Annotated in this window: 55 protein-coding genes, 1 riboswitch and 2 other annotated features (2 of these 58 cut by a window edge); of the genes, 39 read left to right on the top strand and 16 right to left on the bottom strand. The window is 61.8% G+C overall.

What is annotated here, in order from left to right:
- The 5 genes from RIN56_08840 to RIN56_08820 form a co-directional block, all read left to right on the top strand.
- A protein-coding gene (locus RIN56_08840) for a sigma 54-interacting transcriptional regulator (GenBank protein MDR7866916.1) crosses the window boundary here: on the top strand, window positions 1–1,286 show its 3' portion. The gene continues 103 nt to the left of window position 1, outside the view; the window shows 1,286 of its 1,389 coding nt (coding positions 104–1,389); the start codon falls outside the window, past its left edge; it ends in the stop codon at window positions 1,284–1,286.
- Between the two features lie 184 nt (window positions 1,287–1,470).
- On the top strand, window positions 1,471–2,139 hold the full coding sequence (gene atoD, locus RIN56_08835; GenBank protein MDR7866915.1) for an acetate CoA-transferase subunit alpha: 669 nt from the start codon (window positions 1,471–1,473) through the stop codon (window positions 2,137–2,139).
- Window positions 2,132–2,773: a 3-oxoacid CoA-transferase subunit B gene (locus tag RIN56_08830; GenBank protein MDR7866914.1), complete on the top strand. Its 642-nt coding sequence runs from the start codon at window positions 2,132–2,134 to the stop codon at window positions 2,771–2,773. The genes atoD and RIN56_08830 overlap by 8 nt, the downstream gene beginning before the upstream one ends.
- Before the next feature lie 144 nt (window positions 2,774–2,917).
- A complete protein-coding gene (locus tag RIN56_08825; protein MDR7866913.1) occupies window positions 2,918–4,234 on the top strand; it encodes a TIGR00366 family protein in 1,317 nt (438 codons plus the stop codon).
- 28 nt (window positions 4,235–4,262) lie between these two features.
- Entirely contained in the window at window positions 4,263–5,444 is a 1,182-nt protein-coding gene (locus RIN56_08820; protein MDR7866912.1) for an acetyl-CoA C-acetyltransferase, read from the top strand.
- An 87-nt stretch (window positions 5,445–5,531) separates the two neighbouring features.
- Here the strand turns inward: RIN56_08820 and RIN56_08815 are convergent, their stop codons facing one another.
- On the bottom strand, window positions 5,532–6,515 hold the full coding sequence (locus RIN56_08815) for a Gfo/Idh/MocA family oxidoreductase (protein MDR7866911.1): 984 nt from the start codon (window positions 6,513–6,515) through the stop codon (window positions 5,532–5,534).
- Between the two features lie 245 nt (window positions 6,516–6,760).
- Here RIN56_08815 and RIN56_08810 point away from each other — a divergent pair, with 245 nt between their 5' ends.
- Together RIN56_08810 and RIN56_08805 are read left to right on the top strand one after the other, a co-directional pair.
- A complete protein-coding gene (locus RIN56_08810) occupies window positions 6,761–9,202 on the top strand; it encodes a molybdopterin-dependent oxidoreductase (GenBank protein ID MDR7866910.1) in 2,442 nt (813 codons plus the stop codon).
- Window positions 9,202–9,543, top strand: coding sequence for a hypothetical protein (locus tag RIN56_08805; GenBank protein ID MDR7866909.1), 342 nt, complete (start codon window positions 9,202–9,204; stop codon window positions 9,541–9,543). Before RIN56_08810 ends, RIN56_08805 begins: the two co-directional genes overlap by 1 nt.
- A gap of 328 nt (window positions 9,544–9,871) precedes the next feature.
- Here the strand turns inward: RIN56_08805 and RIN56_08800 are convergent, their stop codons facing one another.
- The 5 genes from RIN56_08800 to RIN56_08780 all read right to left on the bottom strand — a co-directional run bounded on the left by RIN56_08800 (window position 9,872) and on the right by RIN56_08780 (window position 14,052).
- The gene (locus tag RIN56_08800; GenBank protein MDR7866908.1) at window positions 9,872–10,243 is read right to left on the bottom strand and encodes a GIY-YIG nuclease family protein; all 372 of its coding nucleotides are present in this window, start codon (window positions 10,241–10,243) and stop codon (window positions 9,872–9,874) included.
- An 18-nt stretch (window positions 10,244–10,261) separates the two neighbouring features.
- Window positions 10,262–11,026, bottom strand: a complete 765-nt coding sequence (locus RIN56_08795; protein ID MDR7866907.1) for a DUF2087 domain-containing protein — start codon at window positions 11,024–11,026, stop codon at window positions 10,262–10,264.
- 162 nt (window positions 11,027–11,188) lie between these two features.
- Complete coding sequence (locus RIN56_08790) at window positions 11,189–12,202, bottom strand: TRAP transporter substrate-binding protein (GenBank protein ID MDR7866906.1); 1,014 nt, start codon at window positions 12,200–12,202, stop codon at window positions 11,189–11,191.
- 94 nt (window positions 12,203–12,296) lie between these two features.
- The gene (locus RIN56_08785; GenBank protein ID MDR7866905.1) at window positions 12,297–13,583 is read right to left on the bottom strand and encodes a TRAP transporter large permease; all 1,287 of its coding nucleotides are present in this window, start codon (window positions 13,581–13,583) and stop codon (window positions 12,297–12,299) included.
- Between the two features lies 1 nt (window position 13,584).
- Window positions 13,585–14,052: a TRAP transporter small permease gene (locus RIN56_08780; GenBank protein ID MDR7866904.1), complete on the bottom strand. Its 468-nt coding sequence runs from the start codon at window positions 14,050–14,052 to the stop codon at window positions 13,585–13,587.
- Window positions 14,053–14,447: 395 nt separating this feature from the next.
- On the opposite strand from RIN56_08780, the gene RIN56_08775 reads away from it, so the two are divergent.
- The 16 genes from RIN56_08775 to RIN56_08700 all read left to right on the top strand — a co-directional run bounded on the left by RIN56_08775 (window position 14,448) and on the right by RIN56_08700 (window position 30,846).
- Window positions 14,448–15,113, top strand: a complete 666-nt coding sequence (locus RIN56_08775; GenBank protein ID MDR7866903.1) for a GntR family transcriptional regulator — start codon at window positions 14,448–14,450, stop codon at window positions 15,111–15,113.
- Between the two features lie 70 nt (window positions 15,114–15,183).
- Entirely contained in the window at window positions 15,184–16,233 is a 1,050-nt protein-coding gene (locus RIN56_08770) for a zinc-binding dehydrogenase (GenBank protein ID MDR7866902.1), read from the top strand.
- 25 nt (window positions 16,234–16,258) lie between these two features.
- Window positions 16,259–17,095 carry a transketolase gene (locus RIN56_08765; GenBank protein MDR7866901.1) on the top strand — a complete coding sequence of 279 codons (837 nt, stop codon included), beginning with the start codon at window positions 16,259–16,261 and terminating at the stop codon, window positions 17,093–17,095.
- Between the two features lie 6 nt (window positions 17,096–17,101).
- Window positions 17,102–18,040 (top strand): transketolase C-terminal domain-containing protein, encoded by a 939-nt coding sequence (locus RIN56_08760; protein MDR7866900.1) that lies wholly within the window; start codon window positions 17,102–17,104, stop codon window positions 18,038–18,040.
- 7 nt (window positions 18,041–18,047) lie between these two features.
- A complete protein-coding gene (garR, locus tag RIN56_08755; GenBank protein ID MDR7866899.1) occupies window positions 18,048–18,935 on the top strand; it encodes a 2-hydroxy-3-oxopropionate reductase in 888 nt (295 codons plus the stop codon).
- Window positions 18,936–19,158: 223 nt separating this feature from the next.
- The gene (gene larA, locus RIN56_08750; protein ID MDR7866898.1) at window positions 19,159–20,454 is read left to right on the top strand and encodes a nickel-dependent lactate racemase; all 1,296 of its coding nucleotides are present in this window, start codon (window positions 19,159–19,161) and stop codon (window positions 20,452–20,454) included.
- A gap of 85 nt (window positions 20,455–20,539) precedes the next feature.
- Window positions 20,540–21,577: a TRAP transporter substrate-binding protein gene (locus RIN56_08745; GenBank protein ID MDR7866897.1), complete on the top strand. Its 1,038-nt coding sequence runs from the start codon at window positions 20,540–20,542 to the stop codon at window positions 21,575–21,577.
- Between the two features lie 153 nt (window positions 21,578–21,730).
- Entirely contained in the window at window positions 21,731–22,279 is a 549-nt protein-coding gene (locus tag RIN56_08740; protein ID MDR7866896.1) for a TRAP transporter small permease, read from the top strand.
- Entirely contained in the window at window positions 22,279–23,568 is a 1,290-nt protein-coding gene (locus RIN56_08735; protein MDR7866895.1) for a TRAP transporter large permease subunit, read from the top strand. Before RIN56_08740 ends, RIN56_08735 begins: the two co-directional genes overlap by 1 nt.
- Before the next feature lie 204 nt (window positions 23,569–23,772).
- Window positions 23,773–24,477, top strand: coding sequence for a GntR family transcriptional regulator (locus tag RIN56_08730; protein ID MDR7866894.1), 705 nt, complete (start codon window positions 23,773–23,775; stop codon window positions 24,475–24,477).
- A 34-nt stretch (window positions 24,478–24,511) separates the two neighbouring features.
- Window positions 24,512–25,597, top strand: a complete 1,086-nt coding sequence (gene uxuA, locus RIN56_08725; protein ID MDR7866893.1) for a mannonate dehydratase — start codon at window positions 24,512–24,514, stop codon at window positions 25,595–25,597.
- Window positions 25,594–26,439 (top strand): SDR family oxidoreductase, encoded by an 846-nt coding sequence (locus tag RIN56_08720; GenBank protein ID MDR7866892.1) that lies wholly within the window; start codon window positions 25,594–25,596, stop codon window positions 26,437–26,439. The genes uxuA and RIN56_08720 overlap by 4 nt, the downstream gene beginning before the upstream one ends.
- A gap of 46 nt (window positions 26,440–26,485) precedes the next feature.
- Complete coding sequence (locus tag RIN56_08715; GenBank protein ID MDR7866891.1) at window positions 26,486–27,010, top strand: TRAP transporter small permease; 525 nt, start codon at window positions 26,486–26,488, stop codon at window positions 27,008–27,010.
- Window positions 27,010–28,302, top strand: a complete 1,293-nt coding sequence (locus RIN56_08710) for a TRAP transporter large permease (protein ID MDR7866890.1) — start codon at window positions 27,010–27,012, stop codon at window positions 28,300–28,302. Before RIN56_08715 ends, RIN56_08710 begins: the two co-directional genes overlap by 1 nt.
- A gap of 95 nt (window positions 28,303–28,397) precedes the next feature.
- A complete protein-coding gene (locus RIN56_08705; GenBank protein ID MDR7866889.1) occupies window positions 28,398–29,417 on the top strand; it encodes a TRAP transporter substrate-binding protein in 1,020 nt (339 codons plus the stop codon).
- 370 nt (window positions 29,418–29,787) lie between these two features.
- The gene (locus RIN56_08700) at window positions 29,788–30,846 is read left to right on the top strand and encodes an HD-GYP domain-containing protein (GenBank protein ID MDR7866888.1); all 1,059 of its coding nucleotides are present in this window, start codon (window positions 29,788–29,790) and stop codon (window positions 30,844–30,846) included.
- Between the two features lie 51 nt (window positions 30,847–30,897).
- Here RIN56_08700 and RIN56_08695 read toward each other — a convergent pair whose 3' ends face one another.
- Window positions 30,898–32,100, bottom strand: a complete 1,203-nt coding sequence (locus RIN56_08695; GenBank protein MDR7866887.1) for a DUF401 family protein — start codon at window positions 32,098–32,100, stop codon at window positions 30,898–30,900.
- A 143-nt stretch (window positions 32,101–32,243) separates the two neighbouring features.
- Window positions 32,244–32,729 (bottom strand): hypothetical protein, encoded by a 486-nt coding sequence (locus RIN56_08690; GenBank protein ID MDR7866886.1) that lies wholly within the window; start codon window positions 32,727–32,729, stop codon window positions 32,244–32,246.
- A gap of 399 nt (window positions 32,730–33,128) precedes the next feature.
- Between RIN56_08690 and RIN56_08685 the strand changes: the two genes are divergently transcribed.
- Together RIN56_08685 and RIN56_08680 are read left to right on the top strand one after the other, a co-directional pair.
- On the top strand, window positions 33,129–33,866 hold the full coding sequence (locus tag RIN56_08685; GenBank protein MDR7866885.1) for an SDR family oxidoreductase: 738 nt from the start codon (window positions 33,129–33,131) through the stop codon (window positions 33,864–33,866).
- Window positions 33,867–33,906: 40 nt separating this feature from the next.
- Window positions 33,907–34,581 carry a hypothetical protein gene (locus tag RIN56_08680; GenBank protein ID MDR7866884.1) on the top strand — a complete coding sequence of 225 codons (675 nt, stop codon included), beginning with the start codon at window positions 33,907–33,909 and terminating at the stop codon, window positions 34,579–34,581.
- Between the two features lie 320 nt (window positions 34,582–34,901).
- Here the strand turns inward: RIN56_08680 and gap are convergent, their stop codons facing one another.
- Window positions 34,902–35,945: a type I glyceraldehyde-3-phosphate dehydrogenase gene (gene gap, locus RIN56_08675; protein ID MDR7866883.1), complete on the bottom strand. Its 1,044-nt coding sequence runs from the start codon at window positions 35,943–35,945 to the stop codon at window positions 34,902–34,904.
- A gap of 453 nt (window positions 35,946–36,398) precedes the next feature.
- Between gap and RIN56_08670 the strand changes: the two genes are divergently transcribed.
- Window positions 36,399–37,412, top strand: a complete 1,014-nt coding sequence (locus RIN56_08670; protein MDR7866882.1) for an HD-GYP domain-containing protein — start codon at window positions 36,399–36,401, stop codon at window positions 37,410–37,412.
- Between the two features lie 64 nt (window positions 37,413–37,476).
- Here the strand turns inward: RIN56_08670 and RIN56_08665 are convergent, their stop codons facing one another.
- Entirely contained in the window at window positions 37,477–38,235 is a 759-nt protein-coding gene (locus RIN56_08665; GenBank protein MDR7866881.1) for a hypothetical protein, read from the bottom strand.
- A gap of 182 nt (window positions 38,236–38,417) precedes the next feature.
- On the opposite strand from RIN56_08665, the gene RIN56_08660 reads away from it, so the two are divergent.
- Both RIN56_08660 and RIN56_08655 read left to right on the top strand, forming a co-directional pair.
- The gene (locus RIN56_08660; GenBank protein ID MDR7866880.1) at window positions 38,418–39,446 is read left to right on the top strand and encodes an aldo/keto reductase; all 1,029 of its coding nucleotides are present in this window, start codon (window positions 38,418–38,420) and stop codon (window positions 39,444–39,446) included.
- Window positions 39,447–39,503: 57 nt separating this feature from the next.
- Window positions 39,504–39,762 (top strand) — a binding site (T-box leader).
- Window positions 39,763–39,810: 48 nt separating this feature from the next.
- Window positions 39,811–41,166 carry a TrpB-like pyridoxal phosphate-dependent enzyme gene (locus RIN56_08655; GenBank protein MDR7866879.1) on the top strand — a complete coding sequence of 452 codons (1,356 nt, stop codon included), beginning with the start codon at window positions 39,811–39,813 and terminating at the stop codon, window positions 41,164–41,166.
- 1 nt (window position 41,167) lies between these two features.
- Here the strand turns inward: RIN56_08655 and RIN56_08650 are convergent, their stop codons facing one another.
- The gene (locus RIN56_08650; GenBank protein ID MDR7866878.1) at window positions 41,168–41,635 is read right to left on the bottom strand and encodes a hypothetical protein; all 468 of its coding nucleotides are present in this window, start codon (window positions 41,633–41,635) and stop codon (window positions 41,168–41,170) included.
- Between the two features lie 251 nt (window positions 41,636–41,886).
- On the opposite strand from RIN56_08650, the gene RIN56_08645 reads away from it, so the two are divergent.
- Window positions 41,887–42,363, top strand: a complete 477-nt coding sequence (locus tag RIN56_08645) for a lysozyme inhibitor LprI family protein (protein ID MDR7866877.1) — start codon at window positions 41,887–41,889, stop codon at window positions 42,361–42,363.
- Between the two features lie 820 nt (window positions 42,364–43,183).
- On the opposite strand, the gene RIN56_08640 is transcribed toward RIN56_08645, so the two are convergent.
- From RIN56_08640 to RIN56_08620, 5 genes are all read right to left on the bottom strand, one after another.
- Complete coding sequence (locus RIN56_08640; protein MDR7866876.1) at window positions 43,184–43,639, bottom strand: CBO0543 family protein; 456 nt, start codon at window positions 43,637–43,639, stop codon at window positions 43,184–43,186.
- 11 nt (window positions 43,640–43,650) lie between these two features.
- On the bottom strand, window positions 43,651–44,142 hold the full coding sequence (locus RIN56_08635; GenBank protein ID MDR7866875.1) for a CBO0543 family protein: 492 nt from the start codon (window positions 44,140–44,142) through the stop codon (window positions 43,651–43,653).
- Window positions 44,143–44,331: 189 nt separating this feature from the next.
- Entirely contained in the window at window positions 44,332–45,084 is a 753-nt protein-coding gene (locus RIN56_08630) for a UPF0280 family protein (protein MDR7866874.1), read from the bottom strand.
- A complete protein-coding gene (locus tag RIN56_08625; protein ID MDR7866873.1) occupies window positions 45,081–45,512 on the bottom strand; it encodes a 4Fe-4S binding protein in 432 nt (143 codons plus the stop codon). Before RIN56_08625 ends, RIN56_08630 begins: the two co-directional genes overlap by 4 nt.
- Before the next feature lies 1 nt (window position 45,513).
- A complete protein-coding gene (locus RIN56_08620; protein MDR7866872.1) occupies window positions 45,514–46,671 on the bottom strand; it encodes a homocysteine biosynthesis protein in 1,158 nt (385 codons plus the stop codon).
- Between the two features lie 62 nt (window positions 46,672–46,733).
- A riboswitch (SAM riboswitch) is annotated at window positions 46,734–46,852 on the bottom strand.
- 135 nt (window positions 46,853–46,987) lie between these two features.
- Window positions 46,988–47,246: a binding site (T-box leader), on the top strand.
- Window positions 47,247–47,605: 359 nt separating this feature from the next.
- On the opposite strand from RIN56_08620, the gene trpD reads away from it, so the two are divergent.
- From trpD to RIN56_08570, 10 genes are all read left to right on the top strand, one after another.
- A complete protein-coding gene (gene trpD, locus RIN56_08615) occupies window positions 47,606–48,634 on the top strand; it encodes an anthranilate phosphoribosyltransferase (protein ID MDR7866871.1) in 1,029 nt (342 codons plus the stop codon).
- Window positions 48,619–49,257 carry a phosphoribosylanthranilate isomerase gene (locus RIN56_08610; protein ID MDR7866870.1) on the top strand — a complete coding sequence of 213 codons (639 nt, stop codon included), beginning with the start codon at window positions 48,619–48,621 and terminating at the stop codon, window positions 49,255–49,257. The genes trpD and RIN56_08610 overlap by 16 nt, the downstream gene beginning before the upstream one ends.
- Window positions 49,242–50,060, top strand: a complete 819-nt coding sequence (trpC, locus tag RIN56_08605) for an indole-3-glycerol phosphate synthase TrpC (GenBank protein ID MDR7866869.1) — start codon at window positions 49,242–49,244, stop codon at window positions 50,058–50,060. Before RIN56_08610 ends, trpC begins: the two co-directional genes overlap by 16 nt.
- Window positions 50,053–51,231: a tryptophan synthase subunit beta gene (trpB, locus tag RIN56_08600; GenBank protein ID MDR7866868.1), complete on the top strand. Its 1,179-nt coding sequence runs from the start codon at window positions 50,053–50,055 to the stop codon at window positions 51,229–51,231. The genes trpC and trpB overlap by 8 nt, the downstream gene beginning before the upstream one ends.
- 1 nt (window position 51,232) lies before the next feature.
- A complete protein-coding gene (trpA, locus tag RIN56_08595) occupies window positions 51,233–52,030 on the top strand; it encodes a tryptophan synthase subunit alpha (protein MDR7866867.1) in 798 nt (265 codons plus the stop codon).
- The gene (locus RIN56_08590; GenBank protein MDR7866866.1) at window positions 52,027–53,487 is read left to right on the top strand and encodes an anthranilate synthase component I family protein; all 1,461 of its coding nucleotides are present in this window, start codon (window positions 52,027–52,029) and stop codon (window positions 53,485–53,487) included. Before trpA ends, RIN56_08590 begins: the two co-directional genes overlap by 4 nt.
- Window positions 53,484–54,056: an aminodeoxychorismate/anthranilate synthase component II gene (locus RIN56_08585; GenBank protein MDR7866865.1), complete on the top strand. Its 573-nt coding sequence runs from the start codon at window positions 53,484–53,486 to the stop codon at window positions 54,054–54,056. The genes RIN56_08590 and RIN56_08585 overlap by 4 nt, the downstream gene beginning before the upstream one ends.
- An 83-nt stretch (window positions 54,057–54,139) precedes the next feature.
- Window positions 54,140–55,075, top strand: coding sequence for a diguanylate cyclase (locus RIN56_08580; protein ID MDR7866864.1), 936 nt, complete (start codon window positions 54,140–54,142; stop codon window positions 55,073–55,075).
- A gap of 440 nt (window positions 55,076–55,515) precedes the next feature.
- Window positions 55,516–56,352, top strand: coding sequence for a hypothetical protein (locus RIN56_08575; GenBank protein ID MDR7866863.1), 837 nt, complete (start codon window positions 55,516–55,518; stop codon window positions 56,350–56,352).
- On the top strand, window positions 56,352–57,167 hold the 5' portion of the coding sequence (locus RIN56_08570) for a rhomboid family intramembrane serine protease (GenBank protein MDR7866862.1). Its footprint extends 648 nt past the window's final position; only the first 816 of its 1,464 coding nucleotides appear in the window; its start codon is at window positions 56,352–56,354; its stop codon lies off the right edge, out of view. The genes RIN56_08575 and RIN56_08570 overlap by 1 nt, the downstream gene beginning before the upstream one ends.

Genomic DNA, 57,167 nt, shown 5'->3' with positions numbered 1-57,167 from the left:
ACGGCAAAGCCGCCCTGGAAATCGGCCGCCGCGAGCAGCCCGACGTCATCCTCATGGATATCCGCATGCCCAGGATGGACGGCATGACCGCCTTCCGGGCCATGCGCCAGGAGCAGTTCGGCGCCGCCGTCATCCTCATGACCGCCTTCGCCACCGTCGACAAAGCCGTCGAGGCCATGAAAGCCGGGGCCTACGACTACATCATCAAACCCTTCAACATCGACGAACTGAAGATAATGCTGCGGCGGGCCGTCGAAAACAGGCAGCTCGCCCAGGAGGCCAACCTCCTCCGCCAGGAGCTGTCGGCCCACTTCAGCCTCGACAGGGTCATCACCAACTCGCCCGCCATGCGCAAGGTCTACGACACCGTCGCCCGCGTCGCCCCCACCCAGGCCACCGTGCTCATCACCGGCGAAAGCGGCACCGGCAAGGAACTGATGGTCAACACCATCCACTTTAACAGCCTGCGGGCCGGCGGGCCGCTCATCAAAGTCAACTGCAGCGCCCTGCCGGAAACGCTGCTCGAAAGCGAGCTGTTCGGTCACGAGAAAGGGGCGTTCACCAGCGCCGCCTCCCGCCGCATCGGCCGCTTCGAGCTCGCCGACAAAGGCACCCTGCTGCTCGACGAGATCGGCGAAATGCCTATGTCCGTCCAGGTCAAGCTGCTCAGAGTGCTGCAGGAGCGCGAATTCGAGCGCGTGGGCGGCAGCCAGACCGTCAAGACCGACATGCGCGTCGTCGCCGCCACCAACCGTTCCCTGCCCGAGCTCGTCGAGCGGGGCGAATTCCGGCAAGACCTCTACTACCGCCTCGCGGTCGTCACTGTCGAAATTCCGCCGCTTCGGGACCGGCGGGAGGACATCCCCCTGCTGGCGCGCCTCTTCCTGCAGAAATTCGCCCAGGAAGCGGGCCGCGACCTCGACGACTTCGACCCCGAAGCCATGGCCCTGCTGGCGGTGTACCGCTGGCCGGGCAACATCCGCGAACTGTCCAACGTCGTCGAGCGGGCGGTGATAATGAGCACCGGCCGGATGATCTTCCCCGAAGACCTGCCGGCCCAGCTCCGCCCCGACGCCCACGAGCGCCGCGCCGCCCAAGGGGCCTCCCCCTGGCACGGCGAAAGCCTGCGCGACATCATCAAGGAAACCGAAAGCGTAATCATTCGCGACGCGCTGCAGCGCAACAAAGGCAACCGCATGAAAACCGCCCGCGACCTCGACATGAGCCGGCGGGCCCTTCAGTACAAAATAGCCGAATACAACCTCGCCGCCGAAAACGAAGAATGATGCGCAAACATTAGTCGCCCGGCCGCGCAAAAAATAGGCGTTTCTTTGCCGACAACCCCATACTTTTCTCCCGCCGAAGCGGGGGAACCCCCTTCATAGCCCGCCGTGCCGAAAATTTATTTTTTGGCACGGTTTTTGCGTTTTTATACGGCAGAACTAATTCTTCAAACAAGGAGGAAGCGAATTGAACAAAGTACGACCACTCGCTGAGGCGGTTGCGGCCGTCAAAGACGGGGCCACCGTAATGATTGGCGGCTTCCTGGGCGTCGGTACGCCTGCAGCCATCATCGACGCCCTCGTCGCCAAAGGCGTCAAAGACCTCACCGTTATCGCCAACGACACCGCCATGCCGGAAGTTGGCATCGGTAAACTGGTGGTAACCCGCCAGCTCAAAAAAGCCATCGTCTCCCACATCGGCACCAACCCCGAAACCGGTCGCCAGATGATCGCCGGCGAACTCGACGTCGTCCTCACGCCCCAGGGCACGCTCGCCGAACAGATCCGCGCCGGCGGCGCCGGCCTCGGCGGCATCCTCACCCCCACCGGCGTCGGCACCGTTGTCGAAGAAGGTAAACAAAAATTAACACTCGCCGGCCGCGAATACCTCGTCGAGTTGCCCCTCCGCGCCGACGTCGCCCTCCTCAAGGCCCACAAGGCCGACAAGGCCGGCAACCTCGTTCTCCGGCGCAGCGCCAAGAACTTCAACCCGCTCATGGCCCTCGCCGCCGGCACCGTTATCGCCGAAGTCGAGCAAATCGTCGAAACAGGGGCGATCGACCCCGATGAAGTCACCGTTCCCGGCGTCGTCGTCGACATCATCGTTCAAGGGAAAGGGGTGGCCGTCAATGGCTAGCGCCAAGGAAACCATCGCCCGCCGCGTCGCGCGCGAACTCAAGGACGGGGAACTCGTCAACCTCGGCATCGGCCTGCCGACCCTCGTCCCCAACTACCTGCCTGCGGACGTCTCGATCGTCCTCCAGTCCGAAAACGGCTTTGTCGGCCTCGGTCCGGTCGCCGAAACCGACCCCGACCTCACAAACGCCGGCGGCGCGCCCGCGGGCATCATCCCCGGCGGCGCCACCTTCGACAGCCTCATGTCCTTCAGCCTCATCCGCGGCGGCCACGTCGACGCCACCGTCCTCGGCGCCCTCCAGGTCGACGAACAGGGCAACCTCGCCAACTGGATGGTCCCCGGCAAAATGGTGCCTGGCATGGGCGGCGCCATGGACCTCGTCGTCGGCGCCAAAAAAGTCATCGCCGCCATGGAGCACACCGCCAAAGACGGCAGCCCCAAAATCCTGAAAAACTGCAACCTGCCGCTCACCGGCAAAGGCGTCGTCACCCTCATCGTCACCGAGCTCGGCGTCATCCGCGTCACCCCGGCCGGCCTCGTCCTCGAAGAGACCGCCCCCGGCGTCAGCGCCGCGGACGTCATCGCCAAAACCGAAGCCAAGCTTACCGTCAGCCCCGCGCTGAAAACTATGTGATGTCGCATAAATCTCGCCGGACACGCGCCCTTCCTCTGGTCGTCATCCCCGAAGCCGACCCTCCGCGACATCACGCACGAAAAGGGAGGACTGTGTCCCGGCCGCAGATATGAGCTCCCCAAAAAAATAAAAAGGAGGACCCCAATGCTTAACAGAATGGCCAACTTCTTCGTCGTTCTCGTCCAGAAGTACCTCCCCGACGCCTACTTGTTCGCTATCATCCTCACCTTCGTGGCCTTCATCATGGCTTTCGCCCTCACCGGCAAAGGCTTCATCGATCTCATCATGATGTGGGGCAACGGCCTGTACGGCATCATCGCCTTCGCCATGCAGATGATCCTCATCCTCGTCACCGGTCACGCCCTCGCCAGCAGCAAACCGGTGAAAGCCTTCCTGAGCACGCTGGCCGCCATCCCCAAAAACGGCACCCAGGCCGCCATGCTCAACTGCTTCGTCGTCGGCGTGGCCAGCTTCCTCAACTGGGGCTTCGGCCTGGTCGTCGGCGCCCTGCTGGCCCGCGAACTAGCCCGCCGGGTGGCAGGCACCGACTACAGCTTTGTCGTCGCCGCCGGTTACTCCGGCTTCGTCATCTGGCACGGCGGCATCTCCGGCTCCATCCCCCTCGCCGTGGCCAGCAAAGGCCATCTCGTGGAAAAACTGACCGGCATCATCCCCGTCACCAGCACCATCTTCTCTCCCTCGAACCTCATCATCACCTGGGCGATCATCATCACCCTGCCGCTCCTCTTCAAAATGATGGCCCCCAAACCCGAAGACATCAGGACCGTCGACCCCGAGCTGCTCGCCGAGCCTGAAGAGCCGGCCGCGCCCGCCAAGCAGACCTTCGCGACCATGCTGGAAAACAGCGTCGTCATCAACATGCTGTTCGGCGCCATGGGTGTCATCTACCTCGTCTATTACTTCGCCACAAAGGGCTTCGACCTGTCCCTCAACATCGTAATCTGCATCTTCTTCGTCGCCGGCGTCATCCTCCACATGACACCCATCAACTACGTCCGGGCGATGAACGAAGCCATAAAGGGAGCCGGCGGCATCGCCCTCCAGTTCCCGCTTTACGGCGGCATCCAGGGCATCATGGTTTCCTCCGGCCTGGCCGCCATCATCGCCAAGTGGTTCATCTCCTTCTCCACCCCCTTCACCTTCCCGCTGTTCACCTTCATCGCCGGCGGCGTCATCAACTTCTTCGTGCCCTCCGGCGGCGGCCAGTGGATCGTGCAGGGCCCCATCAACATCCCGGCCGGCGCGGCCCTCGGCGTCGACCCGGCCAAAGTCGCCATGAGCATCGCCTACGGCGACCAGTGGACCAACATGATCCAGCCCTTCTGGGCGCTGCCCCTCCTGGGGATCGCCAAACTCGGCGTCCGCGACATCATGGGCTACTGCGTCATGACCCTCATCTGGAGCGGCATCATCATCGCCCTCGGGTTGATGATATTCTAAAAAACCAAAACTGAAAGAAGGGTTCCGTATGCGCGACATCGTCATCGCCAGCGCCGCCCGCACTGCTATCGGCAACTTCAACGGCACGCTGGCCTCCCTGTCCGCCTCCGAAATGGGCGCCATCGTCGTCAAGGAAGCGCTGGCCCGCGCCGGCGTAAAAGCCGAGGCTGTCGACGAGCTCATCTTCGGCAACGTCCTCCAGGCCGGACTCGGCCAAAACCCCGCCCGCCAGGCGGCTATCAAAGCCGGCCTCCCGGCCGAAATCCCCTCCTTCACCGTCAACAAAGTCTGCGGTTCCGGCCTCAAGACCGTCAACCTCGCCGCCCAGGCCATCGCCTGCGGCGACGCCGACATCATCCTCGCCGGCGGTATGGAAAGCATGTCCCAGGCCCCGTACCTCCTGTCCAGCAAAGCCCGCTGGGGCTACCGCATGGGCAACGACAAAATCGTCGACGTCATGATCCAGGACGGCCTGTGGTGCGCCTTCAACGACTACCACATGGGCATCACCGCCGAAAACGTCGCCGCCCAGTACGGTATCACCCGCGAAATGCAGGACCAGCTCGCCTTCGAATCCCAGGATAAAGCCGTCAAGGCCATCCAAAGCGGTGCCTTCAAAAAAGAAATCGTCCCCGTCACCATCAAAGGCAAGAAGGGCGACACCGTCTTCGACACCGACGAATTCCCCAAAGCCGGCACCACCGCCGAGACGCTCGGCAAGCTAAAACCCGCCTTCAAAAAAGACGGCACCGTCACCGCCGGCAACGCTTCCGGCATCAACGACGGCGCGGCCGCCCTCGTCGTCATGAGCGCCGACAAAGCCAAAGCCCTCGGCATCAAGCCGCTCGCCAAAATCGTCGGCTACGGCTCGGGCGGCGTCGATCCCTCCGTCATGGGCATGGGCCCCGTCCCCGCCACCCGTAAGGCTTTAGCCAAAGCCGGCCTCACCATCGGCGACATCGACCTCATCGAAGCCAACGAAGCCTTTGCCGCCCAGTTTCTGGCCGTCGGCAAAGAACTCGGCTTCCAGAAGGAAAAAGTCAACGTCAACGGCGGCGCCACCGCCCTCGGCCACCCCATCGGCGCCAGCGGCGCCCGCATCCTCGTCACCCTCCTTCACGCCATGGAAGCGCGCGGCGCCAAACGCGGCCTCGCCACCCTCTGCATCGGCGGCGGCCAGGGCGTCGCCACCATTGTCGAAAAACTATAATAGCAATAAGCCTCTCCCACAAAAAACTATAATAGCATAAGCCCCTCCCACAAAGAAAAAAGGCTGCTAAAAACGCAGCCTTTTTTCCTATTCCTCTCCTGGGTACCGCAGCCCCCATTGGGCGCGGACCGTATCCATCATACCCATCACCGCCAGCGTCTGCTCGTGCGTCATCACCGGGCTCTCGGTCAGCCCCGCCCGCAGGCAGCGCTCCGTCTCCCGTATCTGGTACTCGAACCCGTTCGCCTCAAAAGGCGCCTTAACCGTCCGCTCTCCGCCGCCGTTCACCACCGTAAACTCCTGCAGCGCCGTGAACTCCGGCAGCACGATGCGGCCCTCTGTCCCGAAAATCGCCGCCTCGGTCGGGATAACGCTGCCGATCGTCGTTACCAGATGGGCCGTCGCCCCGCCTTCGTATTCCAGCATAATGCTGTCGAACATATCCGTCCCGTACTCGCCCATGATTGCCTTCGCGTGGAGCGTCGCCGGCCGGTACCCCAGCACCATCGCCGCCACCCCCAGCGCGTACACGCCGATATCCAGCAGCGCCCCGCCGGCCAGCGCCGGGTCGAACTTGCGCACATAGCGGGCCCCCGTAGGCGCGAACCCGTACTGGGCCCGGAAATGGGTCACCGCGCCGATCGCTCCGCCGGCCAGCTCCCCGGCCAGCAGCCCGTACGCCGGCAGAAACTTCGTCCAGAACGCCTCCATGATGAAAAGCCGCTTCTCCCGCGCCAGCGCGATGAGCTCGGCCGCCTGGGCGGCGTTCACCGTAAACGACTTCTCGCACAACACATGCTTGCCGTGCTCCAGGCACAACCGCGCGTTCTCGTAGTGGTGCGAATGCGGCGTCGCCACATACACAACATCGATATCCGCGTCGCGGACCAGCTCGCCGTAATCGCCGTACGCCCGCGGCGCCCCGTGCTCCGTGGCGAACACCTTCGCCGTCGCCATGCTGCGCGACGCCACCGCCAGCACCTTGCCCGTGTCGGTCAGACGCGAAATGGTGCCAGCGAACTTCTTCGCGATCGTTCCGGTCGACATAATACCCCAATTGATGCTCTTCATATGCAAAACCGCCCCCTTGCGACGCTGTCTTCCCTATAAACTTATTACATGCCGCCCCGGCAAGTCAATAGCGGCGCGTTCCCGCATTGTTCCCGCGCGAACGGGCGGACGGAAGTGTTTCCCCTGAAAACAGAACTGGACAAATTAACCAATTGACGTTAGAATGACAGTAAATTCCGTTAAGAGCCATTATCGTTACGCTTGTTGCTCGGGGCGCAGTCCCTGAGGGGAGGAGATGAAATACCATGGCCAAAAAAGAACGCCAAATCGTCGCCACCACTGCCTGGTCGGCCGGCCCCGGCTGCCACGGCGGCTGCGGCGTGCTCGCCCACATCGAGGACGGCAGACTGGTCAAAGTCGAAGGCGACCCCAACCACCCCTGGAACCAGGGGCGGATATGCGCCCGCTGCCTGGCGATGACCAAATACGTCTACCACCCCGACCGCATCACCCGCCCGCTCAAAAGGGTGGGGGAGAGGGGCGAGGGCAAATGGCAGGAGATATCCTGGGAAGAAGCCTTCGCCTATGTCGAGGAAAAACTCGTCAAGATCAGAGACGAATACGGCCCCGAAAGCGTCATCTTCTCAATGGGCACCGGCCGCGACATCGGCGCCTGGATCTGCATGCTCGCCTACGCCTACGGCAGCCCCAACGTCATGTTCGCCCTCAGCGGCCTGGCCTGCTACAGCCCGCGTATCGCCGCCGTAGCCACCGTCCAGGGCGACTACTGCATCCTCGACGCCTCGCAGTGGTTCCCCGAGCGCTACGAAGACCCGCGCTACACCAGGCCCGAATGCATCGTCGTCTGGGGCTACAACATCCCCTCCACCTGCCCCGACAACGTCTTCGGCCACTGGATCACCGACCTCATGAAGCAGGGCACCAAAATCATCTGCATCGACCCGCGGCTCACCTTCTTCGCCTCCCGGGCCGAAAAATGGCTCCAGCTCAGGCCCGGCACCGACGGCGCCCTCGCCATGGGTTTCCTCAACGTCATCGTCAACGAAAAACTCTATGACGAACGCTTCGTCGCCGACTGGACCAACGCTCCCCACCTCGTCCGCGCCGACACCGGCAAGCTCCTCCGCGCCGGCGACCTGCCCGGCGGCGGCAACGCCGCCGACTTCGTCGTCTGGGACGCCGCCGCCGGCAAACCGGCCGTCTGGGACACCGCCGCCGTCGCCTACAAAACCGCCGGCGTCCGTCCGGCGCTCGCCGGCGAATACCGGATAACACTCGCCGACGGGCAAACCGTCGTCTGCACCACCGTATGGGACACCTTCCTCCGCAAAGTCGCCGAATATCCCCTCGACAAAGTCGCCGAAATCACCCTCGTTCCCGCCGACGACATCCGCGCCGCCGCCCGCCTCTACGCCACCAGCAAGCCGGCCGCCATCCACTGGGGCGAACCCATCGACATGACCCCCGCCATCACCCCCACCACCCAGGCCATCGCCGACCTGTGGGCCATAACCGGCAACCTCGACATCCCCGGCGGCAACGTTATCTCCCGCTACGCCTTCGACGCCGTCGCCTACGCCCTGCCGGGCGCCAAAGGCGCCATCAAGCTCAAATCCGCCGAGCAGGACAAAAAGCGCATCGGCGCCGACAAATACGGCCCCCTCGGCAAATTCATCTGGCGGGCCCACACCGACCTCGTCATCGACCAGATCTTCACCGGCGACCCCTACCCCGTCAAAGGCATGTGGCTCCAGACCACCAACCCGCTGTCCGGCATCGGCATGGACCCCCGCAAATGGCAGAAGGCCCTCGAAAAGCTCGACTTCGTTGCCGTCGTCGACCTCTTCATGACCCCCACCGCCCAGCTTGCCGACATCATCCTGCCGGCGGCCTCCTTCCTCGAAAAAGAAGGCGTCCGCTCCTGGTGGATACCGCTCCAGACCATCAACAAAGCCATCGACGTCGCCGAATGCAAATCCGACGTCGAGATCAACTTCGAACTCGCCCGGCGTCTCGACCCCGAATTCAAATGGAACACCGTCCACGAACTTTTCGACGAAATCCTGCTGAACTCCGGCATGACCTTCGAGCAGCTGCAGGAAAAAGGCTGGGCCTTCCCGCCCGAAGGCCACCCCAGCGCCCCCTACCGCCGCTACGAAAAAGGCCTGCTGCGCGCCGACGGGAAACCCGGCTTCCGCACCCCCTCCGGCAAATTCGAGCTCCACTCCACCCTCCGCGAAGAATGGGGCTTAGAGCCGGTAGCCCACTACGAAGAGCCGCCCTTCACCCCCGTCAGCCGCCCTGACCTCGCCGCCGAATACCCGCTCATCCTCTGCACCGGCCGGCGCTCCGCCGCCTTCTTCATCTCCGAACACCGCAACATCCCCTGGCTCAGGGCCCTCGACCCCGATCCCGTCGTCGAGATCCACCCCAAAAAAGCCGGCGAACTCGGCATCGGCAACGGCGAATGGGTGTGGGTCGAAAACTGGCTGGGCAAATGCAAGCTCAAAGCCAAAGTCACCCTCGAAGTCCCCGAATGGATGGTAATGGCCGCTCACGGCTGGTGGTTCCCGGAGGAGAAAACCGCCGCCCCCGACCTGTGCGGCACCTTCCGCTCCAACATCAACACCCTCATCCCCATGAACGCCGTCGGTCAGGACGGCCTCGGCTCGCCGATCAAGCACATGCTCTGCAAAGTCTACAAAGTCAGAGGAGATGAAGCGTGATGGCCAGAAAAAACACCGGCTACGGCCTCCTGATCGACTACGAATACTGCACCGGCTGCCACGCCTGCGAAATAGCCTGCGCCCAGGAATACGACTGGCCGGCCGGCATGGGCGGCATGCGCGTCACCGAGATGATCCAGCAGCTCCCGAACGACAAAGCCTACCTCGCCTACCTGCCGTTCCCCACCGAGCTGTGCATCCTGTGCGCCGGCCGCACCGCCAAAGGCATGAAACCCGCCTGCGTCCAGACCTGCATGTCGGCCTGCATGAAACACGGCCGCGTCGAAGACCTCGCGAAAGAGATAAACAAACCCCGTATGGCCTTGTTTGTGCCAAAATAACAGACCGCCAATAAGCGCCCTCTGCTGCTTGCCGCAAAACCGAAAGGACCTGCTCTCCCTATACTGGAAGGCAGGTCCTTTTCTTATTCTCTGCGCCGGAGGCTGAGGGGAACACAGGCGTAAGCGCCGTTGCGGAGGCCGTTACGCGCCGTTGGCGCAGCAGGCCGGTAACACGAACGTACGCCCGTCCATGGACGGACGGGCGAGGAGCCATCTGTCATGGACGACAGTTGGCGACGGTACGGCTGTGTCGGCCCAAGCCGTACGGCGCGTTCGGCCGCAGCTCCGGCGCATAGCCTGCGTTCCCCGCAGCCGGGCCGCCTACTTTTCACCGCGCCGCCTTTTCCTTGCGGCGCGCGTTATAACCTTTATCCTCATACGGCTGCAGCTTCGCCAGCCACTTGTCCTCCAGCGCCGCCACCGCCTTGCGCCACTCCTCCTGCGGCACCTTCGCCGCGTCGATCTGCTCCAGCACCTCGAACGCGAACGCGTCGTTCCCGTAGCGGTCCCAGTCTTCCTGCAGCTCCTTGCAGCGGTTAACCTTCATCTTCAGCTGGAAGCTCTGGGAATTGAAGGCCGCCGGCAGATTCATGCTCGCGCCTACCAGCACCCTGCCGGTGGCGTTGTTCCTGATAACATACACCCCCATCGGGCGGGGCGTCTCCTTATATGCCAGTTTCAATTCCTTGCGTCTGTCCATATTATCCATCTCCTTGTCCTATGGTCTGAGCCAGTACTTGCCGCCGTCCACCGTCCGGTCCATAAAGCCGTAATCCACCAGGTACCGGCGCAGCAGCGCGTAATCGCCGTAAAACCGCTTCAGCACCGCGTTGACCTCCTGCTCGGCATACGTCGCGGCCGGGTCGAAATACTTCACGATATGCCTGAGAACCGCCAGCCGCTTCTTCTCCTTGGCGGGGAAATGCGCCAACGGGCCGTCGGGGCCGTCCGGGAGGCAGGCGGCGAGAATCTTCTCGTTCTCCGCCGCCGTGATCGCGAACCGCTCGTCGACATTCCGCGTGTTCAGCGGCAGGTCGATGAAGCTGGTCTTTTTCGGCGTCCGCTCGGCCAAAAGCTCCATAATCGCCAAAAACACCTTGGCCTGCTTCTGCCTCTCCCTGAGCGCGAAGCGGTGGTTGCGGACCGTCGACATGCTGCCTGCGCCCAGCTCCTTCGCCACCGCGGCGTCGCTTTTCCCGGCGTAAAAAAGCTCCAGGAGCGCCTTCTGGTGCTCGGTCAGACCGGTCAGCTTCTTATCCAGGCCGAGGAGGAAATCGAAAACCGACCGGTGGCTCGCGGCGATATGGACCGCCACATACTTCCTCGCCTCGTACAGCCTCTCCCCGTGGGCGAAAACCTCGCCATCCGCGAACGTCCGGCCGCAGATGAGGCAAATATATACGCCGCCAGCCTCGTCGTAGCGATACCCCTGCTTCACCTCCGCCGCCGACGCCTGCCAGAAAAGCTCCGAAACATCGTTCATACCAAACACCTCGCAGTAACATCTATTGAATACATAGACATTATATTATTATATCTATAAAAAATCAAGAAGGCGGCAAGCGGAGGATATTCCCATCATAGTGTTCCCGCACCAACAAAAAAGAGAACCGCCCCAGGGCGGTTCTCTCAGTATATACCGTGTCTATTTCGTGTTCTGGATGGCGTCGACCAGCGCGGTGCCGTGCTTGTCGGTGTAAGCCTTCCACACCGGCTTGACCTTTTCGATGAACGGCTGCACGTCCTTGACCTCGTTGAAGAGCACGCCCTTCTTGACAAGCTCCTCGACAACCTTCTTCTCGTCCGCGGTCCACAGCTCGCGGGACTTGGCGGTCGTCTCCTTGCCGACTTCGAGGAAAATCTTCTGCTGCTCGGGAGTCAGCTTGTCGAAGACCTTCTTGCTGATCAGGATGGCGTCCGGGGTGCTGAAATGGCGGGTCCAGGAGAAATACTTGGAAACCTCGTACAATTTGAGAGTATAGAGCGTGGTCGGGCTGTTCTCCCAGCCGTCGATAACGCCCTGCTGCAGCGCGCTGTACACTTCGCCCTGGCCCATCGGGGTGGCGATCGCGCCCATGTTGTTCAGCGTATTGACCATCAGCTGGCTGTTCATAACGCGGATCTTCACGCCCTTGAGGTCGTCGGGGGTGTTGATCGGGCGCTTGTTATTGATGACGCTGCGCGAACCCGAATCGGCCCAGAACAGGAACACGAAGCCGGCTTTGTTGATATCGGCGATCAACTGCTCGCCGGGCTTGCCGTCGAGGACCTTATACTGATGAGCCGGGCTCTTAAACATGAACGGCAGGTTGAGAACGTCGATCGTCGGCACGAACTGGCCGAGAGGACCGCAGGAAGTCAGGCCCATATCGAGGGTACCCATCTTCATGCCCTCGAGGGCGTCGCGCTGTTCGCCCAGCTGGCTGCTGGGGAACACCTGGATTTCGATCTGGCCTTTGGTTTTTTCCTTCACCTTTTCGGCGAAGAACAGCATCGACTTGTGGGTGGGATGCGCTTCCGGCAGCACGGACGACAGCTTCAGGACCTGCTTTTCCGCCTTCTTCTCCGGCGCAGCGGCTTTCTGCCCGCCGCCGCAGGCCGTCAAAACCAGGCTCAGGGCGATGACAATCGCCAGGATGACCGTAAACTTCTTGTTCACTGTTTTTTCCCTCCTAGATATTTTAATAAAAGAAAAATAAGGAAATCACTTCTCTCCCTACCACCTCCGCCAGTAGGCCGTTTTCAACCGGGCCCTATAATTTGCCGCCCATGACCAGCCTCGGGATGAAGGTGATCAGGTCGGGCACAAGCGTGATGAGAACCAGTACCAGGATCATGGCGCCGATGAAGCGATAATAGGTGTTCAGCATCGACCCCAGCGATATCTTCGAGATGCCGGTGGCCACGAACAGCGCCACGCCGACCGGCGGCGTGCACTGGCCGATCGCCATATTGACGATCGTCATCACCCCGAAGTGGATGGGGTCGATCCCCAGCTTCATGATGATCGGGAAGACGATCGGGATAAGGATAATGATGATCGGGGCGACATCGAGGATCATCCCCATGAACAGCATCAGCGCGTTGACCAGCAGCAGCACCACGAACGGGTTGGTGGAGATCGAGAACACGAACTCCGCCAGCAGCGCCGGAATGCGCTCGGCGGCCAGTATCCAGCCGAAGGCCGAAGCTGTGGCGACACACAGCACCACGACGCCGGTTGTCACCCCCGTCTGCGCGATGATGCGTGGCAGGTCGCACAGCTTGAGCTCCTTATAGATGAAAAACCCGACGATGAAAGCGTACACCGCGGCGACCACCGACGCCTCGGTGGCGGTAAAGACGCCCGACAGGATGCCGCCGAGGATAATGACCGCCGTCATGATCGCCAGGATGGAATCCTTGAAGCTCACCCACAGCTCGCCGCCCGTCGGACGGATTTCCGCCGGCAGATCGCGCTTCTTGGCGAAGATATAACTTGTGAGCATCAGGGCGAAACCGACGAGGATGCCGGGGATGAAGCCGCCCAGGAACAGGCCGCCGATCGAGATGCCGGCCGTCACGCCGAGAATGACCATCGGGATGCTGGGCGGGATAATGATGCCGATCGCGCCGGCGCAGGCCACGACGCTCGTCGCCATATCCTTGCCGTAGTTGCGTTTCTCCATCGCCGGGATAAGGATGCTGCCCACCGCCGCGGTGTCGGCGGCCGTCGAGCCGGACACGCCGGCGAAGAACATCGAAGCCACCACGCTCACCATCGCCAGGCCGCCGCGGATATGGCCGACCAGGGCGGTCGCGAACTTCACCAGGCGGCGGGAGATGCCGCCATTCTCCATCAGGCCGCCCGCCAGGATAAAGAAAGGAACTGCCACCAGGGAAAAAGATTCGGCCGCCGTATACATCCGCTGGATGATCACCGCCGTATCCATGGTTGTGTTGAGCACAAGCGCCAGTACCGACGACAGCGCCAGGCTGAACGACACCGGCACCCTGCAGAAAAGCAGCAAAAAGAAAGACAGGAAAATCGTCGTCGCCATGCTATTTCCTCCCCCTGACCAGGCAATAGATCGCATTCAGGGCGTGGATGGCGATAAACAACCCGCTCACCGGGATGGCCAGATACGGCCAGATCATCGAGAACGGCATCGCGGCCATCTCCTGGTCGGCGTTGCCTTCCACGAACATCATGCCCTTAACGATCATTATCACGGCAAAAGTTATGATCAGGAGGTAGACCGCAATCTCCATGACCCGCTGGACCGGCTTGGGCAGCATCACCACGAAGATTTCCACTCCGAAGTGGGCGTTCAGTTCGACCGCCAGGCTGGCCCCCAGGAAACACGTCCACACGAACATATACGTAAGCAGAGCCTCGGTCCAGGGTATCGGGCTCTGGATCACGAACCGGCTAACAATCTGCGCCAACCCCAGGAAAGTCATAACCGTTATCAGGAAAACCAGACTGTACTGCTCAAACTTTGTCACGAGGTTGTTGATAAATGGCAAATCGGCTCACTCCTCTAGACGTTGTGTTGGATAGTATCGCGTAGCTTTGTCGATCGCCCTCCCCGGCGGCATAATTAAGCCGCGTCTGTGCCTGTGCCTGTGGGGTCCGGCCTCCTCCGGCGACAGCTGCGGTATGGTACATCTGGGAAGATATACGCAAAAATGGCGATATCTTCCTGCCGGAGTTTTGCCTGATGACACTGATAGTTCACGATGTGGTTCGTAATAATGCGATTTTTCGCACTATAAAACCGCCTTGACAAGCAAAGCGGTTTTAAACAGTCAAACTGTATATTATGACCCGAACGGCGACATTGACACAATCTTCAGGAATATATATAATTATCTTGATAATATATAATGTACGAAATTATATATTATTAGGAGTGTCGGCGATGAACCAGACAGATCGCAGTTATGGAGAGAACAACCCCTTGAAAGACACGATCAAACAATTTATCCGCGCCAAAATAATCGAAAACAGGCTTCAGCCAGGGCAACGGGTCGTGGAAACGGAAATCGCCCGAGAACTCAAGGTCAGCCAGATACCCGTGCGCGAGGCGCTGTGCGGGCTAGAGGAAGAAGGCCTCATCAAATCCGTCAAATACACCGGCTCCTTCGTCACCGACATCGACAACAAAGAAATGTACCACATGCACCTGCTCAGGTCCTACATCGAATCGACGGCCCTCGAACTAACGCTGCCCAATCTGACGAAAAAGGACTTCGGCGCCCTCCACGACATCGTCGACGCCATGGGGGAGAAGCAGAAAAGCCACGCCGACTACTCGGCCATCTCCGCCCTCGACATCGAATTTCACCGTACCATCGTCGCCTGGAGCGGCATCGAAGCCTACAACCGCATCTGGGCGATGCTCAACGGCCATGTCCGGCGGTTCATCAACATCGTCCATCCCCAGATCGAGCACAAGCAGGACCAGGTATACCAAGACCACCGGCTGCTCATGGAAATCCTCGAAGAGCGCGACACCGAAAAAGCCAAAGCGGCGATCAAAGCCCACATCATGGATGTCTTCGACCGGGGCGCCATCAGCTTTTAGCAAGCGCGGCGCCGCCGGCGACTCTTTGTCTTTTGCCGCGGTAACGTCCCAAGCCAGTGAAGGAGGAATTATGTTGAAAATGAAAGCGGTCGTCAAGTACGACAACGTGGCGGGCGCCACCGAAGTCAGAGAGGTGCCGGTACCGGAGATCGGCCCGGACGACGTCCTTGTCAAGGTTGCCTACATAGGCGTGTGCGGCAGCGATCCCCACATGCATCACAATCGCGTCTCCTACAAAGTCAACGTGCCCCTCATCCTCGGCCACGAATTCTCCGGCACCATCGAGAAACTCGGCGCCAACGTCGAGGGCTTTGCCGCCGGTGATGCAGTCACCTGCGAAACCCACGCCGACTACTGCGGCAAATGCGAAATGTGCCGCACCAACCACTACCAGGTATGCCGGCAGCGCAAAGGCTTCGGCTTCCAGGCCGACGGCGCCTTCGCCAAATACGTCCGGGTACCCAGCCGCGTCCTCCACAAACTGCCGGCCGGCGTCACCCTCAAAGAAGCCTCCTGCACCGAACCGGTCTGCGTCGCCTACAACGCCCTCGCCAAAAACTCCAAAATCATGCCAGGCGACATCGTCGTCGTCATCGGCCCCGGCCCGATCGGCATCCTCTGCGCCAAAGTGGCCAGCATCCTCGGCGCGGCCGACATCATCGTCGTCGGCACCGACGGCGACGAAGAACGCCTCGAAATCGCCAAAAAATACGGCGCCACCATGACCATCAACAGCTCCAAACAGGATCCCGTACCCGTCATCATGGGTCTTAGGGACGGCTACGGCGCCCACACCGTCATCGACTGCGCCGGCTTCTCCCCGACCCTCAAACTATCCATGGACGTCGTCCGCCCCTACGGCCAGATCACCAAAGTCGGCTGGGGCCCGGGACCGGTCGGCTTCTCCCTCGACCCCCTCATCGCCAAAGTCGTCACCCTCCAGGGCACCTTCAGCCACACCTGGGACGTCTGGGAAAAGAGCCTCGTCCTCATGGACAAGAAAATCATCGACGTCAACGACCTCGTCACCCACGAACTGCCGCTCGACAAATGGGCGGAAAGCTTCGAACTCATGGAATCCAAACAGGGATTGAAAATCGTCCTCACTCCCATCGACTGACAAGACCTTTAAGGGAGGAATAAAATTGGCATCGCAAGCAACCGTCGACCTTCTGGAAGCCAAGGCGCTGCGCCTCAGGGAGCACATCGTCAACGACCTCACCGGCGTCGGCAAAGTCGGCCACCTCGGCGGCTCGTGCTCCAGCGCGGAAATAGTCGCCGCCCTCTACTTCCATAAAATGAAACACGACCCGGAAAACCCGGCCCTGGCGGACCGCGACCGCTTCCTGCTCAGCAAAGGCCACGCCGCCCTCGTCCAGTACGCCGCCCTCGCCGAAGCGGGCTACTTCCCCAAAGAAGAAATGAAAAAAGTCAAAACCCTCGGCGCCATGCTCCAGGGACACCCCGACATGACCAGGACGCCCGGCATCGAAGCCAACACCGGCTCCCTCGGCCAAGGCCTCTCCATCGCCTGCGGCATGGCCCTCGGTCTCAGGCTCGACGGCCTCGCCAGCAAAGTATACGTCCTCATCGGCGACGGCGAACTCGCCGAAGGCCAGATCTGGGAAGCCGCCATGGCCGCTTCCTACTACAAAATCGACAACCTCGTCGCCATCGTCGACCGCAACCGGCTCCAGGCCACCGGCGCCATCTGCGACCGGTTCGACACCAACCCCGTCACCCCCAAATGGGCCGCCTTCGGCTGGGAAACCATCGAAATCGACGGCCACGACATCGGCGCCATCCTGGCCGCCCTCGACAAAGCCGATAACATCAAAGGCAAACCCACCGTCATCATCGCCGAAACCGTCAAAGGCAAGTGCATCTCCTTTGCCGAAAACAACGCCGCCTTCCACAATGGCGCCATGACCCCCGAACAGTGGGAAATCGCCAAATCTGACCTCGACAAGCTGCGGAGGTAGGAACAAATGGCTACGAAAAGTCAACGTCAGGCCTACGGAGAAGCCCTGGTAGAACTGGGCAGGGAAAACAAAAACGTCGTCGTGCTCGAAGCCGACCTCGGAAAATCCACCATGTCCATCCTCTTCCAGCAGCAATTCCCCGAGCGCTACTTCGAAATGGGCATCGCCGAGGCCAACATGGCCTCCACCGCCGCCGGTCTCGCCCTCACCGGCAAAATACCCTTCATCAACTCCTTCGCCGTCTTCGCCACCGGCCGCTGCTACGACCAGCTCCGGCAGACCATCTCCATCGCCGGCCTCGGCGTCAACATCTGCGGCTCCAGCGCCGGCCTGTCCGACTTCGGCGACGGCTCCACCCACCAATCCGTCGAAGACATGGCCACCATGCGCGTCATCCCCGGCATGACCGTCCTCGTTCCCGTCGACGCCATCGAAACCCGCAAAATGGTGCGGGCCATGGCCGCCGCCCCCGGACCCTGCTATATACGCATCAACCGCAACGACCTGCCCTTCTTCACCGATGAGGCCGGCGAATTCGAAATCGGCAAACTCTACCCTGTCCGCGACGGCAGCGACGTCGTCGTCTTCGCCAACGGCGTCATGGTCTCCAAAGCCGTCGAAGCCGCCGAAGCCCTTGCCGGCGAAGGCATCTCCGTCAAAGTCGTCAACGTCAGCACCGTCAAACCCCTCGACAAACAGGCCGTCATCGCCATGGCCAAAGGCTGCAAAGCCGTCGTCACCGCCGAAGAACACAGCATCATCGGCGGCCTCGGCAGCGCCATCGCCGAAGCCCTCAGCGAAGTCAAAGACATCCCCCTCGCCATCGTCGGCATCGAAGACCGTTTTGGCACCTCGGCCACAAACTACGACGAACTCCTCGTCTACTACGGCCTGACAGCCGACGCCGTCAAGGCGCGGATCAAAAAAATCATCGGTAAGGAGTAGATAAACTATGAAACTAGGTTTTGTCGGCCTGGGAATCATGGGCAAGCCCATGTCCAAAAACCTTCTCAAAGCTGGTCACTCGCTTGTCGTATACGACCTCAACGCCGCCGCCGTCGCCGAAGTAGTCGCCGCCGGCGCCGAAGCCGCCGTCTCGCCTAAGGAAGTCGCCGAAAAAACGCGCATCGTCATCACCATGCTCCCCAACTCGCCCCACGTCAAAACCGTCGTCCTCGGCGAAGGCGGCCTCCTCGAAGGCGCCAAAGCCGGCGACATCATCGTCGACATGAGCTCCATCGCCCCCCTCGCCGCCCAGGAAGTCGCCGCCAAAGCCGCCGAAAAAGGCGTCGAAATGCTTGACGCGCCCGTCAGCGGCGGCGAACCCAAAGCCATCGACGGCACCCTCTCCATCATGGTCGGCGGCAAGCAGGAAATCTTCGACCGCGTCAAAGACATCCTCGCCCAGATGGGCAAATCCGTCGTCCGCTGCGGCGACATCGGCGCCGGCAACACCACCAAACTCGCCAACCAGATCATCGTCGCCCTCAACATCGCCGCCGTCAGCGAAGCCCTCGTCCTCGGCGCCAAAGCCGGCGTCGACCCCGAAGTCATCTTCCAGGCCATCCGCGGCGGCCTCGCCGGCAGCACCGTCCTCGACGCCAAAGCGCCGATGATCCTCGCCGGCAACTTCAAGCCCGGCTTCAAAATCGACCTGCACATCAAAGACCTCAATAACGCCCTCGAAACCGCCAAAGACGTCGGCGTGCCCCTCTTCCTCACCAGCCAGGTCATGGAAATGATGCAAGCCCTCAAAGTCGACGGCAAAGGCCAGAACGACCACAGCGGCATCGTCCAGTTCTACGAAAAACTCGCCCAATTCGAAGCCCGCAAACAATAACCGGCGCAACCGGAGAGATTGCGTAGCTAACAGTAGGATTGTGTAGCCTGGTAAATTATCGTTCCATATCGTGCACTGCCACGCAGGAAAGACACGCCGCTTCCAGAATACTATAAACATTGTGCATTGCAGGACGTCACCCGGCCCGGCAGCCGCGTCGCGTCCGGACAATGCGATAATGCGCCGACACGACATGGAACAACTTTATCAGGGGGATCGACAATTGCCACAACAAAACTTTGACTTTCTTTACGGACGCAACACCATCTCGGTACCGCTGCCGGCCGAAAAAATCCTCTACGATATCAAAGGCGGCTTCCTGCCCGCCATCGCCGACATCCCGGCCGCCGTCAGAGCTGCGCTTGCCGCGCCCATCGGCGCCCCGCCTCTCAGGCAAGTCGTCCGGGCCGGCGACAAAGTCGCCATCACCGTCAGCGACATCACCCGGGCCTGGGTTCAGTTCGACACCTTCCTCCCCGTCCTGCTCGACGAACTCAACGCCTGCGGCGTCCCCGACGAAGACATCGCCATCGTCGTCGCCCTCGGCGCCCACCGCCGCAACACCGGCGAAGAACTCGCCCTCCTGTGCGGCCAGACCGTCTGCCACCGCATAAAAATGCTCCAGCACGACGCCCACGACAAAGAAAACCTCGTCTACGTCGGCACCACCAGCCGCGGGGTCGAAACCTACATCAACAAAACCATCATGGCTGCCGACAAAGTCATCCTCACCGGCGGCATCGCCTTCCACCTCATGGCCGGCTTCGGCGGCGGGCGCAAAGGCATCATGCCCGGCGTCAGCGGCTACGAAACCATCCAGGGCAACCACCGCTACTGCCTCAGCGCCGAAATCGGCCAAGGCCTCAACCCCAACTGCCAGTCAGGGCGCACCGTCGGCAACGAAATGCACGAAGACATGACCGAAATGGCCGCCATGGTCAACCCCGCCTTCCTGCTCCACGCCGTTCTCACCCCCGAAGGCAGGATCGGCCGCTTCGTCGCCGGCCACTGGCACAAAGCCTGGGAAGAAGGCTGCCGGGCGGTCGAGCAGACCTACGGCGTGCCCATCGCCGCTCAGGCCGACCTCGTCGTAGCCTCCGCGGGCGGCTTCCCCAAAGACATCAACCTCTACCAATCCATCAAAGCCCTCGACAACGCCTACATGGCGGCCAAGCCCGGCGGGGCGATCATCTGCTTCCTCGAATGCGAAGACATCAACGAGCCGCCCGAATACATGGAATGGCTGCGCTACAAAGACCCGCTCGAATTCGAACTCGCCGTGCGGAAAAAGTTCACCGTCCCCGGCTACTCCGCCTTCCGCCTCAAAGACATGTCCAAACAGGTAGCCATTTTCGGCGTCACCCGGCCGGAAAACTTCGCCGTCATGCGCGAAGCCGGCCTCAGGCCGGTCACCGGCTTCGACGAAGCTTACGACCATGCCCGGCAGATAATCGGCCGGGACGACTACACCATCACCGTAATGACCCAGGCGGCCAACACCGTGCCGCTCCTGGGCTGAGGGGCCCGCGCCCCCGATCACCCCGGACAAAATGCCGGGTGTGTCTGACCTGGCGTTTTGCATATTAAAAGTGGAGGGAAGAAGGATGAAAAAAGCTCTCAAAGTAGCCAGCGTACTGCTCGTTCTCGTTATGGCAGTAACCCTGCTGGCAGGATGCGGCGGCGGCGACAAGAAGCCTGCCGAGCAGAAAGTCGAGAAAAAAGTCATCAAGGTCTCCATCGGCCTGAATGATGCCAGCCCGGAATACAAGGGCCTGGAAAAGTGGAAGGAACTTGTTGCCAAGGAATCCAAAGGCCGTCTTGAGATCCAGATATTCCCCAGCGCCCAGCTCGGCGACGACATCAAAACCATGACCGCCCTCAGAGCCGGCACGCTGGAAATGTCCGGCCCCTCGAGCTCGCCGATGGCCACCATCGACAAGCGCTGGATGGTTTTCGACCTCCCGTTCCTGTTCCCCAACGAGAAAGTAGTCGACGCCGTTCTTGACGGTCCGTTCGGCAAGAAAATGCTCGACTCGCTCCAGACCCATGGCCTCGTGGGCATCATGTACATGGAAAACGGCTACCGCCAGGTAACCAACAGCAAGCGCGAAATCAAGACCCCGGACGACATCAAAGGCCTGAAGATCAGGACCATGGAAAACCCCGTCCACCTCGCCGCCTGGCGTAAACTCGGCGCCAACCCCACCCCGATGCCGTTCAGCGAAGTCTTCAACGCCATGCAGCAGAAGACCATCGACGGCCAGGAAAACCCGAACACCACCAACTTCCTGCAGAAATTCCACGAAGTTCAGAAATACACCACCCTGAGCAAACACGTCTACACCCCGTTCGTCATCATGTACAGCAAGAAACTGTGGGACACCCTGCCCAAGGAAGACCAGGCGCTCCTCATGAAAACCGGCCAGGAAGCCAGCAAATGGCAGCGCGAATACAACCGCAAGGTTGACGCCGAAGCCGCCCAGGGCCTCGCAAAAGCCGGCATGACCGTCACCAACCTGACCCCCGACCAGCAGAAACTCTTCATGGACGCCACCAAAGACATTGCCGCCCAGTTTGAAAAAGAAATCGGCAAAGACGTCATCACCGAAGTAAGAGCCGAAATCGCCAAGGCCTCCAAGTAACAGCTGATTGTTTAGCGGCGGGACTGTCGATAAGTATCCGTGAAAGCGCATGCTTTCGGCAGTCCCGCCCGCTCTTTGCACGACCGCAATTATATATTGCTGTGCACAAACTGAAAGCGGGGACTAGCATTCCCCCCGAAAGGAAGCCGTAACATGGGCAGCTTGAGCAAACAGATAAACCGCCTGCTCCACGCAGCGATAGCGGTCTGCCTGACCTGCATGGCCACATTTGTTTTCGCCAACGTAATACTGCGCTACTTTTTCAACGAAGGCCTCACCTGGGCTGAAGAAGCCTCCCGGTACCTGTTCATCTGGCTTATCTTCCTGGGCGCCATCGTGGCCTACCAGGAAAACGTCCACCTCGGCGTCGACACGTTAGTCAAGAAACTGTCGATCAGCGGTCGGCGCAAACTGTTTATAATTAACAACATCATCCTTGTGATAACAATGGGCCTCTGCGTCCATGGAACTTGGAAAATGACCGTACTGACCGGCGACCAGGTATCGTCCTCGATGCAGATACCGCTGGCCTTTGTGTACGTCTCCGGATTTATTTGCAGCGCCGCGATGGTCGTTATTTCCCTGAATAACCTCTACCGGCTCATAACCGGCAAAATGGCCGACAGCGAACTTGTTATGACAGCCGACAACGAAGACACGCAGCTGATCGCCGGCGAAGCCGAGGAAGGGGCGAAGAAATAATGGAAATGACAATGTTCGTATTTCTCGGCTCGCTCCTCGCCGCCATGGCCCTGGGGATCCCCATCGCCCACTCGCTCATCATCAGCGGCGTCTTCCTCCTCTTCCAGCTCAACATGTTCGACACCCAGATCCTTGCCGCCACCCTCGTCGACGGCGCCGACAACTTTCCCCTCATGGCCATCGCCTTCTTCATCCTCGCCGGCGAACTCATGAACGCCGGCGGCGTCTCCAAACGCATCATCGCCTTCGCCATGGCCCTCGTCGGCCACGTCCGCGGCGGCCTCGGCTATGTCGCCATCATCGCCAGCCTCATCTTCGCCGGCCTGTCCGGCTCGGCGGTCGCCGACACCGCCGCCCTCAGCGCCATCCTTATCCCCATCATGGTCGAAGCCGGCTACGACCGGGGCATGTCGGCGGCCCTCATCGCCTCCGCCGCCATCATCCCGCCCATCATGCCGCTCAGCGTGCCCATGATCATCTTCGGCGTCACCGGCAACGTCTCCATCCCCAAACTCTTCATGTCCGGCATCGTGCCCGGCCTGCTGCTCTGTATCTTCCTCGCTCTCACCTGGACCTGGCTGGCCCGCAAAAAGCAGTTCAGAATGCAGCCGAAGCAGCCGTTATCAGTTGTGCTGAAAACGGCCCGCGACGCCATCTGGGCCTTCATCCTCCCCGGCATCATCATCGTCGGCCTGCGCGGCGGCGTCTTCACCCCCACCGAGGCCGCCTCCATCGCCGTCTTCTACGCCCTGTTCGTCGGCGTCTTCATCTACCGCGAACTCAAGCTCAACCATATCTGCGACGTATTGGTGTCCGCCGCCAAAGTAACCAGCATCGTCATGTTCCTGTGCGCAGCCGCCATGATATCGTCGTGGCTGATCGCGGTCGCCAACATCCCGCAGTGGATCGCCAGTTCGCTGGCGCCGATCATGGACAACAAAATCCTGTTGATGTTCGTCATCAACATCATCGTCCTCCTCGTCGGCACCGCCATGGACGCCACCCCCACCATCCTCATCCTCACCCCCGTGATGATGCCGATCATCGAAAAGGCCGGCATCGACCCCATCTACTTCGGCTTCATGTTCGTCTTCAACAACATGATCGGCGTCCTGACACCGCCGGTCGGCACCGTCCTCAACGTCGCCGCCGGCGTCGGCAAAGTCTCCATGGAAGAAATCATCAGCAAAGTCATGCCGTACATGTGGATCGAAATCGTCCTGCTGCTGCTGCTGACCTTCTTCCCCGAAATCGTGCTCGTGCCCATGGGCTGGTTCATACCCAAATAACCGGAGCAAGCCGCATAACACGCATCCGATCAAAAGACGCGCCGCAGAGGCGCGTCTTTTTTGCATCGCATCCCGGCGCAAACGCAGCCAAAAAACCGGTTTTACAATGCGAAATATCTTCAGAAAATTGAAATGTATACTATTTACACTAGTATGGTAGTATGGTAGTATTTTGCTAGAGACTGGGAAGGGGGATATGGGAAATTGATTGCCATCGAACGCTTTCAGCAGGAATCAGCCCGCGAATACGTATACCGGCTGCTCAAGGCCAACATCATCAACCTGACCCTACAGCCCGGACAAAGCATCTCCGAACAGGAGATCGCCGAACGGCTTCATGTCAGCCGCACACCTGTCCGCGAAGCGTTTATCAAGCTCGCGCAGGAAAAACTCCTCGACATCTACCCCCAAAAAGGCACCTACGTCTCGCTCATCGACACCGACCAAGTCGAAGAATCGAAATTCGTGCGGGAAACCCTCGAAAAAGAAGTAATCCAACAAGCCTGCGTGGCTTTTTCCGGCGAAGACCTCTTCCAGCTTCAATCCTGCATCGCCCTCCAGGAACTGTGCATCAGCGAAAAAAACTACCACAAATTCTTCGAACTCGACGAAAACATGCACGCCACCATCTTCAAAGGCTGCAAAAAAGCCCGCACCTGGTCGATGCTCCAGCACATGAACGCCCATTACAACCGCGTCAGAATGCTCAACCTCGCCGTCGGCTTCGACTGGGAACAGCTCATCCACCAGCACAAAGAACTCGTCCGGGCCATCCGCGACAAAGACCCGGCCCTGGCCAAAAAAATGATCGACCAGCACCTCAACAAAGTCGTCGTCGACCTCGAATACCTGCGCGGCGAGTACGGCCACTTCTTTCTGCCCCGCAAAACAACGCCGACGGACGCCTGATAACGAAAAAGGAAAGCCTACAGGGAGAGAAACCATGCAGATGTCATTCAGATGGTACGGAGAAAAACTCGACAGCATCCCCCTCGCACACATCAGGCAGATACCGGGCGTCACCAACGTCGTCAGCGCCATCTACCACATCCCCGTCGGAGAAATCTGGCCCTATGAAGACATCCTCGCCCTCAAGACCGGGATCGAGGCCGCCGGGCTCACCTTCAAAACCGTCGAAAGCGTCAACGTCCACGAAGACATCAAACTCGGCCTGCCCACGCGGGACCGCTACATACAAAACTACTGCGCCACCCTCAGGAACCTCTCCAGAGCAGGCCTCGAAGTAGTCTGCTACAACTTCATGCCCGTCTTCGACTGGATGCGCACCGACCTCGCCAAAGTCCTTCCCGACGGATCAACCGCGCTCTTCTACGAAGAAGACAGGATTCGCGGCCTCAAGCCGGAAGTCCTCGTCGAACAGATGGAGCAGGGCTCCAACGGCTGCGAATTCCCCGGCTGGGAAAAAGAGCGGCTCGCCCACATCAAGAAACTTTTCGCCCTCTACAAAGACGTCGACGAAGAGCAACTGTTCGCCAACCTCAAATACTTCCTCGAAGGCATCATCCCCACAGCCGAAGCCTGCGGCATCAAAATGGCCATCCATCCCGACGATCCGCCCTGGCCGGTATTCGGCCTGCCGCGCATCGTCATAAACAAAGCCAACCTCGAACGCATCGTCGGGCTCGTCGACAGCCCCGCCAACGGGCTCACCCTTTGCAGCGGCGCCCTCGGCGCCGACGGCGACAACGACATCCCCGCCATGGTCCGCCAATTCGGCGCAATGGGCCGCCTCCATTTCGGCCACGTGCGCAACATCATCATCGAGCGCCCCGGCGTATTCTACGAAACCGCCCACAAAGACGACACCGGTTCGGTAGACATGTTCGCAGTAATGAAAGCCTACCACGACGTAGGCTTCACAGGCCCCATCCGACCCGACCACGGCCGGATGATCTGGGGAGAGGAAGGGATGCCCGGCTACGGCCTTTACGACAGGGCGTTAGGCGCGGTATATCTCCACGGACTATGGGATGCCATCAAAAAAATGAGCGAGGGGGACAAAAAATGAACAACACCTTAAAAGGAAGAGTAGCGGTCATCACCGGGGGCAGCGGGATACTGTGCGCCCCCATGGCCCGCGAACTCGCCGGCCTCGGCGTCAAAGTCGCCATCCTCGGCCGCAGCGCCGAAAAAGCCCAAAAAGTCGCCGACGACATCGTCAGCGCGGGCGGGACGGCCATCGGCGTATCCTGCGACGTCCTCGACCGGGAAAGCGTCAGCAAAGCGGCCGCCACCGTCCAAAACGAACTCGGTCCCTGCGACATCCTCATCAACGGCGCCGGCGGCAACGACCCGCGCGGCACCACCAGCAAAGAAACCCTCCAACTCGCCGACATGGACAAAAAGGACGAAGCCGTCAGAACCTTCTTCGACATGGCCACCGAAGGCTTCGACTACGTTATGCGCCTCAACTTCATGGGCACCTTCATCCCCAGCCAGATCTTCGCCGCCCAGATGGTCGGCCGGCCAGGCGCCACCATCATCAACATCTCCTCCATGAGCGCCTACAGCCCGCTCACCAAAGTCCCCGCCTACAGCGCCGCCAAAGCGGCCGTCAGCAACTTCACCCAATGGCTGGCCGTCCACATGGCCGACGCCGGCATCAGAGTAAACGCCATCGCCCCCGGCTTCTTCCTCACCGAACAAAACCGCACCCTGCTCACCAACCCCGACGGCTCGCTCACCCCCAGAGCGGAAAAAGTCATCGCCCACACCCCTATGCGCCGCTTCGGCAAGCCGGAAGAACTCCTCGGGACCCTCGTCTGGCTCGCCGACGAAGACGTATCAGGCTTCATAACCGGCATCGTCGTCCCCGTCGACGGCGGCTTCATGGCCTACGGCGGCGTATAGAGAGAAAAGCTATCGAAAGGTAGCCCCGCGGAGAGGGGAAACAACAATGGAAGCATTAAAGCGCATAGCAATCAAAATCGACACCCTGTTCGAAACCTGCGCCATCTTCGCCCTGCTCGGCGTCATCATCGTCATGGCCGTCCAGGTAGCGACCCGTAAACTCCTCAACTTCGTCTTCTTCTGGTCCGAGGAAGCCATCCTCATCTGCCTCGTATGGTTTGCCTTCATGGGCATCGCCATCGGCTTCCGCGAAGGCGTCCACATGGGCGTCGAAGCCCTCACAGACCGTCTGCCGGCCCGCGTCAACAGGTGGATCGACAAATGGATCGACATCATGGGCCTCATCTACGGACTGTACTTCGTCATCTACGGCTGGGAATTCACCCTCCTCATGCTGGAATCCACCCTGCCGGCCACCAAAATGCCCAACAGCGTCGTCTACGCCGTAATGCCGGTCAGCGGCTTCATGGTCTGCGTCTACTCGGTCCTCCAGATGCTCGGCGTCGACACGCGGCGTCATAAAGGAGCCGACATCGAAATGGGCGTAGAAGAGACGGAGGCTAAACAATAATGGACATCAACGAAATCGCCGTATGGCTGCTTGGCTGCAGCTTCATCCTCTTTACCCTCTTCAGACTCCCCGTCGCCCAGGCGCTCTTCGCCTCCTCGCTCCTCACCATGACCTGGCTCGAAGTGCCCCTGCCCACCATCGGGCAACAGATGATCAACGGCGTCAAAACCTTCTCCCTGCTGGCCATCCCCTTCTTCATCCTCACCGGCCAGATAATGGGGGAGGGGGGACTCGCCCAGCGGCTCGTCAACCTCGCCAGCCTCATCGTCGGGCGCATTCGCGGCGGCCTGGCCCTCGTCAACTGCATCGCCTGCATGTTCTTCGGCAACATCTCCGGTTCGGCCGGCGCCGACGCCGCCTCGGTCGGCTCGGTAATGATCCCGGCCATGAAGAAAAAAGGCTATGACGCCGACTACGCCGTCGGCCTCACCATCTCCTCCGCCATCCAGGGCGTCGTCGTCCCCCCCAGCCACAACCTCGTCCTCTACTCCGTCGTCGCCGGCGGCATCTCCATCAAAAGCCTCTTCCTCGGCGGCATCGTCCCCGGCTTCCTCCTCCTTGGCTCCCTCATGACCGTCGCCTACTTCATGGCCGTCAAGCGCGGCTATCCGGCCAGCGACCCCGTACCCCGCTCCGAGTGGGGCGGCATCGTCTTCCACGGGCTGCTCTCCCTGTCGCCGGCCTTCATCATCCTCGGCGGCATCATCTCCGGCGTCTTCACCGCCACCGAATCGGGCGCCCTTGCCGTCGTCTACTCCTTCATCCTCGCCTTCGGCGTCTACCGCGAAGTGCCGCTCTCCAGAATGTGGAACGTCCTCAAACGCACGCTCCGCACCGTCCTCATGGTCTACTTCCTTATCTCCGCCTCGGCCGCCTTCGGCTACGTCATGGCCTTTCTCAGCGTGCCCGACATGATCACCCAGTGGTTCCTCACCGTCTCCGACAACAAATACGTCATCTTCATGCTCATCAACATCCTCCTCCTCATCCTCGGCGGCCCCATGGACATGGCCCCCATGATCCTCATCCTCACCCCCGTGCTCCTGCCCGTCTGCGTCTCCTTCGGCATGGACCCCGTACACTTCGGCCTCATGCTCATCTTCAACTCCGGCATGGGCCTCCTCACCCCCCCTGTCGGCACCGTGCTCTTCATCGGCTGCGCCATCGGCGGCGTCACCATCTCCCAGGGGACCAAAGCCATGCTGCCCTTCTTCTACGCCATGATCGTCGTCCTGCTCCTCATCACCTACATACCCCAGACCGTCCTGTGGTTACCGTCCCTGTTCAAATAGGGTCGAATAACGGAAATTGCTGCGGGAGGAGGCGGCAGAACACGGAATAACGCGTACAGCGAAACGCAACCATATAAAAACATGGAGGGAAAAGAATGAACAGCAAAAAATGGTTAGCAGTCAGCCTGGCAATCATCCTTGCGATGGGTGTGCTCGTCGCCGGCTGCGGCGGCAAAAAAGACGCCGCCCCCGCCGCCGACAACAAACCCAAGTACACATTCCGGCTCGCCGAAGCCCATCCCGGCGACTACCCCACCACCCTCGGCGACAAAAAATTCGCCGAACTCGTCAACGAGCGCTCCAAAGGCCGCATCCAGATCAAAGTCTTCGACTCCGCCCAGCTTGGCGACGAAAACTCCGTCATCCAGCAAGTGCAGCTCGGCTCCATCGAATTCACCCGCATCTCCAGCGGCACCCTGGCCGAATTCAACAAACAATTCGGCGTCTTCTCCCTGCCCTACATCTTCGACGACCAAGCCCATGTATGGCGCTTCCTCAACAGCGATTACGGCCGCAAAATGCTCACCGACCTCGAAAAATCCCGCATGATGGGCCTTGCTTACTACGAAGCCGGCTCCCGCAGCTTCTACACCAAGAACCCCGTCAAGAACCCCGAAGACCTCAAAGGCCTCAAGATCCGCGTCATCCAGAACGCCGTCAACGTCGAACTCATGAAAGCCTTCGGCGCCAGCGCCACCCCGATGCCCTACGGCGAAGTCTTCAGCGCCCTCCAGACCGGCGTCATCGACGGCGCCGAGAACAACCCCCCCAGCTACCTGACCGCCAACCACTTCCAGGCCGTCAAGAACTACGTCCTCGACAGCCACCAGCGCGTACCGGAAGTCCTCATGGTCAGCCGCGTCGCCTGGGATAAGCTCTCCGCCGAAGACAAGAAACTACTCCAGGACTGCGCCAGGGAAACCGAGAAATTCCAGATCGAAGCCTGGAATAAATTCGAGAAAGAAGCCCTCGACAAACTCATCAAGGGCGGCGTCATCGTAACCGAAGTCAAAGACATGAAAGCGTGGCAGGCGGCCGCCAAACCGGCTATCGACAAACTCGGCGCCGACTTCAAAACCTCGCTTGACGAAATCGCCAAACACAAGAAAAAATAATTCTGCCCCTTCCTAGCCGGCCATAGAGCCGGAATATCGAGAACCGGCTTAATATCCCCTTCCATTAAGCCGGTTCTTTTTTTGCCCGTACTAGGACTTTAGACCCGTAAACGGGACTAAAGTCCTAATTAATTAGGACTTTAGTCCCTGGTAATTTTTACATGAAAAAGGTACAATTTTTGTAGAAATTTGTAGAAACATGCCATATCAGGCTCAAGAGGCGTGGCACGCATAATGTCTCCCCGAACCGCTTGTCGAGCCGGCTTTCCCGGGTATTACCCGGTGCACTGCATGGGGGATGAATAAAAGCACTGGATGAAAAACCGGTGTTTTTGTTATATCGCCTCATACACTCCAGGAGGTTCATAAATTGAAGAAACTAGCCGTGCAAGACTTGGTCCCGGGCATGACCGTCGACAAAGAAGTCATCTCCGACGAAGGAGTGGTGCTGCTGGAGCGGGGCACGCGGCTCACGCCGTGGCAGATAACCAACCTCCGCAACTGGCAGATACCCCACATCCTCATCGACGAGACCCAACCGCCCATCGACGCGGCCTTGCCGGCCTCCCTGTCCGCAGCCGCCTTCCTGGGTGAGTATGTACGCACCGTAGACGCCATCAGACATACCTTCGAGCACATCCGCGTTTTCCGCGAAGTGCCCCTCCTGGAAATGGAAGAACTCGTCGACCAGCGGATAACCCTTCTGGCGGACACGGTCGGCGTCCTCGACCACCTCTACGAAATCAGGCTGCACAGCGACCACACCTTCCAGCACTCGCTCAACGTCGCCATCGTCGCCGCCATACTCGGCCGCTGGCGGAAATACCAGGGCCCCCAGCTCAAAAACCTCATCCTCGCCGGCCTCCTCCACGACATCGGCAAACTGTTCGTGCCGCTGACCGTGCTCGATAAACCCGACACCCTCTCGCCCCGCGAATTCGAAGTCATCAAACGCCACCCCCAAGAAGGCTACAAACTCATCCACGGCGAGCAGCGGCTGGCCGAAGAAACCAAACTGGGCGTCCTCCAGCACCACGAGCGTAAGGACGGCAGCGGCTACCCCGGCAGACTCGCCGGCGACGAAATCCACCCCTTCGCGCAGATCATCGCCATCGCCGACATCTACAACGCCATGACCTCCGACCGGGCCTACCGCCGCCGTATGACACCCCTCGCCGCCCTCGAAGTAATCGCCGAGCAGATGCATCAGAAACTGGAAACAGGCGTCTGCCTCACCTTCCTCGACAACATGCGCGAACTCTTTACCGGCAACAGCGTCATCCTCAGCACCGGCCAGCGGGCGAAAATCATCGTCCTCAACACCCGCGACCGCTACTGGACAAAACCCGTCGTCTGCATCCCCAGCGGCATGATGCTCGACCTCCAGAAAGAAGAAATCAGCATCGTCGAACTCATCGAAGAAGGATAAAAAATGCAAAACGGCCCCACCTGGGGGCCGTTTTTACGTTGCCGCCTCTTATTATAATGCCGTTACCGCGTACGCCGCCGCCACCATCAGCGCCTCCAGCGCGAAAACGGGGCGGAGCGCCCGCAGGAAATCGGCCTGGAAATAATCCAGCGTCACCAGCAGGCACAGATGGGCGGGGGAGAGCATATGCCCCGCCGTTCCCGTCACGAAGCAAATCGTCACCAGGCCGAGATCGCCGGGCGACAGCAGCGCGATAAACGGAAAAGTGATTGCCACAAACCCCTGCGACGTCCCTGTCAGCAGGCCGCCGAGGAACGCGACCACGCCGATGACCGCCGTCGCCGGCACCGCCAGGCTGTTCATCAACACCGTGATATCGCCGATCACCCCCGAGGAACTGAGGATATGCTGGAAAAACAAAATGCCGGCAACACCCCACAACATCTTCCCGTCCAGAGCGTGGGCGAGCATCGCGCCGATATCGGCGGCCCGCTGGCGGAGAATCAGCGCCATCGCCGCCACCACCAGCGCCATCGACACCGCCGCGCTCAGCTTGAACAGCACCACCAGCGCGAAGTTCGCCATAATCGGCCCGGCCGCCAGCAGCAGATAACGCCGCCCGGCGCCATCGTCGGCCGCGGGCTCGCGGGTGGAGCCGGCAGCCGCCTTCAGCGGCGAAATCAGCGCCAGCCAGCCGATCGCCAGCGCCAAAGCAGTCACCCACAGCATCGACGAAACAAGCTCGCCCAGCGGGATGCCCGACAGCTGGCTCGCCAGCAGCATACCGGTAAAAATCGGATTAGTGAACTCCCACACATGGCGGAACCAGTAATTGATCGTCGTCTTCCTCTCGGCGCTGAGGCCAAACGGCTTGGCGGCGTTCGCCACCAGCGGCGCGGAAAATATCGCCCCTCCGAGAGACGGCAGGAAACCCAGAAAAGACGGCATCAGCACCAACAGAAAGCGGTCGCTGCGGAAAAGGCGGCGGGCCGCCGCCATCATCCCGTCGATAATGCCGCCCGTGCGCAGCTGGAACTCCAGACACATCACAAAATACAGCGCCAGGACGATCTCCCACGTCGCACGTCCGGTAGCCGTCGCCGCGGCAGCCGTCCAAAGCTTGGCCGGCGTCGGGCCGGTCGCAAAAAAAATAATCGCCGACCCGGCCACCATCGCCAGCCCCATCTTCACCTTACGGTTCAGCAGAAAAACAATGACAGCAAGCGTGACAAACACCAACGCGACTGAAGACATCGGGAAACCTCCTGTATGGCGGCCGATTATACTGCACCACTATACATTCGCCCTCTTCCCGCCGCTATCCTACATAAAATATAAGCCCCTGCCGGAATCTTCCGGCAGGGGCTTACTCTGCTCAGCCCGCGTCTATCCGCAGCCTAGAACCTAACCGTCGCGCCCACGCCCACGCCGCTCTTGCTGCGGCCGTAGTCAGGCGAGAAATTATGGTAATCGACATTGAGATCAAGGTTGCTCGCCAGGCGGAGATTGGCCCCTACCTGCACCTCGTTGAAATTGCCGCCGCCGATCAGCGACGCGTAACCGTCCCACTCGGAAGACAGGGGAGCGTGGACAGCAGCCCCGACATACAGTTTGGAATCGCCAGCCACCTCTCGGCTGCCGACAATACCGCGGAGATTCCCGGAAAGCTGGAACTGCCCGTAAATACCATCCATGCTGCCGCCGCGGTCGACATTCTCAAACCCGAGCGTAAAACTGTCCGACAGCTTATGCTCCAGATAAATGGTATCGGTGCCGACACCCAGCGCAGTCTGACCGCGCCCCAGATCGTTGATCGGAGCGGCCATGGCGGTGGCGGCGTTCAGGGTGAGAATAGCAGCCACTGTAAGTACGATTCTCTTCACAACAAAACCTCCTTAAACTGGAATAATCCCGGTGTTATGTATACTCCTCCCAGGGTTAATATAACAAAGGCGGAGTATGAGGGTCAACGGGCAAAATTACCCATATCCCCGGGACCCCGGCCGCCGCCTAGCGTCACAGCCGGCGGCCACAATATATGGAAATGGTCGGCTATGCACCGGAGTGCCTTTGCCAGAATGCAAAAATTATAGCCAGTTAACCGGTGCTGTGCCGACCACCTACACCAGTGATGATAACCCATAAATATGACAAAAGCGTGACAAGCCGCCGGAGCGCACATTTTCCCCTTCGCGTTACAGGGATATAAGCGCCGGCGTAGAAACCATTACAATATCGCACAAAACGCGGGGTCGGCATGCCCCGCTCAGGAGGCCAAAAAAATGGATAACCGGAAAGTAGCCCTCATCACCGGCGGCGGCACGGGAATCGGCCGGGCGGTGGCCCTCAGCCTCGCCGCCCAGGGCATCGACATCGTCGTCAACTACTCCCGCTCCGCGAAAGAAGCCGACGAAACGGCCGCAGCCGTCAGAGCCGCCGGCGCCGAATGCCTGGCCGAACAGGCCGACGTCGCCGACGACGCCCAGGTCCGCCGCATGGTCGACAACGCCGTCAAGCGCTTCGGCCGGCTCGACTACCTCGTCAACTCCGCCGGCACCACCCACTTCGTCGACGCCGGCGACCTCGAAAACATGGCCGGTCAATACTGGGACAACATCATGTCCGTCAACGTCAAAGGCGTCTTCTTCGTCTGCCGGGCCTGCGCCCCCCACCTCAAAAAAACTGGCGGCGCCATCGTCAACATCACCTCCATCGCCGGCATCACCGGCCGCGGCAGCTCCATCGCCTACGCCGCCTCCAAAGCCGCCGCCATCAGCCTCACCAAATCGCTCGCCCAAGTCTTCGCCCCCGAAATCCGCGTCAACAGCGTCGCCCCCGGCATCGTCCTCACCCGCTGGGTCGCCGGGCGCGAAGACCATGTCGCCAGGCTCGGCGCCGGCACCCCTCTGGGCAGAGTCTGCGGCCCCGAAGACGTCGCCGCCGTCGCCCTGCCCCTGCTGCTCACCGCCGGCATGGTAACCGGTCAAACCGTCGTCGTCGACGGCGGAGCGATCCTCTGACGACGTCCCGGAGCAGAAACGCCGAAAGGGGAGAGGCCATATGGACAACAACCGCTCGGGAATCATGAAAGAACTCGTCGCCATCGTCGTCGTCATCCTCCTCCTGCTAAGCGCGGGGGGCTTTCTCGTCCGCAACGTCGTCATCGGCCTCCGCTCGCTCGACGACGCCAAACCCGCTCAGGAGCAGGGCGGCGGCGAACTCGAAAAAACTCTCCGCAGCCTCGACCTCGAAAAAACCCTCCGCGAACTCGCCGGCAAAATCCTGCCCGCCAACGACAAACAGCCCGCGCCGGGCAAAACGCAGCCTGCCGCGCCCGCCGACGGGGCCAAACCGCCCGCGGCCGGCAAAAAAGGCGAAATCACCGCCGTCCGCTTCTTCGAAGGCGGCCAAAATCCGCCCGCCCTCGCCCAGCGCACCTACGCCGGCGAATTCAGCCCCCGGTCCAGAGTAATCTACACCGAAATCGCCTACAAAAACAACAACCACAAAATCGCCGACGCCTCCATCCCCCTCGTCCTCCGCTACATCGACCCCGCCGGCCGGCAGGTCGCCGAAATCAAACGCACCGCCCAGCCCAAGAAAGACTGGGAATCCGCCCGCTTCACCACCGGCGCCGGCGCCGCCGAAGTAGGCTCCTGGCAGAGCGGCCGCTACACCGTCAAAATCTCCTTCGACGGCGATCACATCGGCGACTACACCTTTACCATTCAATAAAAAACCGCGGTCGTAACGACCGCGGTTTCCCATTCGCAATCCCCTGTCGCGGCAAAATAAAGAACCGGGCTAACCAGGCCCGGTTCTTTATTTCGGTCAGCTCACCTTACGATAGTGGCCGGCCGTTCCCCTCCCGCTGCAGGACGGGCAGGCATCTTCCACATACCCTGCGCTGCCGCAGCTCGGACAAATCTTACCATCAAGATCGTGGTGCTCGTGAGCGTCGCTGTCACGGCAATACGGGCAATCGGCAGCAACCGTTCCCCGGCCTCCGCAGTCGGGACAATGAGAATGAGAAGCAGACATATACATTACCCTCCTCAACCGGCCGCTTTGCGGGTCGGCCATGCTACAGTTTCCTCGGCCCTCCGGGCCATCAGGCTAGCGAAATCGATAACCCGGCAAGCATAACCCCACTCGTTGTCATACCAGGCCAGCACCTTCACCGAATTCGGACCCACCACCATCGTCGACAGCGAATCCACAATCGCCGAATGGCTGTTCTTCAGGAAATCCACCGACACCAGCGGCTCCTCGCAATAATCGAGAATGCCCCTCAGCGGACCGTGGGCCGCCGCGCGCAGAGCCTCGTTCACCTCGGCGACCGTCACCTTGTGGCTCAGCTGGGCCACAAGATCGGTCAGCGAAACATTCGGCACCGGCACCCTGATCGCGATCCCGTTCAATTTTCCCTTCAGCTCCGGGATCACCTCGCCGATCATCTTCGCCGCGCCCGTCGACGTCGGGATGATCGACTGCACGCAGCTCCGCGCCCGCCGGGGATCCTTATGGCTGTTGTCGAGGCTGCGCTGATCGGTCGTAAAAGCATGCACCGTCGACATAAACCCGCTCACGATCCCGAACCGCTCGTGCAGCACCTTCGCCACCGGCGCCAGGCAATTCGTCGTGCACGAAGCCGTCGAAACGATATGATGCTTCTGATGGCTGTAATCGTCGTCATTCACGCCCATCACGAACGTCGGCACCGCATCCTTCGCCGGCGCGGAAATAATCACCTTGCCGGCCCCGTTATCCAGGTGCACCTGGCAATCGCGGCCCGAATTAAACTTCCCGGTCGACTCGATCACGATATCCGCCCCCAGGCTGCCCCAGGGCAGATTCGCGGGATTGCGGTCCGACAATATCCTGATCGGCCTGCCGTCCACCACAATCTCCCGGTCGTTAGCCACAACCGTGCGGTCGAGAACGCCGTGCACCGAATCGTACTTCAGCAAATGGGCCAACGCCGCCGGATCCATCGTGCCGTTAATAGCCACGACCTCGATATCCTCCCGCGCCAGCGAAGCCCGCAGGCACATCCTGCCAATCCGTCCGAAGCCGTTGATGGCAATTCTGGCCTTCACCAACTATCACTCTCCCAAATGGTATGCACAATACATCGCTCTTGCGCATCAATGATACGTATCAATATCGCTTATCTACGACAATAGTATAACACATTTATTTTTCTGGTGGCAAGTATAGTAACATATTTTTGCAGAAAGGATAGCAGGAAAAATTTCCCCTCCCGCCCCGTTCGCCGCGAAAATAATTTCGACACGAAGCGACCGGCCAAACCGCCGCCCCCATCGCATCCGCCGGCATTTTCCGTCCCCTCTTGTCGGAGCTTGTCCGCATCGCCGCCGCCAAATAGCGGATAATGGCGGACAATGTCGGAAAGAAATCCCGGCAGGCAACTATAGTTCGACATAATAGTTTATTAGGAATCATTTAAGATAAATTTAGGATTTAATTGGGAAACATGGGGAAAGATGTAAAATAAAACATAAAACACCATGCATTCGGGGGGGAGAACAATGCTCAGCCTGACAACCGGCCAGCCCGCACCCGCAATGACACTTGCCCGCAGCCAATACGACCAAACCGGCGCCCCGCTTCCTGACGTCCCCTCGGTCCCGCCCACCCATTACCCAGCACGCCCCGGCCCCGAAACCGACCTCATCTCCTGTCGGGCTCCCTTTAGACCGATCGACCCCGACGAACTCCTCGACCAGCGCACCGGGGCCGAAGCCCTCCGGTTCATCCACCGCGGCGCGGGGCGCTTCCTCCGCGACCGCCATATCGAAATAGGCGGGCTCAAAGCGCTGATCGTAAAAACTGTCGAAAACGCCATCGACAACCGCCACATCCTCCGCCACCTTTCCAACCTCCGCATCCACCACCCTTACACCTTCAGCCACTCCCTCAACGTATGCCTGCTCTCCGTCCTCATCGGCGCCAAACTGCGCCTGCCGCCCGGCCAGCTCGCCGAGCTCGCCGTCGGCGCCCTCCTCCACGACCTCGGCAAAACGCGCATCCCGCAAGACATCCTCGACAAGCCTGGGCCGCTGTCCGACACCGAGTGGCAGGCCATCCACCACCATGCCCTCGAAGCCTTCCACACCCTGCGGCGCCAGTGGGCGCTGCCCATCTCCGCCGCCCACATCGCCTGCCAGCACCACGAAAACTACGACGGCACCGGCTACCCCGGCGGCCTCGCCGGCGACAACATCCACCTCTTCGCCCGCATCGTCGCCGTCGCCGACAACTTCGACGCCGTCACCGCCGACCGCCCCTACCGCGCCGCCTACCAGCCCCACCAGGCCTACGAAGTCCTCCTCTGGTCGCGGGGCAGCAAACTCGACCCCCACATCGTCGACACCTTCCTCGACACCGTCGCCGTCCTGCCCGCAGGCTCAGCCGTCCTCCTCGACGGCGACGTCACCTCGCGCACCGTCGGCAAACCCCTCATCGACCTGGCCGGCGAACTGGGGAAATTCATCGTCCGAGCGTTAAGTCCGGGGGAGACAAAAGTATTGCCCGCGATATAAAACAAAATAGTATAACACATTAAAAAGCCTGAAACCGTCTCCGGTTTCAGGCTTTTGCCGCGCATTACCCCTTCAGGTGCTCCTGCAGCTCTTTCAGATCCTGCCAGATGCGGTGCTTCTCCGGCAGCGCGATATTATTGTTCGCCAGCAGCTTCTCGTACAGATACTTCGCGATCAGGCTGCCGTCGTACTCCAAAAACCCCAAAGCCTCCAGCAGATCCTCCAGCGCGTCCACATTCACATCCGGGTCGGTGCCCGCCAGATCCAGCGCCTTCTGCGCGCAGCCCAGCACCGCCAGCTTGGCCTTCTCGTCCTCGTCCACCAGCAGAAAAAGCGCGTACGCCTTCGCCGACCAGTCGCTGAAGCTCCGCGCCTCGGCCGCCGCCGCCCGCTGCACCCACTGCACCGCCTGCACCTGGTCGCGCCGGTCGGCCGCATACTCAAAATACATATCCGCGATCCGCACGCACAGCGTCGGATTAAGCCTATCGCTCAGCACCCGGCGGATGGCCTCCTGCTCCAGCGCCCGGTCGGGCACGAACAGCGCGCAGCAGAAAACATCCTGCATATACATCGCCGGTATTGGGCCGCTTCGCCCCAGGATCAGGCGGGCCACCTCGCTCGCCATCTCCGGCCGGTACTCCGTCGCCACCACCAGATAATCCCCCAGATCGCGCATCTCCGCGTCGGCGCGTCCCGCCAGCCCGGCCTTCGTATACCAGTAGCACGCCTTCTCCCGGTCCTCGCGCTCGAACCACTTGCGCGCCTCGGCGATACACTTCTGGAAGTTGCCGTCACTACTCTTCGAACCGAATAAATTCATTCCATCCTCCGTAAAATGGGCAAGAGATAATCTCGATATAATATATACTAACACTCTTGCGCCCCGGATACAACTTTTCCCCGCCCGAAAATCGGCCGGCCGCATCGCCCGCCCCCGGCAGGAAACCGGCGCGGCGCGGCCGAAATATCCCCATAAAGACATCTGGAAAACGGAGGGAAACCATGCGCTACCAGCTTCTCGGCAAAACCAACCTGCGGGTCTCCGAATTCGGCTTCGGCGGCATCCCCATCATCCGCCTCGGCGTCGACGAAGCCGTCGCCGTCCTAAGGCGCGCCTACGACAAAGGCGTCACCTTCTACGACACCGCCAACGCCTACATCGGCAGCGAAGACAAAATCGGCCGCGCCTTCGCCGGCATGCGCGACAAAATCGTCCTCGCCACCAAAACCATGAAACGCGACGCCGCCGGCGCCGCCGAACACCTCGACGCCAGCCTCCGCCTCCTCAGGACCGACCACATCGACCTCTACCAGCTCCACCAGGTCTCCCAGGAAAAAGACTGGCAGGCCATCTCCGGCCCCGGCGGCGCCCTCGAAGCCGTCCTCAAAGCCCAGCAGGCAGGCAAAATCGGCCACATCGGCCTCACCTCCCACAGCCTCTCCATGGCCAACCGCCTCATCAAAACAGGCCACTTCGCCACCATCCAGTTCCCCTTCAGCTTCGTCGAGCCCGCGGCCGCCGACGAACTCCACGTCACCGCCCGCTCCCTCGGCCTCGGCATCCTTGCCATGAAGCCGTTCGGCGGCGGCGTCCTCGACAACGCCGCCCTCACCTTCAAATACCTCCGCCAATTCCCCGACGTCATCCCCATCCCCGGCTTCGACTCCATCGCCTATGTCGACCAAGTCGCCGCCATCTACGACGCCCCCAACATCATAGAGGACGCCGACCGCGCCCTCATGGCCGAATACCGCGACCGCCTCGGCCGCCAGTTCTGCCGCCGGTGCGAATACTGCCAGCCCTGCCCCAACGGCGTCATGATCACCCCCGCCATGGCCTACCCCGTCGTCGCCCACCGCATGTCCAAAGAAGTCGCCGTCGGCTTCTCCAAAAAAGCCATCGAATCCGTGCAGAATTGCACCGAATGCGGCGTCTGCCTCACCCGCTGCCCCTACAACCTCCCCATCCCCGAATTAATCAAAAAGAACTATAACATGTATCTGCAGCACCTCAAAGAAGTCGGCCACTAAACCCTCTCTTGACAGGCCCGTTCCTTTGCTGCTATAATCCAAGCAAACCCAAATCAGCCAAAGTTGATGAACAGGAAGAGTAGCCGTGGTGGAGAATCACAGCGAGCCGGCGACGGTGGAAGGCCGGTATTTTGGGCACGGTGAATGGGCCTGGGAAATGCAGCCCGAGCCGCATTATGCGGGGTAGGAGCCGCCGGGATATCCCCGCCGTTACCAGGGGAAGGGCATCGACGGCCATTGCCGTCCGCGCCCTAACGAGTTGGGCCGCGCACGCGGCCAAACAGGGTGGTACCGCGAGCAACCTCTCGTCCCTATCAGGACGAGGGTTTTTTTTATTTCCATCAAAAGAAAGGGGATGCAAACCATGCACAAAGACAAAAAAATATTCCTCGACGAACAGGATATCCCCCGGCGCTGGTACAACATCCAGGCCGACATGCCCACCAAGCTGGCCCCGCCCCTCCACCCGGTCACCAAACAGCCCATCGGCCCCGCCGACCTCGCCCCCATCTTCCCCATGGAGCTCATCAAACAGGAAGTCACCCAGGAACGCTGGATCGACATCCCCGAAGAAATCGTCGAAAAATACCGCATCTGGCGGCCCACCCCCCTCATCCGCGCCTATGAGCTCGAAAAAGCCCTCGACACCCCCGCGAAAATCTACTACAAAAACGAAGGCGTCAGCCCCGCCGGCAGCCACAAAGTCAACACCGCCATCCCCCAGGCCTACTACAACAAAGCCGCCGGCATCACCCGCCTCGCCACCGAAACCGGCGCCGGCCAGTGGGGCAGCGCCCTCAGCCTCGCCTGCAGCATGTACGGGCTGGAGTGCGTCGTCTACATGGTCAAAATCAGCAGCCGCCAAAAGCCCTACCGCCGCTCCTTCATGCAGGTCTACGGCGCCGAAGTCATCCCCAGCCCCTCGGGCAAAACCGAAGCAGGGAGGAAGATGCTCGCCCTCGACCCCGACTCCCCCGGCAGCCTCGGCCTCGCCATCTCCGAAGCCGTCGAAGACGCCGCCGGCCGCGCCGACACCAACTACGCCCTCGGCAGCGTACTCAATCACGTCCTCCTCCACCAGACCGTCATCGGCCTCGAAGCCAAAGCCCAGCTCGCCAAAGCCGGCGACTACCCCGACGTCGTCATCGGCGCCTGCGGCGGCGGCAGCAACTTCGGCGGCATCGCCTTCCCCTTCCTCCGGGACAGGTTTGCCGGCCGCCAGGTCCGCGCCCTCGCCGTCGAGCCCACCGCCTGCCCCACCCTCACCCGCGGCGTCTTCGCCTACGACTACGGCGACCTCGGCAAGCTCACCCCCATCGTCAAAATGTACACCCTCGGCCACAACTTCATGCCCTCCGGCATCCATGCCGGCGGCCTCCGCTACCACGGCGAATCGCCCCTCGTCAGCCAGCTCTACCACGACGGCCTCATCGAAGCCCAAGCCTTCGACCAGCGGCAGATCTTCCAGGCCGCCCTCACCTTCGCCCGCAGCGAAGGCATCATCCCCGCCCCCGAATCGGCCCACGCCGTCCAAGGGGCCATCGTCGAGGCGCTCGCCGCCCGCGAGGAAGGGAAGGGGAGGACCATCCTCTTCAGCCTCTCCGGCCACGGCCACTTCGACATGGCCGCCTACGACAGCTACCTCGCCGGCGAAACCAAAGACGCCCCCTGCGACGAACAAGACCTCGCCCGCTTCCTCGCCGACCTCCCGCAGGTATAGCTCACTCCTCGTTAAACTCCACCCCCGCCGTCACCATCTCGGCCAGAAACATCTTCGGGCCGATGCAGTAGGCCGGCGTATCGCCGAAAAGATCGCCGCCGCAATAGCGTCCGGCGCGGACGGCCAGGTCAGAGCAGAACGAATGCCCCTCCACATCGATCGGCACCACCAGCTTCGTATGCTGGTAAATCCACGACGCCGCCGCGCCGAAGTAATCGTATTTCTCGCCCGCCACCAGGAAGGCGAATTCGTCCACCTTCTCCGGATGGGGCACCACCAGGCCGAAAGTGCGCGTATAGCGCCCGGCGAAAGCGTCGAACCGGCTGACGACCACCCCGTCGACCGTCGCCTGCAGTAGCCCGGTGCGCGTGAAGACCGCCACATGGTACGGGTCCTGGCCGGCGCCCTGGGCGATATCGATTATCTTACCGACCGTCTCGAAAGGATAAACTATCAGGAATTTAAGCATTGCATCCTCTCCCCATCAGCATTGGCGTTGTATTCCGCATAACATCCTATGTCGACTTCGGCGGTCGGTGTGCCTGTAAAAGAAGGCCAATCAACAAAAGCCTGGCTCCTTTATGGAGTCAGGCTTTTCGCTTCTCGGAACGCAGGCGGCGCGCCCCGGTCTATTGGTGCGAACTGCCATTGTAATCCCCAAACGGCAATGCTAATATTGTGGGGTGACAGAAATGAATTAAGAAGAATGAGGTATTACTAATGAAGCGGTTTGCTGTGATAGCGTCGCTGCTGATCGCCCTGGTCGGCGTTCTCCCCGCTGTGGGTGCCAATGCCGGTAACGAGCCGGAATTCGACACCGGTCGCTTCAAAGTCGAGCTTACATACCCGGACGATGACCGCAGCCAGGCGGCGATGAACGCTGCCGCCGCCAGGGAATTCAAGCGGGCCGACGACACGCTGAACGCCGTTTACAACAAAGTATCGGTCAAATACCGGGACGACCGGGAGTTCATCGCCAAATACACCGCGGCCGAAGTGGCGTGGATAGCCTTCCGCGACGCCCACCTGGACGCCGTCTTCCCCAAAGAGGATAAACAATCCTACGGCAGCATGTACCCGATGGTATACCACCTCTACAAAGCCGAGCTGACCTGGGAAAGGGTCAAGCAGCTCAACGAGTGGCTGGCCGATGTCCCCGAGGCCGCCCCCGCCGCCGGCAGCCGTCGTCCTGAATAAGCTAAGCCTGGCTCCGCAAGGAGTCAGGTTTTTTTCTTGGGCTGGTGGGTATAGCCGCTCTTTTCCTGGTTTGTGCCCCCGGCATTGGGTCATCCCACCCGCTGCGGGCGGCGGTCTTACTAAGCTCGTCGCCGACAGCACCGCGCCACCGCCAAACGAACGTCCATGTTCGATTGTCGGTTCTCGCCGCCGTCCATGGCGGCTCGCGCGGTGCTGTTTCCGGCTCCCTCGCCAAGTAGCGGCCGCCGTCCTCGCTCACGGTGGGTTGACCCAATGCCGGGAACGCCGGCTAACCGAGAGATACACTAAAATAAAAGGAGATAATTACCTCTTATAGAAATGGATTAGCATAGCGGGGTGGTTGTTGGAGGTTTTATGATTAACAGAATCCTATTTACATGTATTAGCTCACTAATAGTAATTCTGCTTTTATTGCCTATAGCAGAACGATACACCATGGCAGGTCATTCTTTAGGGTTTCTCATTATGTTTGCACCAATATTAGGGACGTTGGTAGGTATATTCTGTGCCGATAAATGCAACCAGTTTGTCGAGCATGCAATGTGGATTCGTATAGGAGCAGTTATAGTGCTTCTGGGGGTCTTATACACGTATGTAGGGATTTGTATAAGGTATGATATTTATAGTTCGGTGTGGATGTTTATACCAATTATAATCCCCCTTTTAATTTCGACAATTATGAGTACTTAAAGCATAACAGTTTATGCACCATGATTAGGCACAAAAATGCCCGGACTTCTTGTCCGGGCATTTTTTCCCTCAATACGGCCCAAGCTCCACCTGCCCCACGTCTCCTACCTTATCCCCCGCGTTCACCGTCAAAAAACCATGCCACCGTCCTCTGGGTCAGCCACATGATGAACAGCACGCTGACCGAGGTCCAGTACCACTCCCACCCGGTATATCTGATCAGCATGGTATACCGCTCCCAAATAACCTCAAAGCCGGTCAGAAGCAGGCTGATGCCCGCCAGGTACCCTGCCTTGGCCAGCGCTGTCGCCTGCCACGGGTAGTAATTATTCACATGGACGCACAACACCGGTAAAACGACATATTCGAAAATAAAGCTGGTTCTGTTGACGCTGGCCAGCTCCCGGTAGGGATACTCCAGCAGCTCCAGCTCCACCGCCGTCAGGCCGAGCAGCCAGGTGGGAAGCTGGACGAAAAGGATGATAAACTGCATCTGCAGCAGCTTGTTTCTCGGGGTGAGCGCGAGAGATAGTATCGAAACCACCACCGAGGCGGTTAAAATCATGCCCTCCAATCTCATCGTGGGCTCCGTCCCTTCGCCTTCGCCACTTGGCCGAAAAACCAATCACAATAGATACGGCTTGCGTAATACGATATGATGTTGATGAGCCACGGCCGATATCCCGTAAAATCGATATAGACCAACAAATCGGTATATTTTTGCACGGCGACATGCGCCAACGCGCTGCCGCCCGTAACCGCAAGGGTATACGCGATCTTGAGAATACGGCTCTTGTTCCGGGGATAATGCCAATAATACGCGACATATACCGCCGGCAGGAAAATAAACGCAAGGGCAAAATTGCTGTCGGTGGCTTTGGGGAACAATCGCACAGGAGATTCGATACTGCCTATAAAAGCCAAGATTATAGTGGCCGGCCAGGTCACCGCTTGCCCCACGATAAAAAGGAACAGGCTTTCCCGTGGCTTATCGGTCCGACCGAACACCGTCACAAGCAAAATGCTGGCCAGGGTCAGCGCGGCGATACCCCAATATTCCCTGCTCATAATTCTCCCGCCTGGCGACCCCCTCCTTGTCTCCTGTCAGGGGGATGCCGCATGTACCGCCTATAGTATTGACGCTTTTACACTTTTTACTTTTCGGGATGCTTGGTCGCTATCCCGGGAAACTGGTACGGCCTCGCACGCGGAGATTAAAAAAACTCCCGGAAATTCCGGGAGCTTTTTTCTTTTTCCTCAATACGGCCCCAGCTCCACCTGCCCCACCGCGCCGACCCTGTCGCCCGCGATCACCACCGCCCCCAGCACCTCCGGTTGGGCGGCGATCCAGGATAAGGCGGCGTCGATATCGGGCGGCCCCTGGATGCGGTTGCCTAGTGCTGTCGCGTACGCGTCCGCCGTCGCCGCGTCCTTGGCCAGCACCGTCGCCGCGTCCGCCTTGCCGAAGCTCAGCGAATGGCCCACCGTTCCCGACGACGTGCAGATACCGAGAGGGGAGAGGGTGGGGGGGACGACGAGCGCCAGCTTGTTCGACAGCGGCGACGCCCCGGCGTAGATGGCGATCTTCCGCGGTACGCTCGACCGCAGGTAGATGTCGCCGCCGTTCTCGACGATAACCTCCGTGAGGCCATACAGCTCCTCCAGCCGGTGGCCGACATAGGCGCTCACCGCCCCGGCCACCGCCGCCATCGGCCCCGTGCCGGCCAGAGCGGCCGCCGCCGCCATCGCGCGTACGAGCGGCGGGCAGCCCGCCGCCGGCTCGTACGGCGCCAGCGCCGTCAGATACTCCCGGTCGGTCGCGATATACTCCTCAAGCTTGCGCCGCGCGTCCAGCACCGCGGCCAGCGCCGTCGCCTCGGCACCCGGCGGGGCGTCCGCCGCCACCGCCACCCACAGGTCGCTCTCCAGATGGCTCACCGTGAATGTCCTCAGGCCGGGGCCGGCCAGGCTGTCGCGGTAGCGGCGCGGCTCGTAAGCGGCCGATTTCACGCTTCCCCGGCTTTGCCGCCGCCGAAGCCCACGCTGATTATCCTGAGCGGGCACGCCTCGATGCACAGCCCGCACACGATGCACTTCTCCGGGCGGAACTCCATCTTCCACTCCTCGCGGTTCATCGCCATCGCCCCCGAGAAGCACACCGCCGTGCACGCGCCGCAGTGGACGCACTCCTCCTGCCGCACCGTCACCTGCCTGGTCGTCGGGATGACCTCGATCTTCTCCGCCGCCAGGAATTCCAGCGCCCGGCGCAGGTTATCCTCCTCGCCCTCGATCTCGGCCAGCAGGTGGCCCTCCTCGCCGGGGGTGATCTCCGCCCGCAGGATGTTTATCCGCAGATCGTAGTCCTTCACCAGGTGATACGTGATCGGCTTGGCGTACGTATCGGGCGAGAAAACGAACGTAAAACGCTCCTTCACCATCTCAGTCCAACTCCTTTACATCCAGCGGCTTCACCGTCGCGTCCGCCGGCAGCGGGGCCGCCGGCTCCTGGAGCAGGAACTCGCCCCGCTCGATCCATTCCTTGAGTGTCGCCGCGATCTGCCGCGCCTTGAAAATACTCGACAGCGGCGCCGTCCGCACCTTGCGGCCGTTCAGCTCCACAAAGCCCGACTTCAGCTCCTCGTAATCGACCACCTTCAGCGTCGGCCGGCTGCGCCCCGGTACCCCGTAATCCAGCAGCGTCGTCTTTATCTCCCGGTCGCGTACCGTCACGAAGCGCGCCATATCCTCATCCAGCATCGGGATGGGGATGCCCACCCCCACGAACATACTCACCCCGTAATTCTTGAACACCGCCGCCTTCAGGTACTCCGTCGTCATCGCCTTCAGGTCGCCGATCAGGCTGAGCGTTCCCGCCCCGCCCACCGGCACCCCGTTCTCGCCGCGCGCCTTCTGGGGGTTGTGCTGCGTCCCGTGCCAGGCCACATACCCCTGCGTGCCGCCGAGGAAAATGCGCGTCCCCACGCCGATCGTCCGCAGGTACGGGTCGTTTAAGAGCGGGCTCAGCTGTCCCGACGTCGAATAGGTCACATTGCCGAACTTCGGCAGCAGCATGCCCATATACGTGTACAGGATGCGGTTCGTCGAATTGGTCGCCGCCACATAATTCTGGTACGCGTTGCGGGGGTTGAACAGGAAAGCCTCGTTGATGGTCTCCTTGCTGACATACCCCTCCAGCTCCTTGCGGGGGTAGCAGTCCGTCCCCTGGGCGAGCGCTTTCAGGCGTACGCTTTTCCCGGCCACCAGCTCCTCGATCACATGGGCGCCGCCGTAGTCCTCGCGGCCCTCGGCCAGCTCGGTCGCGCCGATATACGCGTCCACCGCCGCGATCCCCGTATACGCCGGCACCTGATTGAGCCACACCTTCGCCATCTTGATCGGCGGGTCGCTGTGGCCGAAATTCACGAACGCCCCCGACGAACACATCGGCCCGAACGTCGCGGTCGTCACCACATCCACCTTCTCCGCCGTCGCCTTCAGGCCCTGTTCGTCCGCCATGCGGACGACCTCCTCGGCCGTCAGCACCACCGCTTCGCCCTTTTTGATCTTCTCATTGATCTCGGCAAACGTTTTGGCCATAAAAAATCCTCCTCACCCGTCTACTCGCAGATGAAAGAGGCAGAAAAAAAGCTTCCGGCCTGCTCTCATCTTTAAGCAATCTTGCGATTCCTTCAGGAATTGGCACCTGCGGTCAGCCATAATAGCCGCCGTGGTTGCCGAGGTTTCATCGGGCCAGTCCCTCCGCCTCTCTTGATGAGAAAATACCCAGTATTTCGTTATTGGTAGAATAATACCAAGCAGCCGAAATTTTGTCAATGCCTTTCGCCGGTGGAAATATATTTCCATCTTCCTTGACAACAGCCGTCACCCGCGATAAAATAATGCTAATTTAACATCAACAGCGTTGAACAGGACGAGTAACTGTGTAACCCCCCGCCCAGCGAGCCGGTGACCGGGAAACCGGAGGTGCGACGACCGGCCGGGAGAGCATAGCGAATGGACCTGGGAGCTGCTCCCCGAAAAGCCTTTGCCAGTAGGAGGAGCCGGCCGCCGCCGTTACCCGGCTAGGATATCGGATTTACGTCCCGTATCCGAATAAGGGAAAGCTTTCGCTTTCCGAAAAGGGTGGTACCGCGAGCCATTTCGCCCCTGGGGTGAAAGCGGCTTTTTTTATTTCCCCCGAAAAATCAATACCCAACAGCTGAGAACAGGACGAGTAACTGCGCCCCCTTCCGCCCAGCGAGCCGGTGACCGGGAAACCGGAGGTGAGACGACCGGCCGGGAGAGCACAGCGAATGGACCTGGGAGCTGCCCCCCGAACGCTTTTGCCAGTAGGAGGAGCCGGTCGCCCCCGTTAGCGGGCTAGGATATCGGACGCGCGTCCCGTATCCGAACAAGGGAAAGCTTTGCTTTCCGAACAGGGTGGTACCGCGAGCCATTTCGCCCCTACGGGTGAAATGGCTTTTTCTATTTTCACGGGACAAATACTCCAAAGAAATAGGAGGAAAAAACCATGCTCAGAGAATCTCTCGGCCGAGTGGCGGCCGGACACAGCCTCACCCACGAAGAAGCCGGCCGCACCATGGCGGCCATCATGTCCGGCGGGGCCAGCGACGCCCAGCTCGGCGCCTTCCTAACCGCCCTCAAAATGAAAGGCGAGACCAGCGAAGAAATCGCCGGCTTCGCAGGCGCCATGCGCGCCCTCGTCGTCGCCGTCGACGCCCGCGGCGACATTCTCGACACCTGCGGCACAGGCGGCGACGGCCGCGGCACCTTCAACATCTCCACCGCCGTCGCCCTCGTCGTCGCCGGCGCGGGCGTCACCGTCGCCAAACACGGCAACCACGGCATATCCAGCGCCTGCGGCAGCGCCGACGTCCTCGCCGCCCTCGGCGTCCGCGTCGATCTCCCGCCCGCCGCGGCCGCCGCCGCCCTCGACACCCTCGGCATCAGCTTCCTCTACGCCCCCCTCTACCATCCCGCCATGCGCCATGTCGCCAAATCGCGGCGCGAACTCGGCTTCCGCACCGTCTTCAACCTCCTCGGCCCGCTCACAAATCCCGCCGGCGCCACCCGCCAGCTCATCGGCGTCTACGACCCCGCCCTCCCCGAAAAAGTCGCCGCCGTCCTCCTCCGGCTCGGCACCAACCGGGCCATGGTCGTCCACAGCCTCGACGGCCTCGACGAAATCTCCGCCGCCGCCCCCACCAAAATCGCCGAAGTAGCGGACGGCCGTGTCAAAACCTACCTCCTCGACCCCGCCGACTACGGCCTCCGCGGCGACAGCGCCCACTACCGCGGCGGCGCCCCCGGCGACAACGCCGCCATCATCCTCGGCATCCTCCGCGGCGAAAAAGGCGGCCGGCGCGACATCGTCCTCCTCAACGCCGCCGCCGCCCTCGTCGTCGCCGGCAAAGCGGGCGGCATCCGCGAAGGCCTCGCCCTCGCCGCCGCCAGCGTCGACAGCGGCGCCGCCCTCGGGCGGCTCGAAGCCCTCCGCCGTTTCGGAGCCGACGGCAAGGAGGGATTACCATTATCATAAAAATCTGCGGCATAACCACCGTCGACGCCGCCTGCGCCGCCCGCGACGCCGGCGCCGACCTCATCGGCTTCGTCTTCGCACCCGGCCGGCGGCGGATAAGCGTCGACGCTGCCGCCGTCATCGCCCGCCAGGTCGGCGGCATCGCCCGCGTCGGCGTCTTCGTCAACCAGCCCCTCGCCGTCGTCCAGGACACCGCCCGCCGCTGCTGCCTCGACTACGTCCAGCTCCACGGCGGCGAAACCCCTGCCTATTGCCGGGCCGTCGGCTGGCCGGTCATCAAAGCCGTCCCCGTCGGCCCCGGCTTCGACCCCGCCGCCGCAGCCTACCCCGCCGAATACATCCTCCTCGACACCCTCGTCCCCGGCCAGGCCGGCGGCACCGGCCTCGCCTTCGACTGGCGGCAGGCCGGCAGCCTCGCCACCGCCCTCCCCGCCCCCTATCTCGTCGCCGGCGGCCTCACCGCCGCCAACGTCGGCGAAGCCATCCGCATCCTCAGCCCCGCCGGCGTCGACGTCTCCGGCGGCGTCGAAACCGCCGGCGCCAAAGACGCCGCCAAAATCCATCAATTCGTCGCCGCCGCCCGGGCGGCGCAGGGAAGGGGAGCGCCATGCTCGCAAAAATAGTCGCCGGCATCCGCCGGGAAGTCGCCGCCCGCAAACAGACCAACCCCCTCGCCCACCTGCAGCGGGACATAACTCCCGGCACTCGTGCCTTCGCCCGCGCCCTGCGCGCCGCCGACTGGGCGCTCATCGCCGAAGGCAAGCTCGCCTCCCCCGCCAAAGGCCAGCTCTCGGGCCGCCACACCGTCCCCGAGCTCGCCCGCATCTTCACCGCCGGCGGCGCCGCCGCCCTCTCCGTCCACACCAGCGCCCCCTTCCGCGGCTGCCTCGAAGACCTCGCCGCCGTCCGCGCCGTCAGCCCCCTGCCCCTCCTCCGCAAAGACTTCATCATCGACGAATACCAGCTCTACGAAGCCCGTGCCGCCGGCGCCGACGCCGTCCTCCTCATCGCTGCCATCCTCACCGACGGTCAGCTGCGGCGCTTCCTCGCCGTTGCCGACACCCTCGGCCTCGACAGCCTCGTCGAAGTTCACAGCCGCGAAGAGCTTGAGCGCGTCCAGCACACCCCCGCCCCCATCATCGGCATCAACAACCGCGACCTCGCCACCTTCACCACCGACCTCGCCACCACCTTCGCCCTCCTGCCCCACACCGACAGTCGCCGCCTCATCATTAGCGAAAGCGGCATAACCGGCGGCGACGACGCCCGGCAGCTCAAACAGGCCGGCGTACGCGGCGCGCTCGTCGGCGAAGCGCTCGTCACCGCCCCCGACATCCTCGCCCGCACCCGCGAACTCGTCCGGCCCGGCGAAACGCCCGGCGCCATGAACGCCCCACACACAAAGGAGGAAACACAACATGCCTGACATCAACGGACGCTTCGGCGCCTACGGCGGCCGCTACGTACCCGAAACCGTCATGCCCGCCCTCATCGAACTCGACGACTTCTACTGCAAACTCAAAAACGACCCGTCCTTCCAGCGCGAATTCGCCGCCTACCTTCGGGACTACGCCGGCCGGCCCACCCTCCTCTACCACGCCGCCAACCTCACCGCCCACTATGGCCGGGCCGCCGTCTACCTCAAACGCGAAGACCTCCTCCACACTGGCGCCCACAAAATCAACAACGCCCTCGGCCAAGCCCTCCTCGCCCGCCGCATGGGCAAAAAACGCATCGTTGCCGAAACGGGCGCCGGACAGCACGGCGTCGCCTGCGCCACCGTCGCCGCCCACTTCGGCCTCGAATGCCGCGTCTTCATGGGCGCCGAAGACATCGAGCGCCAGCACCTCAACGTCGTCCGCATGCGCCTCCTCGGCAGCGAAGTCGTCCCCGTCACCAGCGGCAGCGGCACCCTCAAAGACGCCACCAGCGAAGCCCTCCGCCACTGGGTCGCCAACGTCCGCGACACCCACTACATCATCGGCTCCGTCGTCGGCCCCCACCCCTACCCCATGATCGTCCGCGACTTCCAGGCCGTCATCGGCCGCGAAGTCCGCAGCCAGGCCGCGGCCGCCGGCCTCAAAATCAGCCACCTCGTCGCCTGCGTCGGCGGCGGCAGCAACGCCATGGGCATCTTCCACCCCTTCCTCCACGAGCGCGGCATCGCCAAAATCGGCGTCGAAGCCGCCGGCAAAGGCCTCGAAACCGGCAAATACGCCGCCTCCCTTACAAAAGGCCGGCCCGGCGTCCTTCACGGCGCTTACAGCTACCTCCTCCAGGACGACGACGGCCAGGTCACCGAAGCCCACTCCCTCTCCGCCGGCCTCGACTACCCCGGCGTCGGCCCCGAGCACGCCCACGCCAAAGACAGCGGCCTCGCCGCCTACGTCGCCGTCACCGACCAACAAGCCATAGCCGGCCTCGCCCGTCTCGCCCGCCTCGAGGGCATCATCCCCGCCTTAGAGAGCGCCCACGCCCTCGCCTACCTCGACGAACTCATGCCGCTCACAAAAGCCGGCGAGGCCGTCGTCGTCTGCCTCTCCGGGCGGGGCGACAAAGACGTCGACACCGTAGCCAAAACCATGGGAGGGTTATAAAATGTCCACACTTCGGGATAAACTCGCCGCCCGCCGCGCCGCCGGCGGCAAAGGCCTCATCGTCTACCTCGCCGCCGGCTACCCCGACCTCGCCGCCACCCGCCAGGCCGTCCTCGCCGCCGCCGCCGCCGGCGCCGACATCGTCGAAATCGGCATCCCCTTCTCCGACCCCATCGCCGACGGCCCCGTCATCCAAAAAGCCGCCACCGCCGCCCTCGCCGGCGGCCTCAAAACCGCCGACGTCCTCGCCCTCGTCGCCGAACTCACCGCCGCTACCCCCGTCCCCATCGCCCTCATGCTCTACATCAACACCATCCTCCAATACGGCCCCGCAGCCTTCGCCGCCGACGCGGCCGCCGCCGGCGCCGCCGGCCTCATCGTCCCCGACCTCCCCCTCGAAGAAGCCGCTCCCCTCCAAGCCATCTGCCGCGGCTGCGGCCTCGACCTCATCCACTTCATCGCCCCCACCAGCCCGCCAGAACGCATCGCCGCTATCTGCGCCCAGGCCGGCGGCTTTCTCTACTGCGTCTCAACCACCGGCGTCACCGGCGTCCAGGCTGTCGACTACAGCCGCCTCGCCCCCCTCATCGCCGACGCCCGCCGGGCCAGCGACATCCCCATCGCCATCGGCTTCGGCATCGGCGACGAGGCTGCGGCCGTTGCCGCCGCCGCCCACGCCGACGCCGTCATCGTCGGCAGCGCCGTCATCGAGCGGCTCACCGCCGACGGCCCGGCCGGCGTCGGCCGCCTCGTCGCCTCTATACGCCAGGCCCTCGACCGGGCAGGTGACCGGCCATGAAGCTCTCGCCCGACCGCGACGAATTCTGCCGCCTCGCCGCCGGCCACAACCTCATCCCCGTCACCGCCGACATACCCGCCGACCTCGACACCCCCGTATCACTCTACGGCAAAATCGTCGGCGACCGCCCCGGCTTTATGCTCGAGAGCGCCGAAACCAGCAAAAACTTCGGCCGCTACTCCTTCATCGGCGCCGACCCCCTCCTCACCCTCACCGCCACCGCCCGCCACAGCGACCTCCGCCGGCGCGGCAAGCGCACCACCGTCGCCGGCCCGCCCCTCGCCGTCCTCCAGCGCATCCTCGGCAGCTACACCTGCCCCGACCTTCCCGGCCTGCCGCCCTTCAGCGGCGGCGCCGTCGGCTACCTCGCCTACGAAGCCGCCGCCACCTGGGAACGCATCCGCGGCCTCGCCGTCCCCGACGACATGATCCTCGGCGAATACCTCATCTGCCAGACCATCGTCGTCCTCGACCACCTCACCCACACCGCCAAACTCATCCACCTCGCCCCCGTCGACAGCCCCGCCGCCGCCCCCGCCGCCTACGAAACCGCCGCCGAAAGCCTCGCCTCCCTCGCCCTCAGGCTGCGCCAGAGCGCATCCCTGCCGCAGACCGGCCAGGCGGCAGGGGAGAGGGGGGAAGAGGCAGACGGCCGCGACGACTACATCGCCGCCGTAGAACAGGCCAAAGAGCACATCGCCGCCGGCGACATCTTCCAGGCCGTCCTCTCCCGGCCCTTCCGCCGGCCGCTCACCACCGAGCCCTTCCACCTCTACCGGCGGCTCCGCCACCTCAACCCCTCGCCCTACATGTTCTACCTCAACTTCGGCTCCCGCCAGCTCGTCGGCGCCTCCCCCGAAATGCTCGTCAAACTCCGTGACGGCCAGCTATACACCTGCCCCATCGCCGGCACCCGCCCGCGCGGCCGCGACGCCGCCGAAGACGCCCGCCTCGCCGCCGACCTCCTCGCCGACGCCAAAGAGCGCGCCGAGCATGCCATGCTCGTCGACCTCGGCCGCAACGACCTCGGCCGTATCAGCCGCCCCGGCACCGTCGCCGTCAGCCGCCTCATGGAAGTCGAAAACTACTCACATGTCATGCACATCGTCTCCGAAGTCACCGGCCAGCTCGACCCCCGCTACACCCCCACCGACGTCCTCGCCGCCTGCTTCCCCGCCGGCACCCTCAGCGGCGCCCCTAAAATCCGCGCCATGGAAATAATCGCCGGCCTCGAAAACACCCCCCGCGGCCCCTACGGCGGCGCCGTCGGCTACTTCGACTTCCGCGGCAACATCGACACCTGCATCACCATCCGCACCCTCATCATCGACGGCGGCCAAGTCGTCATCCAGACCGGCGCCGGCATCGTCGCCGACTCCGTCCCCGTCGCCGAATACCGGGAAATACTCCACAAAGCCGGGGCCCTATTCCAGGTAACGGGAGGCGCGCAGCCATGATCCTGCTCATCGACAACTACGACTCCTTCACCTACAACATCTTCCAGTACGTCGCCCACCTCGGGCAGCAGGTCCGCGTCGTCCGCAACGACCGCATCACCCTGGACGAAATCGCCGCCGGCGGCTACAAAGCCGTCATCATCTCCCCCGGCCCCGGCACCCCCGACGACGCCGGCATCAGCAAAGCCCTCGTCGTCCGCTTCGCCGCCCGTCTGCCCATCCTCGGCGTCTGCCTCGGCCATCAGGTCATCGGCGAAGCCTTCGGCGGCCGCGTCGTGCGCGCCCCGCAGCCCGTCCACGGCAAAACCTCGGCCGTCACCCACCACGGCCACGGCCTCTACCGCGGCCTCCCCCAGCCCTTCACCGCCGGCCGCTACCACTCCCTCATCCTTGACCGGGCCAGCCTCCCCGACTGCCTCACCGTCACCGCCGCCAGCGACGACGGGCTCATCATGGGCGTCAGGCACAAACACTTTCCCGTCGAAGGCATCCAGTTCCACCCCGAATCCATCCTCACCCCCGACGGCGTCAGGCTGCTCGCCAACTTCGTCGCCGTCCTCCCCGGCTGAACGGCGGCCGAGGCAGGAAAAACGCCGCCTTTGTAGAAACTGGAAACAAAACCGGGAAATTTACGGCAAAGGCGGAATGACGGATGAAAGTGATGATCGTCGACGGCGAAGCAACCACCCGCGCAATGCTCGCACTGATGATAAAAGAATGGGGCTACGAGGTCGCCGTCGCCGGCGGCGGCGGAGAAGCCTGGCAGGCGCTCCGCGGTGAAACCCGTCCCGCGCTCGTCCTCCTCGACGCGGCCATGCCCGGCCCCGGCGGCCTCGAACTCTGCGCCCGGCTCAAAAAAGAAAAAGCCCTCAGCCAGGTCTACATCATCCTCCTCGCGGCCAAAAACAGCCAGGACGAAATCGCCCGCGGCTTCGAAGCCGGCGGCGACGACCACCTCGCCAAGCCCGTCCACCCCGCCTTGCTCCGCAGCCGGCTCGCCGTCGGCCGCCGCATCCTCGAATACCAGCACACCCTCGACACCCTCAGCCGCGAACTTGCCGCCAAAAACCAGGAGCTCGCCCGTCTGGGCACCCTCGACGGCCTCACCGCCATCGACAGCCGCGGCCGTTTCGCCGCGCGCCTCGGCGAGGAATGGCGACGCGCCCTGCGCGAGGCGACGCCCCTGTCCGTCATCCTCGTCGACCTCGACTTCTTCAAAGCCTACAACGAAACCTACGGCCACCAGGCCGGCGACGAATGCCTGAAAAAAGTCGCCCGCACCATATCCGCCACCATCGCCCGCGCCGGCGACCTCGCCGCCCGTTACGGCGGCGAAGAATTCGCCGTCCTCCTGCCCAACACCGACAGCCTTGGCACCCTCGTCGTCGCCGAAGCCATCCGCGTCGCCGTCGCCACCCTCGGCATCGAGCACACAGCCTCAGCCATCCACCGCCACCTCACCGTCAGCGTCGGCACCGCCACCGTCGTCCCCGACGAGCTGGCCACCCCGGAGTCGCTGGTGGCGAAGGCGGAGGAGGCGTTATACCACGCCAAACAATCCGGCCGCAATCTTGTTCGGCAGCTGTAAACTTTGACGGCCGTTGATAAGCCCCCATCTGCGTTGTTGGGGCTGCGGGAGCTTGCTTGCGTACGTTCCGAGTACGCGGCGCTGCGCTTCCTCGCCCCGCCTAGCATCTGGGGGCTTCTGAACGGCCGTTTGCTGATTCATGGGGAGTTGGAAGATGTATTTTTGCGGAAGCTGGCATCGCAAGCGAGCGTTGGCGGAGGATGTTACGCGCCGTTAACGCAGCAAGCCGCTAACGAAACCGTACGTCCGGCCATGGACGCCCGTTTGGCGCCGGTACGGCTGAGTCGGCGCAAGTTTTACGGCGCGTTCATACGTAGACGTGCGAGCGGCGAGGCAAGCTTCCGCGAACCAGACTAAGTTTTCAGCGCCCCCCATCATCCCACCGTCCCATTGCCCGGTAATATAAGTTTCCGCCGCAGCGCGGAAGAGGGAGCACCATTATGGCCGTCCCTGTCAACTGCCCCACCTGCGACTCCTTCTACAACCTCAAAAACCAGTACGCCGACCGGCTTCTCGAATGTCCGGCCTGTCACGGCGTCTTCCGCGCCCCAGGGCGTCGGCTCGTCCCGGCCGTCTTCGACCGCGACCTCTTCCAGCTGCGCGAAAAACACTTCGCCATCAACACCAAATACCACGTCCGCGACGAGGACGGCAGCCCCCTCCTCTACGTCGAGCGCCCGGCGCTGGTAATGCAGAGAATCATGGCCTTTATCCTTATCTTTATAGTCATTATTCTCATTTCCCGTATCTTCTTTACCATCGCGCCCGACCTCAACTGGGGACTGGTAACCTTCCTGGTTGCCTACTTCGTCGGCCCCCGCCGTCACATCCACTTCTACCCCGACGAAAACAAAACCGCCGCCATCCTCACCGTCACCCAGGACTACGTCGTCCAGTTCCCCACCACCCGCTTCACCCTCCGCGACCTGGCCGGCAACATCCTCGCCACTTACAAAAAGAACCGCTTCACCGACTTCCTCCGCAAAAGGTGGTGGGTCTACGGCCCCGACGGCGTCCTGCTGCTCGTCGCCCAGGAGGACTCCATCATCCTATCCCTCCTCCGCCGCCTCACCGGCTACATCGTCGACATCGCCTTCTTCCGCACCAACTTCATCTTCTACGCCCCCGACCGCGAAACAGTTCTCGGCGAATTCAACCGCAAAATGACCATCTTCGACCGCTACACCCTCGACATGAGCGAAGACGCCGGCGGCGCCATCGACCGGCGTGTCGCTTTAGCCCTCGGCGTACTGCTCGACACCGGGGAGGGACGCTGATGAACGGCGAAAACCGTGAACCCGCCGTCTGGTCCCCGCCCGAAGAGCGGCCCATCCTCATCACCCCCGACATGCTCGTCCCCGTCCGCCCCAAAGACAGCCGCGTCCCCTTCGAAAAAGGCATGTCCTACTTCCCTGTCCTCATCACCCTCCTCATCCTCGTCAACATCGCCGTCTACCTGTGGGAAGTCGCCACCGGCGCCCTCGTCAGCCGAGAATCCGTCATCGCCGCCGGCGCCCTCTACCGGGACAACGTGCTGGCCGGCGAAGCGTGGCGCCTCGTCAGCGCCGCCTTCCTCCACGGCGGCTTCGACCACATCCTCGGCAACACCGTCTTCCTGTACATCCTCGGCCTGGCCGCCGAGCACGCCTTCGGCCTGGCCAAAACGGCCGCCATATACCTGTTCGCCGCCGTCTGCGGCTCGCTCCTCAGTCTCGCCATGCAGCCGGGGCCGGGCGTCGGCGCCTCGGGAGCCATCTTCGGCCTCATGGGAGCGCTGGCCGTCCTCTTCTACCGGCGGCGGGCCGACTTCTACCTCCGCGACCGCGGCATCGGCGCCTTCATCGGCGCCCTCGCCCTCCTCCAGATCTTCTTGGGCTTCTCCGACCCCTTTATCGACAACTGGGCCCACCTCGGCGGCTTCCTCGGCGGCGCGCTTGCCGCCCTCATCCTCCGTCCCGCCCTCGGCGAGGAAAGCCGCACATTCCCCGGGGCGGCCAGAGCCCTGCTCCTCGCCGCTTTCGTACTCTTCGCCGGCGGCTGGCTCTTCCTCGGCGGCTACCTCGCCGCCGTCGAAGCCCACGCCTGGCTCTAC

It is taken from the genome of Sporomusaceae bacterium (genome assembly GCA_031460455.1).
GTDB lineage: Bacteria > Bacillota > Negativicutes > Sporomusales > UBA7701 > Anaeroselena.
This window is presented reverse-complemented; position numbering and strand designations above follow the sequence as displayed.

What these genes read in the sequence shown, in the direction of transcription:
- RIN56_08705 (MDR7866889.1), top strand. Translation starts at nt 28,398, where the DNA reads ATGAACAGCAAAAAATGGTTAGCAGTCAGCCTGGCAATCATCCTTGCG.
- RIN56_08640 (MDR7866876.1), bottom strand. Translation starts at nt 43,639, where the DNA reads ATGATTTTAACCGCCTCGGTGGTGGTTTCGATACTATCTCTCGCGCTC.
- RIN56_08760 (MDR7866900.1), top strand. Translation starts at nt 17,102, where the DNA reads ATGGCTACGAAAAGTCAACGTCAGGCCTACGGAGAAGCCCTGGTAGAA.
- RIN56_08735 (MDR7866895.1), top strand. Translation starts at nt 22,279, where the DNA reads ATGGAAATGACAATGTTCGTATTTCTCGGCTCGCTCCTCGCCGCCATG.
- RIN56_08715 (MDR7866891.1), top strand. Translation starts at nt 26,486, where the DNA reads ATGGAAGCATTAAAGCGCATAGCAATCAAAATCGACACCCTGTTCGAA.
- RIN56_08665 (MDR7866881.1), bottom strand. Translation starts at nt 38,235, where the DNA reads ATGAATTTATTCGGTTCGAAGAGTAGTGACGGCAACTTCCAGAAGTGT.
- RIN56_08740 (MDR7866896.1), top strand. Translation starts at nt 21,731, where the DNA reads ATGGGCAGCTTGAGCAAACAGATAAACCGCCTGCTCCACGCAGCGATA.
- RIN56_08575 (MDR7866863.1), top strand. Translation starts at nt 55,516, where the DNA reads ATGGCCGTCCCTGTCAACTGCCCCACCTGCGACTCCTTCTACAACCTC.
- RIN56_08710 (MDR7866890.1), top strand. Translation starts at nt 27,010, where the DNA reads ATGGACATCAACGAAATCGCCGTATGGCTGCTTGGCTGCAGCTTCATC.
- RIN56_08580 (MDR7866864.1), top strand. Translation starts at nt 54,140, where the DNA reads ATGAAAGTGATGATCGTCGACGGCGAAGCAACCACCCGCGCAATGCTC.
- RIN56_08620 (MDR7866872.1), bottom strand. Translation starts at nt 46,671, where the DNA reads ATGGCCAAAACGTTTGCCGAGATCAATGAGAAGATCAAAAAGGGCGAA.
- RIN56_08795 (MDR7866907.1), bottom strand. Translation starts at nt 11,026, where the DNA reads ATGAACGATGTTTCGGAGCTTTTCTGGCAGGCGTCGGCGGCGGAGGTG.
- RIN56_08590 (MDR7866866.1), top strand. Translation starts at nt 52,027, where the DNA reads ATGAAGCTCTCGCCCGACCGCGACGAATTCTGCCGCCTCGCCGCCGGC.
- RIN56_08680 (MDR7866884.1), top strand. Translation starts at nt 33,907, where the DNA reads ATGGACAACAACCGCTCGGGAATCATGAAAGAACTCGTCGCCATCGTC.
- RIN56_08635 (MDR7866875.1), bottom strand. Translation starts at nt 44,142, where the DNA reads ATGAGCAGGGAATATTGGGGTATCGCCGCGCTGACCCTGGCCAGCATT.
- RIN56_08660 (MDR7866880.1), top strand. Translation starts at nt 38,418, where the DNA reads ATGCGCTACCAGCTTCTCGGCAAAACCAACCTGCGGGTCTCCGAATTC.
- RIN56_08775 (MDR7866903.1), top strand. Translation starts at nt 14,448, where the DNA reads ATGAACCAGACAGATCGCAGTTATGGAGAGAACAACCCCTTGAAAGAC.
- RIN56_08745 (MDR7866897.1), top strand. Translation starts at nt 20,540, where the DNA reads ATGAAAAAAGCTCTCAAAGTAGCCAGCGTACTGCTCGTTCTCGTTATG.
- RIN56_08585 (MDR7866865.1), top strand. Translation starts at nt 53,484, where the DNA reads ATGATCCTGCTCATCGACAACTACGACTCCTTCACCTACAACATCTTC.
- garR (MDR7866899.1), top strand. Translation starts at nt 18,048, where the DNA reads ATGAAACTAGGTTTTGTCGGCCTGGGAATCATGGGCAAGCCCATGTCC.
- RIN56_08645 (MDR7866877.1), top strand. Translation starts at nt 41,887, where the DNA reads ATGAAGCGGTTTGCTGTGATAGCGTCGCTGCTGATCGCCCTGGTCGGC.
- RIN56_08825 (MDR7866913.1), top strand. Translation starts at nt 2,918, where the DNA reads ATGCTTAACAGAATGGCCAACTTCTTCGTCGTTCTCGTCCAGAAGTAC.
- RIN56_08655 (MDR7866879.1), top strand. Translation starts at nt 39,811, where the DNA reads ATGCACAAAGACAAAAAAATATTCCTCGACGAACAGGATATCCCCCGG.
- uxuA (MDR7866893.1), top strand. Translation starts at nt 24,512, where the DNA reads ATGCAGATGTCATTCAGATGGTACGGAGAAAAACTCGACAGCATCCCC.
- trpA (MDR7866867.1), top strand. Translation starts at nt 51,233, where the DNA reads ATGTCCACACTTCGGGATAAACTCGCCGCCCGCCGCGCCGCCGGCGGC.
- RIN56_08830 (MDR7866914.1), top strand. Translation starts at nt 2,132, where the DNA reads ATGGCTAGCGCCAAGGAAACCATCGCCCGCCGCGTCGCGCGCGAACTC.
- trpC (MDR7866869.1), top strand. Translation starts at nt 49,242, where the DNA reads ATGCTCGCAAAAATAGTCGCCGGCATCCGCCGGGAAGTCGCCGCCCGC.
- RIN56_08815 (MDR7866911.1), bottom strand. Translation starts at nt 6,515, where the DNA reads ATGAAGAGCATCAATTGGGGTATTATGTCGACCGGAACGATCGCGAAG.
- trpB (MDR7866868.1), top strand. Translation starts at nt 50,053, where the DNA reads ATGCCTGACATCAACGGACGCTTCGGCGCCTACGGCGGCCGCTACGTA.
- RIN56_08800 (MDR7866908.1), bottom strand. Translation starts at nt 10,243, where the DNA reads ATGGACAGACGCAAGGAATTGAAACTGGCATATAAGGAGACGCCCCGC.
- RIN56_08625 (MDR7866873.1), bottom strand. Translation starts at nt 45,512, where the DNA reads ATGGTGAAGGAGCGTTTTACGTTCGTTTTCTCGCCCGATACGTACGCC.
- RIN56_08820 (MDR7866912.1), top strand. Translation starts at nt 4,263, where the DNA reads ATGCGCGACATCGTCATCGCCAGCGCCGCCCGCACTGCTATCGGCAAC.
- RIN56_08810 (MDR7866910.1), top strand. Translation starts at nt 6,761, where the DNA reads ATGGCCAAAAAAGAACGCCAAATCGTCGCCACCACTGCCTGGTCGGCC.
- RIN56_08785 (MDR7866905.1), bottom strand. Translation starts at nt 13,583, where the DNA reads ATGGCGACGACGATTTTCCTGTCTTTCTTTTTGCTGCTTTTCTGCAGG.
- RIN56_08670 (MDR7866882.1), top strand. Translation starts at nt 36,399, where the DNA reads ATGCTCAGCCTGACAACCGGCCAGCCCGCACCCGCAATGACACTTGCC.
- RIN56_08720 (MDR7866892.1), top strand. Translation starts at nt 25,594, where the DNA reads ATGAACAACACCTTAAAAGGAAGAGTAGCGGTCATCACCGGGGGCAGC.
- RIN56_08650 (MDR7866878.1), bottom strand. Translation starts at nt 41,635, where the DNA reads ATGCTTAAATTCCTGATAGTTTATCCTTTCGAGACGGTCGGTAAGATA.
- RIN56_08770 (MDR7866902.1), top strand. Translation starts at nt 15,184, where the DNA reads ATGTTGAAAATGAAAGCGGTCGTCAAGTACGACAACGTGGCGGGCGCC.
- RIN56_08685 (MDR7866885.1), top strand. Translation starts at nt 33,129, where the DNA reads ATGGATAACCGGAAAGTAGCCCTCATCACCGGCGGCGGCACGGGAATC.
- RIN56_08695 (MDR7866887.1), bottom strand. Translation starts at nt 32,100, where the DNA reads ATGTCTTCAGTCGCGTTGGTGTTTGTCACGCTTGCTGTCATTGTTTTT.
- trpD (MDR7866871.1), top strand. Translation starts at nt 47,606, where the DNA reads ATGCTCAGAGAATCTCTCGGCCGAGTGGCGGCCGGACACAGCCTCACC.
- RIN56_08805 (MDR7866909.1), top strand. Translation starts at nt 9,202, where the DNA reads ATGGCCAGAAAAAACACCGGCTACGGCCTCCTGATCGACTACGAATAC.